The sequence below is a fragment of the Paenactinomyces guangxiensis genome, from assembly GCF_016055185.1.
Taxonomy (GTDB): Bacteria; Bacillota; Bacilli; order Thermoactinomycetales; family Thermoactinomycetaceae; genus Paenactinomyces; species Paenactinomyces guangxiensis.
In genome coordinates this window covers 574301-631971 of record NZ_JAECVR010000001.1, presented here as the reverse complement: position 1 = coordinate 631971, position 57671 = coordinate 574301, and the positions used below count along the sequence as shown (strand labels likewise).

57 protein-coding genes, 3 tRNA genes, 1 pseudogene and 2 riboswitches (2 of these 63 running past the window's edge) are annotated in these 57671 nt (G+C 45.3%); of the genes and pseudogenes, 38 read left to right on the top strand and 23 right to left on the bottom strand.

All coding sequences use genetic code 11. The annotated features are described in order from the left end of the window. The 3 genes in view from I8U27_RS03200 to I8U27_RS03190 are tightly spaced (at most 57 nt apart) and all read left to right on the top strand, a layout consistent with a single transcriptional unit that may run on beyond the window. Window positions 1-2128: the 3' portion of a peptidase domain-containing ABC transporter gene (locus tag I8U27_RS03200; RefSeq protein ID WP_181749958.1), read on the top strand. The gene continues 41 nt to the left of window position 1, outside the view; the window shows 2128 of its 2169 coding nt (coding positions 42-2169); its start codon lies off the left edge, out of view; it ends in the stop codon at window positions 2126-2128. 31 nt (window positions 2129-2159) lie between these two features. Beyond that, the gene (locus I8U27_RS03195) at window positions 2160-2879 is read left to right on the top strand and encodes an NAD(P)H-dependent oxidoreductase (RefSeq protein WP_181749959.1); all 720 of its coding nucleotides are present in this window, start codon (window positions 2160-2162) and stop codon (window positions 2877-2879) included. A 57-nt stretch (window positions 2880-2936) separates the two neighbouring features. After that, entirely contained in the window at window positions 2937-3092 is a 156-nt protein-coding gene (locus I8U27_RS03190; protein ID WP_181749960.1) for a hypothetical protein, read from the top strand. Window positions 3093-3150: 58 nt separating this feature from the next. Here the strand turns inward: I8U27_RS03190 and I8U27_RS03185 are convergent, their stop codons facing one another. Continuing rightward, window positions 3151-3327, bottom strand: coding sequence for a hypothetical protein (locus I8U27_RS03185; protein WP_181749961.1), 177 nt, complete (start codon window positions 3325-3327; stop codon window positions 3151-3153). Between the two features lie 96 nt (window positions 3328-3423). On the opposite strand from I8U27_RS03185, the pseudogene I8U27_RS03180 reads away from it, so the two are divergent. From I8U27_RS03180 to I8U27_RS03160, 5 genes and pseudogenes are all read left to right on the top strand, one after another. Beyond that, window positions 3424-3531: pseudogene (locus tag I8U27_RS03180) on the top strand (RNA-guided endonuclease TnpB family protein); the annotation flags it as partial. A 323-nt stretch (window positions 3532-3854) separates the two neighbouring features. Then, window positions 3855-4283 carry an RNA 2'-phosphotransferase gene (locus I8U27_RS03175; protein ID WP_232345188.1) on the top strand — a complete coding sequence of 143 codons (429 nt, stop codon included), beginning with the start codon at window positions 3855-3857 and terminating at the stop codon, window positions 4281-4283. A 183-nt stretch (window positions 4284-4466) separates the two neighbouring features. Next, a tRNA-Leu gene (locus I8U27_RS03170) sits at window positions 4467-4554 on the top strand. 4 nt (window positions 4555-4558) lie between these two features. After that, window positions 4559-4635 (top strand) — tRNA-Arg (locus I8U27_RS03165). Window positions 4636-4786: 151 nt separating this feature from the next. Beyond that, window positions 4787-4863, top strand: a tRNA-Arg gene (locus I8U27_RS03160). A 91-nt stretch (window positions 4864-4954) separates the two neighbouring features. Here I8U27_RS03160 and I8U27_RS03155 read toward each other — a convergent pair. After that, the gene (locus I8U27_RS03155; RefSeq protein ID WP_181749962.1) at window positions 4955-6055 is read right to left on the bottom strand and encodes a glycoside hydrolase family 18 protein; all 1101 of its coding nucleotides are present in this window, start codon (window positions 6053-6055) and stop codon (window positions 4955-4957) included. A 219-nt stretch (window positions 6056-6274) separates the two neighbouring features. Here I8U27_RS03155 and I8U27_RS03150 point away from each other — a divergent pair, with 219 nt between their 5' ends. After that, a complete protein-coding gene (locus I8U27_RS03150; RefSeq protein ID WP_181749963.1) occupies window positions 6275-8419 on the top strand; it encodes a S8 family serine peptidase in 2145 nt (714 codons plus the stop codon). A gap of 69 nt (window positions 8420-8488) precedes the next feature. On the opposite strand, the gene mnmA is transcribed toward I8U27_RS03150, so the two are convergent. Continuing rightward, a complete protein-coding gene (mnmA, locus tag I8U27_RS03145; protein WP_181749964.1) occupies window positions 8489-9583 on the bottom strand; it encodes a tRNA 2-thiouridine(34) synthase MnmA in 1095 nt (364 codons plus the stop codon). 134 nt (window positions 9584-9717) lie between these two features. On the opposite strand from mnmA, the gene I8U27_RS03140 reads away from it, so the two are divergent. The 6 genes from I8U27_RS03140 (at window position 9718) to I8U27_RS03115 (ending at window position 16630) form a co-directional block, all read left to right on the top strand. Further along, window positions 9718-11076, top strand: a complete 1359-nt coding sequence (locus tag I8U27_RS03140) for a TrkH family potassium uptake protein (protein ID WP_181749965.1) — start codon at window positions 9718-9720, stop codon at window positions 11074-11076. Between the two features lie 162 nt (window positions 11077-11238). Next, window positions 11239-12825 (top strand): vWA domain-containing protein, encoded by a 1587-nt coding sequence (locus I8U27_RS03135; protein ID WP_181749966.1) that lies wholly within the window; start codon window positions 11239-11241, stop codon window positions 12823-12825. A gap of 5 nt (window positions 12826-12830) precedes the next feature. Then, entirely contained in the window at window positions 12831-13160 is a 330-nt protein-coding gene (locus I8U27_RS03130) for a hypothetical protein (protein WP_181749967.1), read from the top strand. Between the two features lie 236 nt (window positions 13161-13396). Then, window positions 13397-14824 carry an arginine-ornithine antiporter gene (gene arcD / locus I8U27_RS03125; protein ID WP_181750520.1) on the top strand — a complete coding sequence of 476 codons (1428 nt, stop codon included), beginning with the start codon at window positions 13397-13399 and terminating at the stop codon, window positions 14822-14824. A 197-nt stretch (window positions 14825-15021) separates the two neighbouring features. After that, window positions 15022-15642: a DUF47 domain-containing protein gene (locus I8U27_RS03120; protein WP_181749968.1), complete on the top strand. Its 621-nt coding sequence runs from the start codon at window positions 15022-15024 to the stop codon at window positions 15640-15642. Further along, window positions 15635-16630, top strand: a complete 996-nt coding sequence (locus I8U27_RS03115; protein ID WP_181749969.1) for an inorganic phosphate transporter — start codon at window positions 15635-15637, stop codon at window positions 16628-16630. Before I8U27_RS03120 ends, I8U27_RS03115 begins: the two co-directional genes overlap by 8 nt. A gap of 43 nt (window positions 16631-16673) precedes the next feature. Here the strand turns inward: I8U27_RS03115 and I8U27_RS03110 are convergent, their stop codons facing one another. From I8U27_RS03110 to I8U27_RS03090, 5 genes are all read right to left on the bottom strand, one after another. After that, window positions 16674-16985, bottom strand: coding sequence for an AzlD domain-containing protein (locus tag I8U27_RS03110; protein WP_181749970.1), 312 nt, complete (start codon window positions 16983-16985; stop codon window positions 16674-16676). After that, entirely contained in the window at window positions 16982-17686 is a 705-nt protein-coding gene (locus I8U27_RS03105; RefSeq protein WP_181749971.1) for an AzlC family ABC transporter permease, read from the bottom strand. The genes I8U27_RS03110 and I8U27_RS03105 overlap by 4 nt, the downstream gene beginning before the upstream one ends. 96 nt (window positions 17687-17782) lie before the next feature. After that, window positions 17783-18397, bottom strand: a complete 615-nt coding sequence (locus I8U27_RS03100) for a LysE/ArgO family amino acid transporter (RefSeq protein ID WP_181749972.1) — start codon at window positions 18395-18397, stop codon at window positions 17783-17785. Window positions 18398-18476: 79 nt separating this feature from the next. Next, window positions 18477-19481, bottom strand: coding sequence for an aldo/keto reductase (locus tag I8U27_RS03095; RefSeq protein ID WP_181749973.1), 1005 nt, complete (start codon window positions 19479-19481; stop codon window positions 18477-18479). A 23-nt stretch (window positions 19482-19504) separates the two neighbouring features. Beyond that, on the bottom strand, window positions 19505-20416 hold the full coding sequence (locus I8U27_RS03090) for a zinc dependent phospholipase C family protein (protein WP_181749974.1): 912 nt from the start codon (window positions 20414-20416) through the stop codon (window positions 19505-19507). 234 nt (window positions 20417-20650) lie between these two features. Between I8U27_RS03090 and I8U27_RS03085 the strand changes: the two genes are divergently transcribed. After that, window positions 20651-21046 (top strand): VOC family protein, encoded by a 396-nt coding sequence (locus tag I8U27_RS03085; protein WP_181749975.1) that lies wholly within the window; start codon window positions 20651-20653, stop codon window positions 21044-21046. Further along, window positions 21043-22458: a dipeptidase PepV gene (gene pepV / locus I8U27_RS03080; protein WP_181749976.1), complete on the top strand. Its 1416-nt coding sequence runs from the start codon at window positions 21043-21045 to the stop codon at window positions 22456-22458. The genes I8U27_RS03085 and pepV overlap by 4 nt, the downstream gene beginning before the upstream one ends. A gap of 71 nt (window positions 22459-22529) precedes the next feature. On the opposite strand, the gene I8U27_RS03075 is transcribed toward pepV, so the two are convergent. From I8U27_RS03075 to I8U27_RS03055, 5 genes are all read right to left on the bottom strand, one after another. Then, entirely contained in the window at window positions 22530-23681 is a 1152-nt protein-coding gene (locus tag I8U27_RS03075; RefSeq protein WP_181749977.1) for a hypothetical protein, read from the bottom strand. 128 nt (window positions 23682-23809) lie between these two features. Then, window positions 23810-25276, bottom strand: a complete 1467-nt coding sequence (locus tag I8U27_RS03070; RefSeq protein WP_181749978.1) for a sensor histidine kinase — start codon at window positions 25274-25276, stop codon at window positions 23810-23812. Next, window positions 25273-25959, bottom strand: coding sequence for a response regulator transcription factor (locus I8U27_RS03065; protein WP_181749979.1), 687 nt, complete (start codon window positions 25957-25959; stop codon window positions 25273-25275). The genes I8U27_RS03070 and I8U27_RS03065 overlap by 4 nt, the downstream gene beginning before the upstream one ends. Window positions 25960-26153: 194 nt before the next feature. Beyond that, window positions 26154-26798 carry a hypothetical protein gene (locus I8U27_RS03060; protein ID WP_181749980.1) on the bottom strand — a complete coding sequence of 215 codons (645 nt, stop codon included), beginning with the start codon at window positions 26796-26798 and terminating at the stop codon, window positions 26154-26156. Between the two features lie 38 nt (window positions 26799-26836). After that, a complete protein-coding gene (locus I8U27_RS03055; RefSeq protein WP_181749981.1) occupies window positions 26837-27991 on the bottom strand; it encodes a cysteine desulfurase family protein in 1155 nt (384 codons plus the stop codon). Between the two features lie 177 nt (window positions 27992-28168). On the opposite strand from I8U27_RS03055, the gene I8U27_RS03050 reads away from it, so the two are divergent. Genes I8U27_RS03050 through nadA form a run of 3 tightly spaced genes read left to right on the top strand, consistent with a single transcriptional unit; the run spans window position 28169 to window position 31639 of the window. Beyond that, entirely contained in the window at window positions 28169-29677 is a 1509-nt protein-coding gene (locus I8U27_RS03050; protein ID WP_181749982.1) for an L-aspartate oxidase, read from the top strand. Between the two features lie 10 nt (window positions 29678-29687). After that, window positions 29688-30536 (top strand): carboxylating nicotinate-nucleotide diphosphorylase, encoded by an 849-nt coding sequence (nadC, locus tag I8U27_RS03045; protein WP_181749983.1) that lies wholly within the window; start codon window positions 29688-29690, stop codon window positions 30534-30536. After that, the gene (nadA, locus tag I8U27_RS03040; RefSeq protein ID WP_220185827.1) at window positions 30536-31639 is read left to right on the top strand and encodes a quinolinate synthase NadA; all 1104 of its coding nucleotides are present in this window, start codon (window positions 30536-30538) and stop codon (window positions 31637-31639) included. The genes nadC and nadA overlap by 1 nt, the downstream gene beginning before the upstream one ends. A gap of 335 nt (window positions 31640-31974) precedes the next feature. Here nadA and I8U27_RS03035 read toward each other — a convergent pair whose 3' ends face one another. Together I8U27_RS03035 and I8U27_RS03030 are read right to left on the bottom strand one after the other, a co-directional pair. Next, complete coding sequence (locus tag I8U27_RS03035) at window positions 31975-33150, bottom strand: hypothetical protein (protein ID WP_181749984.1); 1176 nt, start codon at window positions 33148-33150, stop codon at window positions 31975-31977. A gap of 439 nt (window positions 33151-33589) precedes the next feature. Further along, the gene (locus I8U27_RS03030) at window positions 33590-34318 is read right to left on the bottom strand and encodes a MerR family transcriptional regulator (RefSeq protein WP_181749985.1); all 729 of its coding nucleotides are present in this window, start codon (window positions 34316-34318) and stop codon (window positions 33590-33592) included. An 89-nt stretch (window positions 34319-34407) separates the two neighbouring features. Between I8U27_RS03030 and I8U27_RS03025 the strand changes: the two genes are divergently transcribed. Beyond that, window positions 34408-34674, top strand: coding sequence for a CPBP family intramembrane glutamic endopeptidase (locus I8U27_RS03025; RefSeq protein WP_181749986.1), 267 nt, complete (start codon window positions 34408-34410; stop codon window positions 34672-34674). 216 nt (window positions 34675-34890) lie between these two features. Here the strand turns inward: I8U27_RS03025 and ku are convergent, their stop codons facing one another. Next, window positions 34891-35775, bottom strand: coding sequence for a non-homologous end joining protein Ku (ku, locus tag I8U27_RS03020; protein WP_181749987.1), 885 nt, complete (start codon window positions 35773-35775; stop codon window positions 34891-34893). Between the two features lie 400 nt (window positions 35776-36175). Between ku and I8U27_RS03015 the strand changes: the two genes are divergently transcribed. The 5 genes from I8U27_RS03015 (at window position 36176) to I8U27_RS20460 (ending at window position 39310) form a co-directional block, all read left to right on the top strand. Then, a complete protein-coding gene (locus tag I8U27_RS03015; protein WP_181749988.1) occupies window positions 36176-36427 on the top strand; it encodes a hypothetical protein in 252 nt (83 codons plus the stop codon). Between the two features lie 130 nt (window positions 36428-36557). Then, entirely contained in the window at window positions 36558-37136 is a 579-nt protein-coding gene (locus I8U27_RS03010) for a hypothetical protein (RefSeq protein ID WP_181749989.1), read from the top strand. Window positions 37137-37375: 239 nt separating this feature from the next. After that, window positions 37376-38074, top strand: a complete 699-nt coding sequence (locus I8U27_RS03005; protein WP_181749990.1) for a GH25 family lysozyme — start codon at window positions 37376-37378, stop codon at window positions 38072-38074. Between the two features lie 293 nt (window positions 38075-38367). Beyond that, on the top strand, window positions 38368-38793 hold the full coding sequence (locus I8U27_RS20465; protein WP_232345186.1) for a phosphotransferase: 426 nt from the start codon (window positions 38368-38370) through the stop codon (window positions 38791-38793). Beyond that, the gene (locus I8U27_RS20460; RefSeq protein WP_332310899.1) at window positions 38693-39310 is read left to right on the top strand and encodes a phosphotransferase family protein; all 618 of its coding nucleotides are present in this window, start codon (window positions 38693-38695) and stop codon (window positions 39308-39310) included. Before I8U27_RS20465 ends, I8U27_RS20460 begins: the two co-directional genes overlap by 101 nt. 234 nt (window positions 39311-39544) lie before the next feature. Here the strand turns inward: I8U27_RS20460 and I8U27_RS02995 are convergent, their stop codons facing one another. From I8U27_RS02995 to I8U27_RS02980, 4 genes are all read right to left on the bottom strand, one after another. Next, window positions 39545-39724, bottom strand: a complete 180-nt coding sequence (locus I8U27_RS02995) for a hypothetical protein (protein ID WP_181749991.1) — start codon at window positions 39722-39724, stop codon at window positions 39545-39547. A 169-nt stretch (window positions 39725-39893) separates the two neighbouring features. Beyond that, window positions 39894-40583, bottom strand: coding sequence for a hypothetical protein (locus tag I8U27_RS02990; protein ID WP_181749992.1), 690 nt, complete (start codon window positions 40581-40583; stop codon window positions 39894-39896). A 230-nt stretch (window positions 40584-40813) separates the two neighbouring features. After that, window positions 40814-41173, bottom strand: a complete 360-nt coding sequence (locus tag I8U27_RS02985; RefSeq protein ID WP_181749993.1) for a hypothetical protein — start codon at window positions 41171-41173, stop codon at window positions 40814-40816. Window positions 41174-41388: 215 nt separating this feature from the next. After that, complete coding sequence (locus I8U27_RS02980; protein ID WP_181749994.1) at window positions 41389-42522, bottom strand: SH3 domain-containing protein; 1134 nt, start codon at window positions 42520-42522, stop codon at window positions 41389-41391. Between the two features lie 335 nt (window positions 42523-42857). On the opposite strand from I8U27_RS02980, the gene I8U27_RS02975 reads away from it, so the two are divergent. The 7 genes from I8U27_RS02975 to I8U27_RS02945 all read left to right on the top strand — a co-directional run bounded on the left by I8U27_RS02975 (window position 42858) and on the right by I8U27_RS02945 (window position 50105). Next, on the top strand, window positions 42858-43991 hold the full coding sequence (locus I8U27_RS02975; protein WP_181749995.1) for an HAD family hydrolase: 1134 nt from the start codon (window positions 42858-42860) through the stop codon (window positions 43989-43991). A gap of 138 nt (window positions 43992-44129) precedes the next feature. Beyond that, window positions 44130-44741 carry a superoxide dismutase gene (locus tag I8U27_RS02970; protein WP_181749996.1) on the top strand — a complete coding sequence of 204 codons (612 nt, stop codon included), beginning with the start codon at window positions 44130-44132 and terminating at the stop codon, window positions 44739-44741. A gap of 153 nt (window positions 44742-44894) precedes the next feature. Continuing rightward, window positions 44895-45034: riboswitch (cyclic di-AMP (ydaO/yuaA leader) on the top strand. Window positions 45035-45036: 2 nt separating this feature from the next. After that, window positions 45037-45717 (top strand): cell wall hydrolase, encoded by a 681-nt coding sequence (locus I8U27_RS02965; RefSeq protein ID WP_181749997.1) that lies wholly within the window; start codon window positions 45037-45039, stop codon window positions 45715-45717. 143 nt (window positions 45718-45860) lie between these two features. Further along, the gene (locus I8U27_RS02960; protein WP_181749998.1) at window positions 45861-46136 is read left to right on the top strand and encodes an alpha/beta-type small acid-soluble spore protein; all 276 of its coding nucleotides are present in this window, start codon (window positions 45861-45863) and stop codon (window positions 46134-46136) included. A 90-nt stretch (window positions 46137-46226) separates the two neighbouring features. Then, the gene (locus tag I8U27_RS02955) at window positions 46227-47384 is read left to right on the top strand and encodes an MGDG synthase family glycosyltransferase (protein WP_181749999.1); all 1158 of its coding nucleotides are present in this window, start codon (window positions 46227-46229) and stop codon (window positions 47382-47384) included. Between the two features lie 81 nt (window positions 47385-47465). Then, window positions 47466-48479 (top strand): fumarylacetoacetate hydrolase family protein, encoded by a 1014-nt coding sequence (locus I8U27_RS02950; RefSeq protein WP_374057893.1) that lies wholly within the window; start codon window positions 47466-47468, stop codon window positions 48477-48479. Between the two features lie 113 nt (window positions 48480-48592). Further along, window positions 48593-48714, top strand: a riboswitch (SAM riboswitch). 68 nt (window positions 48715-48782) lie between these two features. Then, window positions 48783-50105, top strand: a complete 1323-nt coding sequence (locus tag I8U27_RS02945) for a homoserine dehydrogenase (RefSeq protein ID WP_181750000.1) — start codon at window positions 48783-48785, stop codon at window positions 50103-50105. A 50-nt stretch (window positions 50106-50155) separates the two neighbouring features. Here I8U27_RS02945 and I8U27_RS02940 read toward each other — a convergent pair whose 3' ends face one another. Further along, complete coding sequence (locus I8U27_RS02940; RefSeq protein ID WP_181750001.1) at window positions 50156-50674, bottom strand: GNAT family N-acetyltransferase; 519 nt, start codon at window positions 50672-50674, stop codon at window positions 50156-50158. Between the two features lie 288 nt (window positions 50675-50962). On the opposite strand from I8U27_RS02940, the gene I8U27_RS02935 reads away from it, so the two are divergent. The 3 genes from I8U27_RS02935 (at window position 50963) to abc-f (ending at window position 54473) form a co-directional block, all read left to right on the top strand. After that, complete coding sequence (locus I8U27_RS02935; protein ID WP_181750002.1) at window positions 50963-51904, top strand: nucleoside recognition domain-containing protein; 942 nt, start codon at window positions 50963-50965, stop codon at window positions 51902-51904. Between the two features lie 188 nt (window positions 51905-52092). After that, on the top strand, window positions 52093-52581 hold the full coding sequence (locus I8U27_RS02930; RefSeq protein WP_181750003.1) for a GNAT family N-acetyltransferase: 489 nt from the start codon (window positions 52093-52095) through the stop codon (window positions 52579-52581). Window positions 52582-52853: 272 nt separating this feature from the next. Next, a complete protein-coding gene (abc-f, locus tag I8U27_RS02925; RefSeq protein ID WP_181750004.1) occupies window positions 52854-54473 on the top strand; it encodes a ribosomal protection-like ABC-F family protein in 1620 nt (539 codons plus the stop codon). Between the two features lie 214 nt (window positions 54474-54687). Here abc-f and I8U27_RS02920 read toward each other — a convergent pair whose 3' ends face one another. Then, window positions 54688-55443, bottom strand: a complete 756-nt coding sequence (locus I8U27_RS02920) for a hypothetical protein (RefSeq protein WP_181750005.1) — start codon at window positions 55441-55443, stop codon at window positions 54688-54690. A 496-nt stretch (window positions 55444-55939) separates the two neighbouring features. Between I8U27_RS02920 and I8U27_RS02915 the strand changes: the two genes are divergently transcribed. Together I8U27_RS02915 and I8U27_RS02910 are read left to right on the top strand one after the other, a co-directional pair. After that, window positions 55940-56848: a DMT family transporter gene (locus I8U27_RS02915; protein ID WP_181750006.1), complete on the top strand. Its 909-nt coding sequence runs from the start codon at window positions 55940-55942 to the stop codon at window positions 56846-56848. 42 nt (window positions 56849-56890) lie between these two features. Beyond that, window positions 56891-57343 (top strand): hypothetical protein, encoded by a 453-nt coding sequence (locus I8U27_RS02910; protein ID WP_181750007.1) that lies wholly within the window; start codon window positions 56891-56893, stop codon window positions 57341-57343. 144 nt (window positions 57344-57487) lie between these two features. On the opposite strand, the gene I8U27_RS02905 is transcribed toward I8U27_RS02910, so the two are convergent. Continuing rightward, a protein-coding gene (locus tag I8U27_RS02905; protein ID WP_181750008.1) for an MTH1187 family thiamine-binding protein crosses the window boundary here: on the bottom strand, window positions 57488-57671 show its 3' portion. 107 nt of this gene lie beyond the right edge of the window; the window shows 184 of its 291 coding nt (coding positions 108-291); the start codon falls outside the window, past its right edge — the gene reads right to left on this strand; its stop codon occupies window positions 57488-57490.

Below are 57671 nucleotides of genomic sequence, written 5' to 3'. Positions count from 1 at the left end.
TGAACAAATGCAACAAACAGAATGTGGTCTGTGCTGTATGTCAATGATGGCTGCATACTATAATAGCTCGGTTTCATTGTATGAGTTGAGGGAGATCTCTGGAAGTGGTCGAGATGGAACGAGTCTTTACCAACTTGAGCAGTTGGCTAAGCAGCTTGGATTTGAAGCTAATTGTTATAAACTAACATCTAATGACCTGAAACAAGTGACATTACCAGCCATTATTTTTTGGGAAGATAAGCACTATGTTGTATTGGAGAAAATAAAGGGAAATTATTATTTGATTGTAGATCCCGCTTTGGGAAGACGTAGAATTTCAGGGAAGGATTTCCAAAAGTCCTTCTCTGATTATGTTTTGCTGTGTACACCGGGACCAGAGTTTAAGAAGAGAAAGGGTGAAGCTGTTTGGAAACCGTTTTTCCAGTTCTTGTGGAAACAACCCAAAATGTTTGTGAGCGTCATTTTGTTTTCACTAATCCTACAATTATTTATATTAGGAATGCCAACACTTATACAGTTTATGATTGACGATGTCATCATGAAACAAAAACAAGACATGATGAACACTTTTTTTATAGGAATTTTGTTACTAGTGGTTTTTCATATGGTTTTTACATTTGTTAGAGGTAGATGTATAATTACTTTAAATAATGTGTTAGATCGTCAGATGATGGAGAGATTTTTTAGTCATATTTTGCAACTTCCTTACCAATTTTTCCAGTTAAGATCATTTGGTGATTTATTGTTTCGTGCTAATAGCTTGCGTATTATAAGAGATTTGTTCTCAAATCAACTTATCAAAAGTGTACTTGATTTGGGACTGGTGATAGTTATATTAACATATATGTTGATTAAATCTCCTGTATTATCTTTCTGGGTCATTGTTTTTGCCTCATTGAATATTGTTATGCTAATTATGACTCGACCCAAGCTGATGGAGGTCAATCAGGAAGAAATTTTGAAAAATACAGTAGTCCAAGGGACACAAACAGAAATTCTCTATGGAATTTTTGGTGTGAAAACAGCGGGTGTAGAGGCTCAAATGTATGAAAAATGGTCTAATTCATTCGAAAAGTTGATACAAGCGTACAAGAAAAAAGAAGGAGTTTTGAACTATATTAATACTGCTACGAGTACATTTATGCTTCTTTCACCATTAATGGTACTCTGGATCGGAGCTAAACAGGTATTCGGTAATGAACTTTTATTAGGGGAATTAATGGCATTTCATGCTGTTTCCTCTCAGTTCTTTACACTTAGTAATTCGTTAGTTCAGGCAGGGAATTCATTTATACTAACTACGTCTTATTTAAAAAGAGTACAAGATGTTTTAAATGCACCTGTAGAACCTACTCCAAAACATCCGATTAAGCTATCCAAAATAAAAGGAAATATTGAGTTGCAAAAAGTTAGCTTTGCCTATTCTAAGTACAGCTCTCCAGTTGTAAAAAATATTAATTTAAAAATTCTTCAAGGGCAAAAAATTGCTCTGGTTGGAAAGTCAGGAGCTGGAAAGAGTACATTGGGCAGGATAATCTTGGGTTTATATCATAATATTTCTGGAAGGATTCTTTATGATGGAATCGACTTAAGAGAGATCGATAAATCTTCTTTACACAGTCAGATTGGAGTTGTTCCACAAGATGTAACCCTTTTTAATCGTTCGGTTTTTGAGAATATTGCTATTCACAATTCAGAAGTAACAATAGATGAAGTAATAGAAGCTGCTAAAATCGCTCGAATCCATGATGAAATTATGGAAATGCCGATGCAGTATCATACATTGATCTCAGAAATGGGAATGAATCTCTCTGGAGGACAAAGGCAGAGAATTGCATTAGCAAGGGCACTCGTCCATAAACCTTCGATTTTATTTTTGGATGAAGCTACTAGTTCATTGGATCAGATCAATGAATCCGCAATTGATCGATATCTTTCTGATATGAAATGTACGAGAGTAGTTGTCGCACATCGACTGAGTACAGTTCAGAATGCTGATCAAATTATTGTCTTGCACAATGGAGAAATTGTGGAAAGAGGAACCTATGATCAGCTCATTAATTCTAAAGGGTACTTCGCAAAGTTTTATGGGAGCTTCCCTGAGGAGGAAAATTTTATAAAATCCTAGTATTTAACTGAGATTGGAGGAGAAGATGTAGATGAAAAAAATCGTGGCATATATAGGCTCGAGACAAGACTCATCCAGAATTGTTAGATATTCAAAAGAGATTCTGGAAAAAGTGAAAATGGAATACGATTCTCCTTTGTCAATTGACTTAGTTACTCCTCAGGACTTTGAAATTCTACCAGCTACCGGGTGCAAGACCTGCTTTATAAAAGGGGAATGTCCTACCGAAGATATAACTCAAGATCGAGCCCGCATAGTAAAGCGTAAATTACTTGAAGCAGATCTTCTCTTAATGGCAAGTCCAGTATACTCTCATAACGTTTCTGGGGATATGAAGAATCTAATTGATCGCATTTCCTATTGGGATCATATATTTGCACTAGCAGGAAAGCCAGTAGTTATTGTGTCAACAGCTGATAGCAACGGTGCGGAATATGTATTAAATTACTTACAAAAAGTGATGGTGGTTATGGGAGCAGTTATAGTTTCAAGTGAATATTTCCTTAATACTGAACCAGAAACAACTGAAAAAAAGATACAGCAAATTGTTTTGTGTATAATCGATTCACTTAATAAACTAGGTACATTTTTACCATCAGATGGACAAGAACGTCTTTTTCAAATTTATAAAAATATTATTCAGAACTACTCAGAAGAACATTTTGAATACAAGTATTGGAAATCTCATGGGCTATTTGATGCCACAACACTAAAAGAGTATTTCACGAAAATTAGTTCAATTTCAAACTAGTTAACAATCACGTGATTTAGATCTGACTCTTCATATGAATCGAAAGGAGTTAAATAAATGTCTAAAAAAGATATAGGATTTAAAGTCAGTCTTATTGCTTTAGGATTGGCCATAGGTGTACCGATAGGACTTTTACTACTGGATAGTATTATTTCTGGAATTGTTCTTGGTATTGGAATAGGAATTGGTTTAGGATTTGTTAATAAAAAGTGATTCGACTACTTGGATCGAGGAAAAGCGCTTACCGAAATTTGAGAAAGCCCATCCCCTTCTAGGGGTGGGATGAATCGGTTCTTTCTTTTTCTGCGTATTTGAGTCCCAGTCGAATCAATTCATAAATCGCTCCTGCTCGAGTCGAAATCATTTCTCTTTCTTGGTACTCCTCGATCTTTTGAAGTAAGTCATCTGGACACTTTAGAAGAATCGGGGTTCTATTTTTTTTCGGCATGATTCGTCCTCCTCTATTGTAAAAAAGTATATACTTTTATATATTATAGATATTGATTAGATATACTTAGTATATAGGAAGGAGGAGAGAATAACAATGCCAACGATCACATTAAAACTCGAACTTCATAAACCAACCCAACCGAAACAGGACATGTATGAACGAATGACTCAGATCAATACTAAATTTGCCAACTGGTTATTGCTAAGAGTTTAAACGACTCACGGTCTGAGCTTGGTCAATTTCTCTCAGTTGCGGGAGATTACCCAAGAATCCCCTGCGCTTACGCATGGGGAGTGGTCAAGTCATTGCTAAATCGGTTATTTCTGCAAAACTCGTTCGGGAGATGACAATCTCCTAGTTCTTAAGTCTGAAGAGCTCATCTACAGGGTGAACATAACGGAGGGCGATTTTTTGAAAAAGGATATTGTGAATCAAAGCAAGTTCCTCAGTAAAGTTTTGCGCCTAAACCGGAAAGTATCGGGATTCGTCTGGATCAGAACGGGTGGACGGGTGTAGAGGAACTTTTGGAAGCTTGTAGGAAACACGGGGTTTTACTGGATCGCGAAACGTTGCAACATATTGTTGAAACGAATGATAAGCGGCGATTCTCCTTTAGCGAAGATGGCCGGAAAATTCGGGCGAATCAAGGGCATTCTGTATCCATCGATTTAAATCTGGAACCGGTAAAGCCTCCGGAAAGGCTGTATCACGGTACAGCAGACCGCTTTCTTCTGTCTATTCGCGAACAGGGACTGGTAAAAGGCAATCGGCATCATGTACATCTGTCTGAAGATCCTGTTACTGCCCGGCGGGTCGGTATGAGACACGGGAAGCCGGCGATATTACAGATACTGGCCGGGGAGATGCATCAGGATGGGTATACCTTTTTCCGATCGGCCAACGGGGTTTGGTTAACAGAGTTTGTTCCGGTTCACTATTTGAGAGAAAAGTGACTGCTCTCCGCTGAAACGGCAGAGTTTCACTTCACCATTCCTCAAAAATAAAAATATTTCGTCTTAAAAATTCCCTGTTGACTTTCATATAGCCGCGTGATATATTAATTCTTGTCGATGCGAGGAACGCTTTTCCGAGATGTTAAGATCAAGCGGAAAACGCTCATCAATCGAATATCATATGCGGACGTGGCGGAATTGGCAGACGCGCAAGATTCAGGTTCTTGTGGTCATTACGACTGTGGGGGTTCAAGTCCCTTCGTCCGCACCACCATGTGCCCTTAGCTCAGCTGGACAGAGCGTCTGACTACGGATCAGAAGGTCGGGAGTTCGAATCTTCCAGGGCACGCCAACCAAGGATGCTGTCCAATGCACAGCATCCTCTCTTTTTTTCAGCCCGATGCCTGATTGGATACAAGCACAGAGCAACGCCGGGTTGTTGATAAAAAAACTTGATCTCAAGATAGGAATCATGTTAAAATAAGATGTCACTAAAATATAATGTGCCCTTAGCTCAGCTGGACAGAGCGTCTGACTACGGATCAGAAGGTCGGGAGTTCGAATCTTCCAGGGCACGCCAACCAAAACAGCTTGTCCTGATCAGGACAAGCTGTTTTTTGTGCGAATCTCTGTATGGACCTGGGGCATCATCCCCCGGCACGCTGGAATCGTTACTTTGCCTGTTTGAATCCTGGTATTGAAACCGGGGGAACGGGGAGTTGAAACGACTCCGGATTGCCGTACTTTTGAGGGATAGCAGGTTTCCTGCTAGATTTTTTTGTGTCCTCCGTCGAAGGAATCAACGGTTTTCCGGTAAATGGTTCCGGCTTGTTTTTTACCAATGGAAGGTCTGTTTTAACATGTCCGTTTGTGATCGTGTCTTTTATTGAAGGGCGGTTGTCCTGAGAGAGGTTCGGGTTTGGAGCCGGACGGGATACTGTCCTGGTGGAGGCAGGGAGGCTGACCGTTTTTTTCTGCTGCTCCAATTGTTTGGTTAACCCCTCAACAAATAAGGTGAAAAATTTACGGTCAGAGGTATAAATCGGCTCCAGGTTCAGGATCAATCCGGCAAATTGATTGGCCAGTACAAATTGTTGCATTTGATTCACAGTCTGCTTCCGGCTTTGTGGAGTAGAAATGAGATGGTGAATTCGGTCCGGGTCATTTCCGCTTTCAACAGCCGGATACACATTTACTCCTTTTTCCCGGGCGAGAGGAAGGATCTGCACAAGTATCTTTGCCGTTGCCGGTGTACTTTTTACTTCTCCGGTGGGTTGAAGTTCAAATCCTGATAAATAGATGCTGTCAACGGTATCCATTTGCTGGACAAAGGTACTCAGGTCATCATCATCTTGCAGGTCACTCGCTGAAACTAACCAGGCATGATCTTTTGTGTGTTTGGGTGCTGTTTCGGTCCCGGATTGATTTATATGTAGGGCTGCCGGTTGATTTTTTTGGTGATTGGACCGGTTTGCGCGCGATCGGGGTGGATGATTATTCAAGTCCGGGTTCTCGGGCGGCAATTTGACCATGGGTTCTGCGGCAGAAACATAAGAGTCGGTAGGATATCGCTCATGCGAGATCAGGTTTATTTCTTTACCGGGCTGATCCGCATGCAGAATGAAAAATGTACTGCCAAAAGATAAGATTGAACAACTGAGCCCTGCAGCGATAAAGGAGATTGACTTGCATTTGATTTGTGGCCCGTTGTCCGGCGACAAGTGATTCTTTTCTTTCTGCTTCGGACCGCTTAACCAATACTTACGCCTCACTGATGAAATCCCCCTTCGTCCACAACTTTCTCATGCTACTCTATTACAATTTTTTCATTGCAGGCCAAAGTCCTGTAAAAAAACAGAAAAAATTTGCTATTAGATAAACATAGGAAACATTTTGCATCATAATTGTGATAAAAATAGAAGGGTTCAAAAACATCGTTGCCGTATAAAAATAATATACCTTTAAAAACAAAAATTACTAGGGGGCACGAAATGAAGGGCAAATGGCGATTTTGGTTATCTTTGGTCTTAAGTTCGGTTCTTGTTTTTGCCAGTTTTTCAGTCGCTTCTGCCTATTCGGGAGAAAGCCGGTCTGCACCAGCTGCTTCCAATGAGAGTGATTACTACTTTGTCCAACTGGAAGATCAGCCTGTTGCAACCTATAAGGGCGGAGTTCAAGGCTTGCAAGCGACTAAAGTTACAGCAAATGAAAAGCTCAATCCCCAATCTGCAGATGTGAAAAATTATCGCAGCTATCTGGCAAAAAAACGGGCCGATTATAAGCAATGGCTGAAGCAAAATGTAAAATCAACCAGGGTCATTCAGGAATACTCCCTCACACTGAATGGCCTGGCTGTTAAAGCGAACGAGGCCGAAGCCAAACGATTAGCTCAGGGACCCGGTGTAAAAAAGGTTGTTCAAAGTAAACAGTATCGCCCCTTAATGAATCGGAGTCATTTAATTATTAATACCATGCCGGCATGGAAAGAAGGATATGACGGTGCAGGTATAAAAGTTGCCGTGATCGACAGCGGAATTGATGTCAACCATCCATACTTAAAAGATCCCTCACTCGAGATGCCGGAAGGCTTTCCGAAAGCGGGAACGGACGACTGGCTTAAATTTACCAGCAATAAGGTGATTGTAGCAAAAGTATTCAGCCCTGATCCCGTCGCCACACCGGAAGCTCTAGGGTCTCATGGTACACATGTAGCCGGAACCATTGCCGGTAAAGCGGGATACAAGGATCCCACCGGGCTTGCCGGCGGTACTTTGAGCGGGGTTGCTCCTAAAGCATATCTGGGTAACTATAATGTTTTTCCCTGTCCGGATGATGAGCCCTGTTCCGCAGAGAGTATTCATATCGCTGCGGCGATCGAACAGGCTGTCAATGACGGGATGGATATTGCCAATCTCAGCCTGGGCGGGACGGCAACACCCGGATTTGATTTGCTGGTTGAGGTGGTAAATGCCGCCAGCGATGCGGGGATGACAATGGTGATTGCTGCTGGTAATTCCGGTCCGGGGGCGATGACTGTAGAGTCTCCGGGGATTGCCGAGAAAGCGATCACCGTAGCGGCTGTCTCCAATAATCACTTTTTCGGGAAATCCATCACGGTCACCGTAGACGGAGAGGAGCGGGTAGTTCCGGTTGGCTCTTCAGACCCCGGTGGAAAAGTAACGCAAAAAGTGGCTGCTCCCCTGGCGGTGGTCAGTGAAGGAAACGGACTTGGCTGTGAGCCTATCGCTGCTGATTTGACCGGTAAAATTGCAGTCCTCAAGCGGGGGAGCTGTACTTTTACCGATAAAGCCACCCACGCCAAGGAAAAAGGTGCCGTGGGTGTGATCCTGGTCAATAACAGCTCTGGTGATCCAACCCTGATGTCTGTTGACGCATCTGTTACCATTCCGATGGTCATGGTTACAGACCGGGACGGAGCCTGGATCTTAGCCGGCAAATCCGGTTCAGCTGTCATGGAACCCGGCCCGGACCAAGAGTTCACAAGCACCAATGACAGTTTGATCGCCGGCTTCTCCTCGCGGGGTCCCACCATTCACTACACCTTAAAGCCGGATGTCGCCGCCGTGGGTGTGAATGTTTATTCAAGTGTGGTCGGCGGAGGACTTTCTTCGTATAATGGAACATCTATGGCCACTCCCCACGTTGCCGGTGCGGTTGCTCTCCTCAAACAGGCCCATCCGGACTGGACCCCGCAAGATTTTAAATCGGCCTTGATGGGGACAGCCCGTGACCCCAAAAGCGCACCTTTGCCTCTGGAAGTAGGGGCAGGTATTATCAACGTGGGCAAAGCGTTGAAACCGGTGGCGTTGGCCAATCCGGCGAGCCTTAGTTTTGGCAAGCTGAATAAAAAAGGCGCCAAAAGTGAAGGGACCATTCGGATTACGCTGAAAAATACCACCAAAAAGAGACAGTCGTACTTCGTTAAGCCGGACCGCAATATAACGGTCAAACATAACAGCCTGGTCCTTACACTCAGGCCCGGTCAAACCGGAACGATTGACGTGGCGGCGAATACCCTCAGCAAATCTGAAGGGGATTATCAAGGGTATCTGCAAATCATGTCCAAAGACGGTGATATGATCCGGCTACCATACTATTACCACATAGGTAAATAGCCTGAATCTTTTCAGGAGAAAGTCAAAACAACCCACCAGCCAAACAGTTGGCTGGTGGGTTGTTTTCGCTTAAAATGTTTGATCGATGATTCCGCCGCCGAGACAAATTTCCCCACTGTAAAGGACGACGGATTGCCCGGGTGTTACCGCTCGTTGCGGCTCTTTAAACTCAATCTTGCAGGTTCCGTCAGACTGCGGAACTACCCGTACTTCTTGATCTTTTTGGCGGTAGCGGAACTTGGCTGTACATTCAAACGGCTCGGCGGGGAAGGGATCCCCTTCACCCAGCCAGTTTAAATCGCTGGCAATTAAGCCTTTGGAGTATAAAGCTTCATGATCATGTCCCTGTGCAACATACAAAATATTGTTTTTGACATCTTTTTTGACCACGAACCAGGGATCACCTGTGCCGGAGCCTCCTCCGATCCCCAATCCCTGGCGCTGTCCCAGTGTATAATACATCAACCCGTCATGGGTTCCTTTCTTTTCTCCATCCAGTGTACGGATCTCACCGGGCTGGGCAGGGAGGTAATGCTGAAGAAATTCTTTAAAGTTTCTCTCTCCGATAAAGCAGATACCCGTACTGTCTTTCTTTTTCGCGGTGGCGAGCCCGGCTTTACCGGCCAGTTCTCTCACCTCCGATTTATTCATGTGCCCGATCGGGAACATCGCTTGAAAAAGCTGTGCCTTCTTTACCGCATAGAGAAAATATGTTTGATCCTTATTGGGGTCTGCCCCGCGCGCTAAAAATTTTTGTCCGTCGATCTCTATCACTTGGGCATAATGGCCTGTTGCCATATAGTCCGCCCCGAGTTGTTTGGCTTTGGCCAAAAATTCCCCGAACTTAATCTCGCGGTTACACATCACATCGGGATTGGGGGTTCTCCCCTTGCGGTACTCATCTAAAAAGTACTGGAATACTTTTTGTTCATACTCCTTTTCAAAGTTGACCGAGTAGTAGGGGATCCCAATCTGGGCACATACCCGGCGTACATCCTCAAAGTCTTCGGTCGCGGTACAATGGCCAAATTCATCTGTATCATCCCAGTTTTTCATAAACAGGCCGATCACATCATAGCCCTGTTCTTTCAAGAGCCAGGCGGTGACGGATGAATCCACTCCGCCCGACATTCCTACTATCACACGTGTATGTTGATTTTCCATCGTATCAGTCCCAAGTCTAAATTCATCTGGTTTGGACCCCCTTGCTTTTTTACAGGGGATTGTCTACATTATAATCTAAATCAAACACTCTGAACAAATGAACGGAAAACAATGTTCAGCGGAAGGAATGTCTTATGAATCAGGTGCAGAACGGTTTTGTTAAAAAGTTATCTCCGCCCCAGGTGCTGGTAATCGGCTTTGCCGCCACGATTTTGGCAGGGGCATTTTTGTTGTCATTGCCGATTTCTACAGAGAACGGACAGCCTCTTCCTTTTATTGACGCCCTGTTTACAGCGACATCGGCAGTATGTCTAACGGGGCTGGTAGTGGTGGACACCGCCACTACTTTTAGCACGTTTGGGGAAATGGTGATAATGATTCTCTTCCAGGTGGGCGGGATTGGAATAATGACATTTGCCACTTTTTTTGCACTCCTCGTCGGAAAAAAGATTGGTATTCGTGAACGCCTTATTTTAAGAGAAGCGTTTAACAAGATTGATATGCAGGGCGTGGTAAGGCTTGTATTAGCGGTTGTCATCATGACCCTGGTGATTGAGGGGGTAGGATTTATTATTCTTTCTCTTCGCTTTATTCCTGAATGGGGGTGGGGAAAAGGCCTCTATTATGCCATGTTCCACTCTGTGTCCGCTTTTAATAACGCGGGCTTTGACTTGTTCGGCGACTATGAGAAATTTAGCAGCCTCGTTCGTTATGTGGGAGATCCGGTGGTTAATTTGACGATCGGTGGTCTCTTTACTCTGGGCGGCCTTGGTTTTATTGTGATACTGGAACTGGTCGAGTATCGGGTTACCAAACGACTCAGTTTACATACCAAATTAGTATTGACCATGACCGGAATTCTCATTTTCGTTGGTATGGTGGTGATTTTAGCCATTGAATGGAGGAATCCCGCTACTTTGGGTAACTTGCCATGGTATGACAAGCTACTCGCTTCCTTTTTTCACTCTCTCACACCGCGTTCGGCGGGATTTAATACGCTCAGCCTGGCGGATATGTATCCGGCCACTTTATTCTTTACCCTCTTCCTTATGTTTGTTGGGGCATCTCCGAGTTCTACGGGTGGGGGAATTAAAACAACTACCCTGGCCACGATTTTACTGGCAGTGTGGGGAATGATCCGCGGGCGGGAGAATGTGGTTACTTTTCGACGCAGGATTCCTTATAACCAGGTTTATAAAGCGTTGACAGTTACCGTTGCTTCCATCACTGTGGTGTTGATCGTCACCATGCTCTTGACCATCACAGAAAATCCAAACAATATTTTAACAGCCATGTTTGAAACAGTCTCCGCTTTTGGAACCTGTGGATTATCAATGGGACTCACCAGTGAGCTCAGTTTAGAAGGAAAGATTCTCATCACAATTACAATGTTCGCCGGCCGGCTCGGCCCTCTCACTATTGCCATGGCCTTAGCCAGAAGCCTAAAACAGCCGCCGTATCGATATCCCGAAGAGAGGCCGCTGATCGGGTAACTGATCCTGTACCAGGTGTTTTGCCGGGTGTTGTCAAATGTTACGGAATCGAGTAATCTAAATACAAACTGGGCAAGTAAACGATTGAGAGTCTTGGGATTAAAAAAGATGATCTTTTTCACCCGCAATGCGAAAGACAGAGTAAGTCCAAAGGAGGTCCCTATGCGACCGGCTAAGCGTCTTTTGATCGCATGTTTGATTTGCTTCAGTTGGACACTGAGCGGTTGTGCATCCGTCATTCAACAAATCCAACAAACCACTGGCAGTAAAATTGAAAAAGTGGATGAACTGGCTTCACAGGCAGCGGAGGAAGAAGAAGCGGAAGAGAAAGTCATTGTAAAAGAAGATGAGATCCCGAAAAGCCCTTCTCCTCATATTGAGTTAAAACAAATTTTGAATGATATTGGCAAAGGCAAGTATGCAGGGGATAACTATGATCAGTCCAAAGTTACCAAAGCATTGAATCAAATGCCAAAGGGTTTATCTGAAGATAAGGCATATGCTTACTTACTGGGGCTGGTCGGTGAAAGTTATAAAAAAGATGTGGAAATCTTTGATGGGATGGAAAACCCTGATTACGGGGAAAAGCTGCGCGCGTTGGAAGCTTTAATACCTCCGAAAGCGAAAGAGAAACCTCCGGCGGCGAAACCAAACCCTGCACAAGCTCAAAAACCACCTGAACCGCCACCTAAAAAGGCAAATATTGTTGTCCTTCTCGATGCCAGCGGAAGCATGGGCGGAAAAATGGACGGGCAAGAGAAAATGGCCGAGGTCGAGGAAGCGATTCGTGATTTCGCTGCGAAACTCCCTAAAGAGAGATACACATTAACCCTCCGTGTCTACGGACATAAGGGCAGCAATAAGAAAAAGGATAAAGCCCTCTCATGCTCGGATGTAGAGAAGGTGTATATGGCTAATCAATATGATGCCAAAAAACTTGCATCGGTCTTTAACAAGGTAAATCCTACGGGTTGGACCCCCTTTGCTTATGCGATCAGTTCGAGCTACCAGGATATGCAAAAAGGTACTCCCGACACAGTAGAAAATATGGTGTTGGTGATCAGTGACGGTTCAGATACTTGCGGCGGGAATCCGCTGGAAGCTGCTCGATTGATAAACCGGTCTCAGTTTCGCGCAAAAGTCCATATTATCGGTTTGGATGTAGAACATGAAATAGAAAACGAGCTGAGAAAAGTGTCTGATATCACCGGCGGAGATTATCGGACAGTGGAGAACGCAGAAGAGTTGAAAGAAACCTTGCAAACCCGTGTAAAAGATGTTCAGCAGCTGAATGCCCCATGGGCACAGAGGGCCGCGGAAGCCATCTACCAGTCATATCGCTACGATGATCAGCGGCTGGAAAAGCATTATGAAAAGATAGTAACAAAATCGGATCAAGAGTATAAGCGCCTGGACGAAGCGAATGATTACATCAAGGAGAAGGGGAAAATCGACGGAGAAGCCTGGGTTGAAATTGGCAGTTGGATCGACCACCGTTGGAAACAGGTGGGGGGTTATGCCGACGAGCGTCAGGAAAATATTGGTGAAGCCTTAGACGAAGAATGGAAGGAAAGCTTTGGAGAGCTTGAAAAGGTCTGGCAGGAAAACGGCGGAAAACCGCAGGATCTGGCAAAGATCAAACGGGAAAAGATCGAAGAAGAACTGGAAAGCAAAATCCGTGAGGGTAAAGATCGGATAGGGAAAATGCGCGTGCCGGTAGGCGAAACAGCAACAGATCGTTCGGAGTGAATCAGATGACAACCGCAGCTTATGAAATCCGCTTCGATGAGCGGCTCGGAATTGATCGTCCGGTTTTGCATGTTGACTATGAGACATTGTCAGATGAAGTGCAACAGGAATTTGAAATGAAATGCCAGCAGATCTGTGCCCGGATTCCGGAGCGGATCAAACGGTTTGAACGTGAATATATGGAGCGGTTTGAGGCGTTAAAAGAAGCGGAAGATGATGAAATCTTTTTCAATCTGACTGATGAGATGAATGAAATATCGAAAATCATCTGTGACTTGAACATTTTGTTTTTGTATATTGAAGGGACATTTATTCCCTCAAGTTCCCATGCATGAAGGAAAAAGCGCTGTACGGGAGGAAATTCTCCTGACAGCGCTTTTTTCTGTTTACCATACTTTTACACTTTGCTATGGCAGAGAGGTAAATTACGATACATAAGTATTTGTTCTTATACAGAGAACAAATGACACTGCAAATTTTGCGGGCGGAAGTTCTTTGCAACAAGAAATTCTCCGGAACGTGATCATAAGAGGTAAAGGAATATGTGAATGAAAAATATTGGAGTGGTTGTTTGGTGGGAAATAAACAGTTGAATTTATGGGCACTTATGGCTGCTGTGGTCGGCACCATGATTGGCGGAGGAGCTTTTAACCTGCCAAAGGATATGGCTGCGGGTGCCAATAGCGGCGGCGTAATGATTGCCTGGGTGATTACGGGTGTGGGAATGATATCTCTTGCCCTTGTTTTTCAAAATTTGTCCAACCGAAAGAGCGAATTGGCCGGGGGGATTTACAGTTATGCCCGCGCTGGTTTTGGCCCTTTTATCGGTTTTAACAGCGCCTGGGGATACTGGATCGCTACTATACTCGGAAATGTCGCTTTTGTGACTCTTCTCTTTGGTTCATTCAGTTACTTTTTCCCTGTTTTCGGGCAAGGGAATAATTTGCCCTCCGTGATTGGCGGTACTCTGTTCGTCTGGGGGATTCACTGGCTGATTTTGCGCGGTATCAAAGAGGCTTCATTTATTAATATCATCACCACCATTGCCAAGTTGATACCCATCTGTCTTTTTATTGTTGTAATGATCTTTATGTTTCACAGAGGGATCTTCCTGACCGATTTCTGGGGGAAAGGCACCGGCTTTCATTGGAGCTCGGTATTGACACAGGTCAAAGACACCATGCTGGTAACCTTATGGGCTTTTGTCGGAGTGGAAGGAGCGGTTGTTCTCTCGGGAAGAGCCAGGCGACACCGGGATGTCGGTAGGGCAACGGTTATTGGACTTGTGGGGACATTGATGGTTTATATGTTGATCTCTATTCTTTCACTCGGTATTATGCCTCGCGAAGAGTTGGCCAAATTACCGGAACCTTCCATGGCGTTTGTATTGGAATATATCGTTGGGGACTGGGGAGCGATTGTCATTAATCTGGGTCTGACTGCGTCACTGCTCGGAGCAATGCTCAGCTGGACCCTGCTGGCTGTTGAGATTCCTTATGTTGCAGCAAAAGATGGTATGTTTCCGAAGAGCTTTGCCCGCGAAAACAAAAACAACAGTCCGGTGATTTCACTATGGTGGACAAGTTTCTTGACTCAAACCTTTATTATTATTGTTCTCTTTGCTGAATCCACTTATCAAATTGTTTATTCGATGGCGAGTGTAGCCGTTTTAATTCCCTATCTTTTCTCGGCTCTGTATCAATTAAAGTTACTGAGGACGGAAGATACCTACAGTCCGGGAAGCAAGGAGATGGTTACAGACCGCCTGATCGGCGGAGTCGCAACTCTGTACGCGGTTTGGCTCTTATATGCTGCCGGCCCGGAATATTTACTCATAGTTGCTGTGTTGTATGCAGTGGGAATCCCTCTGTTTATCCAGGTTCAACGGGAATATAAGAGAAGGTGGTTCTCTGCTTTTGAATGGTTCCTAGCGCTGGGGATTATACTATTAGGAGGATATGAGGTCTGGATGATGGCAACCGGACAAATTGCCCCTTAATCTTCGGCAAGCGGGATGAATCCCGCTTACGGAAGTGATTCATGGCGGACTGAGTTTTTGGATTGTAAAGATTATATTAAGATTATATTAATCAAACATAAATAATTCGTGACGAGTGCGTTGAGATGATTTTCAGCGCGCTTTATTAAGAGTAAGATAAGCTTTGGTTAAGATTATATTAACGGGAGGAAACAAAGGTGCTTTTTAACCGTTCAAAAGATCAGCTTTTTTATCAACTGATGGTAGACGCAACAGCTAACATCTGTGAAGCGGTCCAACTGTTCAGGGAGAATGTTGAGACTCTGGAAGAAAAAGAAAAATATGCCGAACGAATCAAAGAACTGGAATCGAAAGGGGACGAATATACGCACCTTTTAATCAAAGAGCTTAACCAAACTTTTGTCACACCTCTTGACCATGAAGATATCTTAAAACTGGCGACCAATTTGGATGATGTGCTGGACGGAGTTGAAGCTTGTGCGGCGCGTTTTGTCTATATGCATGTGGACAAATCAACTCCCTATCTCGTCAAATTTGCAGAAATTCTGGAAGAATGCGCCCGTCAATTGCAAGATTCATTTATCGCCCTGGAGAAGAGGGATTATGCCACGATTCGGAAGATATCAATCGAAATTAATAACCTGGAAAATGAGGGCGACAAGTTGATGAGGGAAAGTGTCAGCACCTTATTTGAAGAACCGGTCAATCCGGTAGAGTTGATAAAAATGAAAGAGATTTACGAAAGACTGGAAGACGTAACTGATACATTTGAAGATTTGATGGACCTCATGGAAAGTGTGGTAATGAAGTATGCTTGATCCATTTTGGGTGCTTGTCGCCGTGATCGTTCTCGCTCTTGCGTTTGACTTTACCAACGGGTGGCACGATACGGCGAACGCGATTGCAACGGTTGTGGGGACTCGCACGCTCTCGCCGGGAATGGCCATCGCGATGGCTGCCGTGCTTAACCTGGTGGGTGCTTTTTTTTCGACTGAGGTTGCCAAAACAATTGGAAAAGATATTGTTGATCCTAACGGAATTACACAAATTGTACTTATCTCTGCCTTACTGGCGGTGATTACCTGGAATGTTGTCACGGTATTGATGGGATTGCCTACCAGTTCTTCTCATGCACTGATTGGCAGTTTGGTGGGAGCAGCGCTGGCATTTAAGGGGCCTGAGGTGCTTCAGGTCAAGGGGATCATCACCATTTTGATCGCTTTGCTGGTTTCCCCGGTTCTGGGGGGATTATTGGGCTTTGCTCTTATGAAAGTTATCCGTAAATTTTTCCAAAATACCCCCGGCTCCAAGGTGAAACGCATTTTTCGCCCTTTTCAGATCCTCTCTTCCGCATTTATGGCCTTTAGCCATGGGGCGAGCGATGCGCAGAAGGCAATGGGGATTATCACTCTGGCTCTGGTGACAGCCGGATACCAGCAAGAAATGAAAGTTCCTTTCTGGGTTGTCGTGGCTGCAGGGACAGCAATGGCGCTTGGCACAGCCATGGGCGGAAGAAAGATTATTCATACGATTGGGTCACGACTCAGCCGTTTGGAAGCGCCCCAGGGATTTGCCGCTGAGACCGGGGCTGCGCTCCTGTTGACCACAGTTGCTAAAATCGGTATTCCTGTCAGTACCACCCATACCATTACAGGTTCCATTATCGGAGTGGGTTCCGCGGAACGGGTGAGAAGTGTCCGTTGGACAGTAGCGACCAAAATCGTGTATGCCTGGATTTTAACTCTCCCCGGTACGGCCTTGATGGGATTTCTGTTCTATCTTGTTTTGCGCTTTTTGGAGAACTAAAAAACTGAGCATCCGCTTTCACCGGGCGGATGCTTTTTTCCTTTTATAACCAAAAGCGAGACAGCCAAACTGCAAAAATCGAACCTATGATGATTACCAGGATGGGCAGGCGCAGTATAGCAAACAGACAGGCCACTGCGCCGCCGATTAGTCCAATCCAGGGATTGGCCGCATCTATGCTTAAAATACCGGGAAAAATCAGGGCACCCAGAGCCGCGTAAGGGATGCTGTTCAGCCATCTGCCGAATGCCGGAGAGAGTGACAATTTTTCCAGTATAAAAACGGGCAAAAGGCGGGGTAAATAAGTAACAACAGCCATCCCAACCACGATGAGCATCATTTGTCCCACATTCATTGCTCCTCCTCCTTTTCATACACAAATATGCCCGCCACACTGCCAAAAATGGTTGCCAGAACTACGGACCAGCCTGTACTGAATACCTGGTTGAAGAGAGTACATAAAATCATACTGGCGGCCGCAATGAGTCCAACGCGCCATGCTTTTTGCGCAGCGGGGACAAGAAGCCCGATAAACATCGCGTAAAGAGCAATTGACATACTGTCACTGATGGAAGCCGGGATCAGCTGATAGAGAACTGCCCCGGCCCATGTACCGGCAATCCATGAGGCATAGGCTGTTGTAAAAAGGCCGAGGACAAAAAAATGATGTAAGCGGGAGCCGTTTTCTGAAGCTTCTAAAGAGGCGACGGCAAAGCTCTCATCAGTGACACCAAACGACAGTAAGCTTTTCCAACTCTTGGGGACGTGACGCAGTATATTCATCATGGAAAGGCTCATGATCAGATGGCGAAGGTTCAAGATAAATGTAGCGATCACAATCTCCAGCCCGGCTGTACCGCTGACCAGCATATTCACAGCCATAAATTGGCTGGCACCTGCATAAACCAGTATGGACATCAAGATCGTCGGCAGAATCGGCAAGTCTGCCTGACGAGCCAGTACTCCAAACGCGATCGCAATCGGAATATAACCAACCACAATGGGGAGCCCCTTCTTCGATCCTTGCAGAAAATGGGCAAGAGCCGCAGAGTTCATATTCACTCCTCCGTTCGCCAGAATGAAATGTTTTTATAAGATTGTGGCAAAATTTCCATTATAGAGGGGGGCTTGCCGGGGGACAAAAAACTGCCATCACAGAGAAGTAGTCAACTCGATTCCCAAATACACAGCCACTCCCCATATAATCAATGCAGATAATTTGTTAATCCGCCTGAGCCAACGTCCCTCGGGGTCCATATGGCCCACAACCCGGCCAGCGATTGCCAAACCGAGAAACCAGAGCCAGGAGACGATGATACAGGCGAAGGTGAATATCCATTTCGCTTCGTCTGTATAATGAAGTGAGCTTGTCCCAATCACGCCGATCGTATCAAGAATGGCATGGGGATTGAGCAAAGAAACAGATGCGGCAAAAGCGATCTGTTGTTTGGCGGACAGTTGCCCGGAACCATTTTGCGATGAGGGTTCTGATTTCCAAATCACCCAGCCCATATAAAGCAGGAAAAAAAAGCCGATTGTAAACAGAATCATTTTGATCCAGGCAAAGGTAAACACAATCACGGAGACACCGAGCACGGCCAGCAGAATGAGCAGCGTGTCACAGACCGAAGCCATGATGACTGCAGGCAGGGCCCACCACAAAGACGGCTGTGTAGCTCCCTGGTTAAATACAAACACATTTTGCACTCCAAGCGGAATAATGAGTCCAAATGCGAGTACAATACCATGGATGAGCGCTTCCAGCATAATTTCCCCCCTCTTGTAAACAAAACCGAGCCGATAAAGTTTACTTTTTCGGCTCGGTCTATCTTTTTTTAGAATAAATTTATTTTACAGCAGAACGAAGCGGGGGTCCAGAGTTGGGATTGGGCGGTACAGGGTTGGTCACGGTTTCTGAGACGATTTTTTCAATCTGTTCCAATTCGTCTTTGGATAAGTTCCAATTCATGACACCTTCTATTTCGGCCAATTGATCCGGACGGCGTGCTCCCCATAAAACCAGTGAAACTCCGGGTTGGTCCAATGCCCAGCGCACCGCTAATTGAGCGACCGTTTTCCCTCTCCCGGCAGCCATTTGCTTAAGCTTTTCCACTGCCGCAAGATACTGTTTAAACCGTTCGCCTTGAAACATCGGATGGCGGTGGCGGAGATCATCTTCCGGGAAGGTGGAATTTTCATCAAATTTGCCGGTCAATAGAGCGTGAGCCAGTGTTCCCCAGGTGAGGGTGCCGATGTTATGTTGTTTACAGTAACGGAATACCGTCTCCTTCAGATGGTCTGTAAACAGGCTCAATGGCGGCTGGTTACTATGAAGAGGTGCCACCCGGCGCCATTCATCCATTTGTTCCGGATTGTAGTTGCTCACTCCGATCGCACGGATTTTTCCTGCTTTGTATAATTGATAAAGTGTTTCGGCTGTTTCTTCGATCGGTGTCTCCGGATCGGGCCAATGAATCTGGTATAAATCTATGTAATCGGTACGCAGGCGGCGCAAACTGTCATCCACTTCTTTTAAAATGCGTTCCCGTGTAGAGTTGCGCCAGACCCGTTTCGGATCACCACCCCACTCCAATCCGCATTTGGTGGCAATCATCACCTGATCACGCTTTCCAAATTCTGCAACGGCCTTGCCGCAAAACTCCTCAGATACTCCAAAACCGTAGACGGGAGCGGTGTCGATCAGATTCATGCCCATCTCCAGAGCCCGAAGGATGGTCTGGATTGACTCTTTTTCATCCGTTCCTCCCCAGGCCGTTCCACCGATTGCCCATGTACCCAGGCCGATACGTGGAACTTTTAAATCAGATGTTCCCAATTGAATGGTTTCCATAAATCTACCTCCTCACAAAACTATTATACCAGAGGGTCTGACAGCCGGTTTACCAGATTGAGAGAACAGTCTTTGCCTGTATCATAAGAACGGTCACCGATTTGTTCAGCTAAAGTTTCTCTTGTTTCTTTTCCGCCGTTTTCCCAGTAGTGATAAACATTTGTTAAGATTGATTTCCCTTCGGCAACTGCCATCTCCCATAAATCCCAGAAGCTCTCGTTATGCGTTTCCTCAGGAACTGCGGGATGAGTCCACATATTCTGGTTGATATTAAGAAAATCGCGGGATGGAATGCGTTTGGAATGACGGAATGGCTGGATTTTTCCCAGTGTAAGCAGCCATTTGATCCCCCAGGGATCAAAAAAGAGGCGCAATGCTTTTTTCATATCCCGGTAGGCAGCACTATATTCATGGGGTTGCAATTCTCCGGCTGCTTCCGGGTAATACTTACAAGAAACTTGATGCAGGGTTTCTGCCAGCTCGGGAGGAAGCTCATGTCCGATGTCGATTTCAGGAACGACAGATGTACGCCATACCTCTATATTTTTTAGATTTTTGGCAACCAGTGTATCAATGGCCACTTCTAATCTTTGATGTTTAAACTTTTGATATCCTGCCCGGTAATGGATATAGGGATGGGCAGTCCGGTCCAGGATATGGTGAGTGACAAAACCTGCCACATAATCCTGAAGTGTGGGTACTGATTTGGCAGCATCAATCAGATCCATTAAGACGGGTCCGCAATGACAAGTGTGAAAAAGGTCACCCAGCCTGCTGACACGATCATCTTTGATCCATGGCCAAAAGCGGTGGAAGAACAAAAAATCAGGCCCCTGGCACCCCAGTTGAAAGAAAGGGCGGTTTTGCGGTTCAGGGAGATTTGCTTGTTTGATAACATGATTTCCAAACAAGATATGGGTCCAGGCATACGGCACAAAAAACGCCTCCTTAAAGATTGTTCTTCTTCTCATACATGTTTTCGTTGTGAAGACGAAATTTTCCTGTTATTATTCGGGATTTGGTTTGTGGAGAAGCAGCATGATATATTGGATATGTTACATAGGCAATTTGTTGGCTTTTTTCTCAGAAAGCCTGCCTCCCCGGCATGAGTAAACTTTCATCCCCGGGTTGTGCCGATCAGTCATGGGAGAAAAAACACGGAGGATATCATGGGAATTCATCATATAGAGTTTTGGGTGCGGAACTGGACGCTGTCCCGTCCGTTTTATGATGGTTTATTCCGGCTGGTGGGCTGGAAGAAAACTAGTCCTGTTGCATACTTTAATAATGAGACGGAGATCTATTTTGTAGAAAAGCCGGGACTGGAGAAACAGAGTACAGTCGGGCCAAGGCATATTTGCTTGACAGCCGGGAACCGGGAAACGGTAGAATCTGTTTCTCTCTGGCTCAAACGACAAAAGGCTGAAATTATACGCGGACCGGTGGAAATACCCCAGTATTCACCCGGATATTATACCGTCGATTTTCGCGACCCTGATGGCTATATATGGGAAGTGGCTTATGCACCCAATATGAAATTGACAGAGATGGAGGGTCAACAATGAATGAGATTAACTGGTATCAAGAGGTATTAAACCGCAAAAAAGAGCTGCTCAAGCGATGTCATGAATTTTTGGCCATTGAAAGCGTCCTGGATGAGTCAACCGCGGGGGTGGGTAGGCCGTTTGGGAGAAAGGTGGCCGAAGCTCTGGAGTTTATGTTGAATTTAGCAGAGCAGGATGGGTTTCAAACCAAAAACGTAGATGGTTATGCCGGACATGTGGAATATGGCGGGGGAGATGAATTGATCGGTATCCTGTCCCATGTTGACGTTGTCCCGGCGGGAGATGGCTGGACTTCTCCCCCCTTCTCACCGGAAATTCGGGAAGGAAAACTGTATGCCCGCGGGGCGATTGATGATAAAGGGCCGACCATGGCTGCCTATTTTGCACTCAAAATTGTCAAAGAACTGGGTTTACCCCTTTCTAAGCGTGTCCGCCTTATTTTGGGAACGGATGAAGAGTCCCAGTGGCGCTGTGTGAGCCATTACTTTGAACACGAAGATATGCCGGCGATGGGCTTCACTCCCGATGCTGATTTTCCGATTATCAATGCGGAAAAAGGCTTTTTGGATATCAAAGTGGTAGGTCTGCCCGATGACAGGGAAGAATCCCGGGGGGAATGGACGCTTATGAGTTTTGAGGCCGGGCAACGTGTCAATATGGTTCCTGATTACGCCATGGCGAAACTGAGCGGGGACGGGGATGTTTTTGAACTGAAAGAGAAAGTGCAGGATTTTTTGCTGACTTACCGCATTCAAGGATATGCCGAGGAAGCGGATGATCACTTAAAAATCGTTGTGAAGGGCCGCTCTCATCACGGATCCGAACCGGAAAAGGGACAGAACGCCGCTCTGGAATTGGCACGGTTTATGGACCGACTGCCACTTGATCCAAATGGAGCCAACTATATTAAAATGATCAACGATCTCCTGGTGGACAGTTTCTTTGGTGAAAAGTTCTCCATTGCCCAGGAGGACAAACTTGTGGGCAAGTTAACCGTGAATGCCGGAGTTTTCGGTTACACAAAAGGAGACCAGCACTTTGTCCGTCTCAACGTCCGCTATCCCACTTCCGGTGACAGCGATGCACTGTTAAAGAGAATTGAAGAAAAAGTGGCCGACTACAATTGTAAAATCACCGATTTGGATCATAAGCCCGCTCATTACTGCGACCCGGACCACCCTCTTGTCACCGCGCTGGCGAGAGTATATGAGGCACAAACCGGGGAAAAAGCTGAACTGCTGGCCATTGGCGGCGGGACGTATGCCCGTGTGTTGGATACGGGAGTCGCTTTTGGGCCGCTTTTCCCCGGCAAGGAAGAGAAGGCCCATCAAAGGGATGAGTATATTGAAGTGGAAGATTTGCTAAAAGCGACAGCAATCTATGCCCAGGCCATTTATGAACTGGCAAAATAAAAGTGGGATAAAGTAAAACCCGGGTCTTGCGGACTCGGGTTTTTTAAAGCTCTCTGTTCCTGTTTTTGCGCTTATTTCAACGTAATGACATAGGTAATAAACTCATTGTCAAGATCTTTTGTCTCAACCGTTGAGATGAGTAGTTTTTTTCCGGATGAGTCCCATTTGACCGGATCGATGATACTTTCCATTTCTGAAGAGAGTGGAGTTGATTTCAAAGATTTTACATCGGCGACAAATAAACCTTGTTTAGCCCTGTTTTCTGACATTACCGCATAGGCGATTTTGGATTGGTCCGGTGACCAGCTGATGCCGTAGATTTGCGTGCCTTCCGCCAGCTTTGCTTTCTGGTTTCCCTGTAAATCGGTCAATAGGAGAGCCACTTTGGTTTCATCTGTTCCAATCACCATGGCTAACCTCTTTTGGTCAGGAGAAGGAATAAGTGACATTACTTTCATTTTCAATATTTTTGTCTTTTTCGTTTTCATGTTGTATACTTTCAGGTCACCGTCAGCTGTCGTATAGTACACATTGCTGCCGATTTGATATACGTTTGAAATACCGCTTTTGCCCGTTTTTACAAGCAATGTCCGCTTTCCATCCAGATCGGCCCGGTAGATTTCCCCGGCAAATGTTGCGTACAACACTTCCCGGTTATTCTGCCAATGCCCTGCAAAAGCATGGATGGCTCCCCGTTCAGATACCTGTTTCCTCTGTTTCCCGTCCTTATTCATCATATACCCGGTTCCCGTTTCCTCGCTGTTTTCCACATAATAAATATGTTTCTTGTCGGGGGAGTACTGGGCATTTCCCTGATGAATTGATTCTCCGTGCAATAATTTTGCCTGTTTTGACTGGATGTGATAAAGATACAAGTTTTGTGGATAGATTTTCTCTCCTTCAACAGAAGCAGGTGGGGTATCTTTATTTTCCCTGGTGACCAAGAGCTGCCCGCCATGATAGAAGTCCATGCCACGGATGCCGGTGTAACGATCCATTTTTGCCAGTGCCACTTCGTTATAAATAAATCGATTCGGATTGTTGATGACAGTGATTTTTTTTCCGGAGGGTGTGGTCACTTGCTCCCGGTGATCCGGAATAGAATCGGAACGTTCTGTCTCAGCGGCGGGTTTTTTATTCTCCCAGGTCGCATGGGCACATCCGGGCAGGGCGGAAAGACAGATAAACGCCATCGCTCCGACAACAGTGCTGATTACGTTCATCAATAAATCCTCCTTATCTGGGATTGGTCACATTATATATGAGGTTTGTGTCTACAAAATAAAGAATCGTGTCAGACCCGTAAACAGCTGTTTCCAAAATGTAAACATTTCAGGCAGAAACAAGCTTTCTAGCTGAGAAGAGGGAATGTAACCCGAAAACAGGATCCTTTGTTGTCTGTCTTCAACAAGGCAATCTCTCCCTGTTGCTTTTCAACCAATTTTTTTACCAGCGATAAACCCAACCCGGTTCCCCCTGATTGCCTGGAGCGGTCTTTATTAACCGTAAAAAACGGCTCAAATATTTTGTCGCGCGCCTCCGCCGGGATTCCGGTTCCTGTATCAATCACATCAATACAAACCCTGTTCTGTTCCACAACGTTTTTCACAACAATTTTTCCGTGCGGCTCATTGTACTTAATCGCGTTATCCAACAGATTGATAAACACATGAGTAAAACTCTCTTTATCTGCCCAAATCAATGCCTCACTCAGACAAGCCTCGATCTGCAAGCCGAACTTTTGCGCTTTTCCTTTCATCCTTTCGCATAAATCCAGCAGAGTTTCTTTTACATCAACGGATTCGGCCTGACTGGTTAAATCGTATTTTTCCAGGGAGGCCAGATGTAAAACTTTGTCCACCATCTCAATCAGGCTTTCGGTCACTTTGCCGATATTCTGTCTGGCGTCAATAACCAGCCGGGGGTCATCCGGATACATGTCCATCAAATCCACATATGCTTTCATCACAGTTAAAGGAGTTTTAAATTCATGGGTGATATTCCCGATAAACTCTTTCTGTTTTTGTTCCAGTTTTTTCAGGGTCTCAATGGCCTGTTTCAACTTTTTTTCTTCTTGTTGCATCAGTGCTATATTTTCTGCAATCTGATTGCTCATATAATAAATGCCGTGGCTTAAGGTGCCCAGCTCATCCCTTCTTTTAAGTGGCGGATGTGACAGGAAGCGTCCGCGCTGGATTTTTTCCACGGCTTGTTTCAGCTTTTGGATTCCTCCTGTCAGCCGGCTGAAATACAAATACCCAATGATAAAGCTGATGATAAAAATAAGAGTGCCAATACGATAAAAAAGAGTCAGAATCCCTTCGTAGAAAAGCAAACTGTCCTTCAGTGGATACTGAAACTGGATAACGCCCATTTGTTGGTCATAGTTGAGGAGGGGGGCTGCGTAATACATGGAATCATTTTTCTGCCAATAGGCTACTTTACCGTTCAACGCATACTTCAACAGATCGCTTGTGTCCGTTTCGCCGATGCTGGGCGCGGAATTTCCCTTTTCTTTTCCTGAGCGGTCAAAAAGTTTTACATGCATTCCGCTCATAAAGCCCAGGTTGGCTGCCATCTCTTCTCCTTTTTCGTTTAAAAAGCGATCAATCGCTGCTGTCCTTCCTTCATATCCAATGAGGAAGTTCTGGGTGATATACAGATTGGCAATCTTGCTCTGCTGCGCCAGAAAATCTTCATGGTTTTTCCGTTGGTTTTCCTGAATTCCTCTTAACACGGTCACACTCAGAATAACTACTGTCAGCAATAATAATCCTGCCAGGAAGATCCCGGACTTAACCTTGATACTCCATTTCATTCGATTTCACCTGTGGCTTTATACCCCACACCGTAAACGGTTTGCAGTATTTGGTGATAGGGGTGGCCTAATTTTTTCCTTAAACGTTGAATATGGATATCCACGGTTCGTGTGCCGCCCGCATAATCGATCCCCCATACAACATCCAGCAGTTCTTCTCTGGAGTAAACCCGTTCCGGATTAGATGCCAGCACAGCAAATAAATCAAATTCTTTCGGGGTTAAATCCAATGTTTTGCCGTACAGTGCCACTTTTCTTTGTTTGATTAATACTTTTAAATCTCCAATCTCAATGGTGGCCATTTCCTGTTCGGCGCTTTTGGAGAGCCTCCGCAGCAAGGATTTGACTCTGGCTCCCAATTCGCGGATATCAAATGGCTTTGTGATATAATCATCTGCTCCAAATTCGAGGCCCAGTACTTTATCTACGATATCGTTTTTGGCGGTCAACAGAATAATTCCCGTCCCTGCTTTGTTTTCCAATTGTTTGCATACGTCAAATCCGGATTTTTTGGGCATCATCACATCCAGGATCGCAATTTTCGGATGAAATGATTCAATTTTCCGCAATGCCTCCTCCCCGTCGTACGCCACCTCAACCTGGTATCCTTCACGAAGCAGTGCATAAGAAATGGCGTCCACAATTCTTTTTTCATCATCCGCCACCAAAATTTTTGCGCTCATTTTTTCAGACCATTCCTCCTTAGAGCATCGTTTTGTCCCATTGACAAGTATGGGAATATTCCTGTTTACCTGATTTTACCGTATACATTGCCTTCTGTCCTGGATCTGTTTTATTGGCTCTGCATAAAAATATAGCATCTGTTGCGTGTCAACAGATGCTATATGAAAGAGGTTGTGCTTTTCCATCGTTTCAATTATGAATCTAAATGATACATTTCATAGATAAAGGAATTCTTTTCCGCAAACTCTTTGGGCAAGGGACGCTTTTTAACGGGAACCTTCTCCTTAATGATGACACGATGAATCGATTTAAACTGCTGGGCAGCATAAAGGGGGGAGTTATAATTGTTCAAGTCAATCACAGGTCCGTCCTTAAAATAGACAAGATAACGAAGCCGAATATCTTCCTCCCGGCGGACCGGACGTTGAATCACCTGGTAATCAAGAGCCACCTGTTGAATGTCTCTCCATCTTTGCACCTTGGCATCTTCCAGTTGCAGAAACTGGTTATATGCCATCCCCTTTGGAGTGACCAGCAGATAATTGTCAAAAGAGAGAATCACTAGGGGACTGCAGATCAGATAGAAAGCTGCAAACACGAAAAAGCGCCTCTTTAATTGATCGGGATTGTAGCGGTGTTTGAAAAACGAAAAGATAAAAAAGATGACCATGCAAAAAAAGGCGAATACAAAAGCGTACGAGATGGTTGTTCCCATCAGATAAACCTGATCAGGTTCAGAGTAGCTGACTTGCTGGAGAATGATAAAAAGAATCCAGGCAATCGTGGCAATCGCAAAACCTAGCATCAATCTGAGTAGAAAAAAGAGAAACCTGCGCAATTTGTGTCTGCCTCCAAAAAATCTGGTTAAGCCCAGCCTTATTTTTTTATGAGGGAGCGTAAGTAACCAAGCACTTCTTTCAATTTCCCCACGAAAAGATCAATATCTTCTTCACTCGTTTCTTTGCCAAAAGTGACGCGAAGACTTTGAAGCGCTTTCTCCTTGCTTTTTCCCATCGCCATTAATACATGTGAGGCACTGTGTTTTCCGGCGCTGCAGGCGGAACCGCTGGAAACATAGATCTGTGCACGGTTTAATTCTAGCAGAATCGCCTGCCCTTCGACACGATGAAAGCTAAGATTAAGGTTGTTTGGCAATCGAAGAGTCGGGTGCCCGTTGAGATCCACATCCCCGATTTCGCTTTGGATCCGTTCCCAGCAAAGATTGCGCAAACCGGTAAGCCTCTCACTCTCTTTTTCCGCTTCCCGTGCAGCGAGGAAAGCGGCGGCCCCAAATCCGACAATGGCAGGGGTGTTCAGCGTGCCTGGGCGCAGTGCCCGCTCCTGGCCGCCGCCGAACATCAACGGCTCTATGCGTACCCCTTTGCGGAGATACAGGGCACCGGCTCCTTTCGGCCCGTAAATTTTATGGCTTCCCACAGAAAGAAGATCTACCCCCAATTCCGTAACGGTAAACGGTATTTTTCCAAATAGCTGTACTGCATCAGTATGAAATAAAATCGGGGTCTCTTTCAACAATTGGCCGATTTCTTTAATCGGTTGCAATGTGCCGACTTCATTGTTGGCAGCCATGATGCTGACCAAAATGGTTTTGTCTGTGACCGCCTGTTTGATATCCTCGACGCTGACCCTTCCATCCCCGTCAACGGGCAGCCGGGTGACATGAAATCCTTCTCTTTCCAGAGTCCGGCAAGCTTCAAGAACGGAAGGGTGTTCAATGGTTGTTGTAATTATGTGGTTTCCATGAGCTTTTCGTTTGCGCGCCGCGCCGATGATGGCTAAATTGTTTGATTCCGTACCGCTGCCGGTAAAAATAATCTCTCTGGGAGAAGCCGCTCCCAGCGCGCCGGCGATTTGACTGCGCGCGTGTTGAACCGCATCATGGCTCCGTTGCCCCAGATCGTGAATACTGCCGGGATTTCCAAATTCAGTATGCAAAAATGGAAGCATAGCCTCGAAGACCTCGGAGCGAACCGGACTGGTTGCTCCGTAGTCAAGATAAATGGGTTTCATCTCCGTTTCCTCCGCGAACAAATTCTCTTCATTCATTATAGCGAAAAAATGAACAGAAAGACCCCCCCAGCGAAAGAGTTGGATATAGTGCCATAAAATTCGTGGTTGACATTGTTGATTTTCCTGAGAAAATAAAACTGAAGTAAATTGTTAAGAATTCGTGAAAGGACTCCTGCGATGACACGAAAGGTAACCGACTTTATCGTGGTGGGAAGCGGAATTGCCGGTTTAATGACAGCTCTCTCCCTGGGCGGGTCGGGGCAGGTAATCCTGCTGACGAAGGCCAGAGAGGAAGAGAGCAATTCCTATCGGGCCCAGGGAGGAATCGCGGCAGCCATTGGAGAGGACGACTCCCCGGAGTTGCATCGCCAGGATACGTTGCGGACGGGTGCGGAGTTATGTGACCCAGGCTCCGTCGATGTGCTGGTGGAGATGGCTCCTCAAACCATCCAACTTCTTACCAAATGGGGAACCCGTTTTGACCGTGACGGTGACAGATGGGCACTGGGACGGGAAGGTTCTCACTCCGTTTCGCGCATCCTGCACATCGCCGGAGACGCGACAGGTGCGGGAATTACCTCTTCTTTGCTGGAGCAAGTGAGGAATCATTCAAATATCCGGTTCATCACGCATACAATGGTAGCAGATCTTATTGTATCTGAGGGGGCTTGCCGTGGGGTTGTCACGGTGGATGAAGACAGAGGCCCGGTTTATTATATGGCACGAAAAGGAGTCGTATTAGCTACCGGAGGGTGCGGACAAGTGTATCGTTATACCACCAATGATCTGGTATCCACCGGAGATGGTTTTGCGATGGCCCGCCGGGCCGGAGCCGCTTTAATGGACATGGAATTTATCCAATTTCATCCCACTGCTCTCGCAGTGGAACAAAATCCGATGTTCCTGGTTTCGGAAGCGGTGCGCGGAGAAGGAGCTTTTCTTGTCAATGATCAAGGCGAAGCGTTTATGGAGCGTTATCATGAGTGGAAGGATCTGGCCCCCCGTGATGTGGTTTCACGTGCCATCTTCAGCGAGATGCAAGCAGGCCGCAAAGTGTTTCTCGATGCCGGACAGATCGGCTCCCGGTTTGCCGAACGTTTTCCGAAGATTTACAGGGAGTGCCGGAAGTATGGAATTGACCCTGCCCGCAGCCTGATTCCCGTGACCCCGGCCGCTCATTTTGTCATGGGCGGGATTCGTACTGATGTATACGGCCGCACAACGCTGCCCCGCTTATTTGCGTGTGGGGAGGTGGCTTGCACCGGGGTACACGGAGCTAATCGTTTAGCCAGTAATTCTTTGTTGGAAGGGGCTGTATTTGCACAGCGGGTGGCGGCGGAACTATCTTCCTACACCGATCAATCGATTGGTGTTCCGGGTGTTTTAGTCCCTGCTTTGTGCAAAGATAAGCAAACTGAAGATTCCTGGAAACAACAGATCAAAGAGATCATGTGGAATCATGCCGGGATTGTGAGGTCTGCTCAAGGCTTGAAGGAAGGGATTTTAAAATTAAGGAAACTTCGGGAGCAGATTCCGGCAGGCTTTTTTGAGTGTAACAATATGTTAACTTCTGCACAAATGATTATGGAGGCCGCTTTATGGCGCCAGGAGAGCCGGGGCGGCCATTACCGGTACGATTACCCGGAACCGATACCTGAATGGTCACAAAAACACAATGTTATTTAGGGGTAGAGCCATGAATCCGATTCAATTAAAACAGTTTATTCGTGAAGTGTTGAACGAGGATATTGGTGCAGGTGATCTGACGACAGAAGCGCTCGTACCCGTTGGTCATCTCAGCTCTTGTTTACTTATTGCTAAACAAACAGGGGTTGTGGCAGGTTTGCTTGTTGCCGAACAAGTGTTTAAAGAGCTGGACCCGGATTGCCGGTTGGTCCCGCTGGTGAACGAAGGGGCAGAGGTATCCAAAGGCACGACCATTGCGCGGATCACGGGGCCGACCCGGGCGATTCTGACAGGTGAGCGTGTGGCTTTAAATCTGTTGCAACGTATGTCCGGAATTGCCACTGTAACCCGCCAGGTGGTGAAAAAGCTAGAGGGGCTTAATTGCCGGGTACTGGACACCCGCAAAACGATCCCCGGGTTGCGCCAGTTGGAAAAATATGCTGTCCGCATCGGAGGGGGAACCAATCACCGGTTTGGTTTGAGCCATGGCGTGATGCTGAAAGACAACCATATCGCGATGGCAGGCAGCTTGGAGAAAGCGGTTGAACTGGTGCGGCAGCGTGTCGGCCATATGGTACAAGTGGAAGTGGAAGCTGACACGCTGGAGCAGGTAAAAGAGATTCTTGCCCTGGATGTTGATGCCATTCTTTTAGATAATATGGACGTTGAAACGTTGAAAGAAGCAGTGCGTCTGATTGACGGAAAAGTATGGACCGAGGCTTCGGGAGGGATTACGCCGGAGAGGGTCCGCGCCATCGCTGAAACAGGTGTAAACGCTGTCTCGATCGGTTGGCTGACTCATTCAGCGACCGCCCTGGATATCAGCCTTGATTTTGAAAAGGAAACGGGGGATCAATAATGTCGCTTGACATGTTAACCTATGTTCAGAACCAATTGCCCGAAGTTTACCGGAACCTGCCAGGTCGGGAGTTGGATGAGAGAATCTGGAATGCTAAACAGCGATTGGGGAAAGATCTGGTCATCCTTGGACATCATTATCAAAGAGATGACGTGATTCAGTTTGCCGATTTTCGCGGTGACTCCCTTAAGCTTGCACGAATCGGGGCACAGCAGAGGGAGGCTAAATATATTGTTTTCTGCGGTGTTCATTTCATGGCAGAAACAGCAGATACTCTGGCGGCCGAAGGGCAAACCGTCATTCTCCCCGATTTGAAGGCAGGTTGCTCAATGGCTGATATGGCTGATATTGAAGATGTTGAAGAGGCATGGGAAGAGATTCAGGAACAATTTGGAGATACCGTTATTCCTGTCACCTATGTCAACTCCACTGCCGCGATCAAAGCATTTGTCGGCCGGCACGGGGGGACCACCTGCACATCTTCCAATGCAAAAGAGGTGCTTGAATGGGCTTTCTCCCAAAAAAAGCGCATCCTTTTCCTGCCCGATCAGCATTTGGGCAGAAATACCGCCTATAAGATGGGAATTCCTTTGGAACAAATGGTGATCTGGAGCCCCGGCTCAGGACAGTTTGAAGATGTAAAGGGCGATATGCAGGAGGTACGGATGATTTTGTGGAAAGGCCATTGCTCCGTACACCAAAAGTTCACTCCTGAACAAATTCAAAGCGTCCGCAAACGTGATCCTGAGATGAAAGTGATTGTTCACCCCGAATGCTGCTTTGAGGTGGTACAGATGGCTGACTGTGCAGGATCGACCGATTTTATCATCAAAACGATTTCCGCAGCACCCGCAGGCAGCAGATGGGCAGTAGGAACAGAAGTCAATCTGGTTCAGCGTTTGGCCCGGGAGAATCCGAAGCAACATATTGTGCTTCTTTCCACGACAATGTGCCCCTGTCTCACCATGAACCGAATCGACCGCCCGCATCTGTTATGGGCCCTGGAGAGCATTTTGGAAGGGAACCCGATCAACCGGATTACCGTTGATGAAGAGACGGCGCACTGGTCCAAAGTGGCGTTGGATCGTATGCTGGCTGTTTAACACCAGGACAAACAGAAAACCTCATGACTTGGTGACACAACCCCTGGATGAAAGTTTGAATCATGCCAGGGAGGCAGAATTCTCGGAAGTGACCTTCTGGACCCCCGACTGAACGTGAAAAAAGGGACAAGGAAAAAAGAGAGGCATACTTCTTTGAACCCGCTTCCTTAGTCTTTTGCCTATACCTCTTACAGACGATTGGACTAGAATAATAAAATATAATTGCAAAAAAAACGAAGGCTCTTACTTTGTGTATACAACGGCAGGGTAAGAGCCTTCGTTTTTTCGTTTTAGACTTGATTTCCACTAGGATAAGCCCGGCTAAGCAAAGCGCTTCAAAAGGGCAAATCACCATCAGCCAACTCTCTTGTAGACTCTCTACGTTCAAACCAATGATTGTCTTCCTCTGTCGAATAGGTCAACAATAAAGTTTTCCACTTCTCTTCGGCTTCTTTCCACTCAGCAGTATCCATCTGTTGGTCAATTGCTTGCAATACTTCATCTAATGCTTTGAACGGGAATCGATCATTGCATATATGGCGCATTGAATAGATGTCAGAAGGTGATTCGCAAGCATGATACCACCCTTGATCCGATTCATATGACCATTCGAAATGCGGCTTGAAATGTACCATCGCATCAAACTGTTCGATTTCCTCCTCAGTAAACAATCCCAACGAACGCCAGGCCGCCTTCACCTTACGGGCGATCTCTTTTTCATCGTCTTGCCTGGTTACAGGCGCAAAGCGGTGCATGAGCAAAAACGGCACAACGAAATGATCAGGATATTGAATGGTCAGATACAGGCAAATCTTATCCAACTCTTCCCAACGCAAAACATGTGGATGCCACATTGCACCGTCATCCCATCCCAACTCAAAAGGTTTAGACAGAGATGGGTGTGACAGGCATAAAGTGGAATCAGTAATGCGATCTCCGATCCAAACCATGAACCCTGAATCGTCCGTTATATTGAACCTAATCGGATCAACCAATTCCGGGTAAATCATGTCATCCGATGGATACATCTCTTCGTCTAGGCCAAGAAAGATATATTCCTTCCAAAATCTCCGTTGTTTGAAAAGGGTGCTCCATAAGTCAAATTCATCGACGATATCTATCTCTAAATCATGTCTTCTTACAATATCATTCATCTTGCTTTGCTTAATCAAACAGTTTTGGAGATCATTTTCCTTTGCTGCTTGCTTTAATAGTTCTCTAACTTGATTGGCCAAGGATTCATTGCACCGGATGATAATATAATGAGAGGAGAAAGTCCAAAATTCTACTAAGACCAAGCATCGTGAGTCAGTCATACCCTGCTTATAATAGACGGATGGCTTTTGGTTTTCTTTGGCATATAATCGGGCTTGTTCATAAGATTGCTGATCAAAAGGAATGTTTAGTAATGGGATCAGCTTTTCCAGCAACCAGTCTGTTTTATTTTCATGCAACGTTGTTTGAAACTGTATGATCCCTTGAAATTTTTCTAGCATCTGTTGTTCTGTCATGGTTTTTCTCCTTGATTTGAATGAGAAAAATGAAAAACCCCGGATATTGAAATTTTAAAATGGGATCTGCCGATCAGATTTCAGAACTGGGTAGAACGTGCAAATACCCCCCGGAGGTGCAAGAGAAACTGGTTGAGTATTTAAAGGCAGCCTGTTCATTGTGCAAAGAAACATTTCGGGTGGATTTTAACGAACAGGGATATCCCCGTTCGTTTTGCTTAAAAGTTGTTTTGTTGCACGGCGTGAAATAACCGAGCGTGCAGCTAGACCTCCAGTGAAGGAAAGACCGCCTTCCGGACAGATCCCTTTGTCTGAGGGGCGGTCTTGGTCTGTATAGAGACTTAAAAGAATGGATCGGCATAACCGTTAAGTCTGCGTGTCTTTCCGGTTGGTCTGAAAAACGGAAACACAGCGGTATGTCCGATCATGAAGGGAGTGGTCAACGTTTTCTGCTTGCATCGTAAATATCAAATGCTTTTTCCAATAAATCGATGATTTCAGCGTCTATTGGGTAGAATCGGTACGCTTCTTTTGGATTTTTCCTCATTTGCCACGCTTTTTCCATTAATTCTTCGTCCCCTTGAAACAATTCTCTCGACTTTTCAGTCATTCTCTTCACGATCTCCTGGATTTCATCTGCCCATGGCGGCAAATGCCTAAGTAAGTTCAACTGTTTGAACAGATTTCTCCATTCCTCCGCGTCGGGATTCTCTGCTTCAAGTTTAGGGAATCTGCCGATTACTTCTTGTTCAATAGAGGAAAGGGATGCAAAATTTTCTTTCTTTGTTTTTCTCGCATTTTGAAACAGTTTAAATAAGATATCCCAATTTAATTTTCCCTCTATCTCACAGGAACGGATCACGGTTTGCATGCCTTTTTCCATTTGTTCAATTCGTGTTCGTTCTTTTTTTAGATATTCCGCCTGTTGCCGAAGTGCTTCAATTCTGTCATCGGATTGCTGTTCCAGCAGCTCGCGGATTTGTTTTAACGGGAAGCCCAGATCCTTTAGAAAGACAATTTGCTGTAACTTGAATAAATCTTGTTCGGAATATAGCCTGTGACTTCCTTCGCTTAATGAGGCAGGTTTCAGCAAGCCAATCTCGTCATAGTAACGAAGCGAACGAATGCTTACTTTTGACCTTTTGGATACTTCTCCTATGGACAACACATGAAAACCCCCTTTTTTAAATCGGGCTTGAATCTCATATAATGTGAGGTTTTATACTGAAAACATTACCAGCAAAGAAAGGAAGTAGGGTGATTATTTCTCCACTTTATGAAGAAATTTTCTTTCGAGGAATGATCTACGGATTTCTGCGCAAACGGTTCAATATGTTCCACAGTTTATGGATCAGTGCCATTCTGTTTTCACTGGCACATTGGCCCAATTGGAACATATTGCTGCTTAACTTTATCAATGGCATTTTATTTGCCTACGTGTATGAAAAGACGAAATCGGCTTTCGCCAGTGCCTTTGTGCATGCTTTAGTTAATCTGGTCATTGTTGCTGAGCTTCTGCTCTGATTAGGAGTTTAACAGTTATATAAAAAATCCCCCACTTCTTTCGAAAGCGTAAGTGGGGGAGATTCACCGGGAATGAACCCGGTTATAATCGCGGGGTGAAATACAGCGTTGTTGCAGAACTGCATGATTTGGAGAGACAACCCTGTACTTGGTCGCCCTCCGAAACAGAATGTGGTGTCTTTAAAAAGGGCCCAGGACGCGTACCTATGAATACAATTATGCCTGTACTTTCCGTCTGCGGCGTTTTGGTTCCGATTTTTGACGGGGTTCGCCCGTTTGCTCTCCTCCAGCAGCCACCTTTGCAGGTTGAGTCCCTTTCCCCGGCTTTTCTTTGTTGGCATTCAGGCTTCGTTTCAGTGCTTCCATCAGATCAACCACATTTTCTGCACGTGGTTGGTCTGCCGGTTCTTCTACCTCTTGTTTGTGGATCTTGGCTTCAATCAGTTCTTTGAGTGCCTCCTCATAATTGCTTTTGTAATCGTCACGGAATTCACCACTGATTTCTTCAATCAGCTTTATCGCCATATCCAATTCACCTCTGCCAACCTCCATCCCCGCTATCCCTTCAATTCCGGGCACTTCTTCGACAGCCCGTATCTCTGCCGGATAATGGATAATGTTCATAAGAAGGCAATTCTGATATACGCGAATAACAGATAAATGTTCACTTGTACGAAAGGCAACTTTGGCTACTGCTACTTTGTTTGTTTGATCCATCGCTTGATACAGAAGCTTGTAGGGTTTTCCACCGTATTCTCCGGGGCCCAGATAATAGGTCTTTTCATAATAAATGGGGTCAATGTTCTCTTTGTCCGTGAAGTGAAGGATCTCAATCGTGCGCAAGGTAGGCAGTGGAAGGTTGCTGATATCATCGTCGGTGATGAGGGCATAGCTTCCGGGAGCGTACTCATATCCGCGAATGATTTCTGTACGCTCAACCTCACGGTTGCAGACGGGGCACCATTTTTTGTATTGAATTGGATGCTTGCATTCTTCATGTAAACTGCGAAAACTGGTTCTGTGATCTTCCGTTGCTTTGTACAAACTGACCGGGATATTCACCAATCCGAAACTAATACTCCCTTTCCACATGGATCGCATCATTATCTACCTGCTACTAAAAACATAGACAAATATGTCCATATCTAGAGTTTCCTGTTTCAACCAGTCCTGCCTCGCCGCTTACTGGCTACTACAGTTTGCTATGGCTGTCCACAGGCGTAAATTCCCGACTAGCGGTCGGTACATATACATGATTTCGTTAAGTGATCATCATGTATGGATTTTAGACTTGGTTTTCGTCTTAGGACATTTTTTCTACATTTTGTAGCAGTTTTCCTCCTTTTCGTTTTAATAGTATATTAATCATATTTTTCTAACACTGGTCTATATTTGGCTATATTTTTGGGTGCTGTTAACTACCTCCTTTTGTGCTTTTTCCTTATCGTTTCCCAGGCGGCTGTTTGTCACTCACGAGAGTAGTTCTCAAGGATGAAGATGTATGAATCCATCTTTGTACGTAAACAATAAATTTGCCGTAAAGCCCAAAAAGTCTTTTGAAGTAATGCGATTTTCCCCCGGAACGGCTCGGAAGAAAATTCCCCTTTCCATCCGGCTTGCAGAGAAAGGAGGGACGGGGGTATCCCCTGTAATGATGAGTATCGTGAATTGGATCGGTTTGATCGCCCTGCTCTCTATTCCATTTGTCGTGATCGCATGGGTACAACTTCGCACGAAACGAAAAGCGAAGTAAGAAAGGTCCGGGAAACTGGGCTTTTCTTTTTTGTCCATCCCTATGATAATCACAACGGTTCAACAGCTTGGAATAAATATAATTGAATCAGGAAACCATATCTCCAATTTGATTTCATAGACGGATGGTGTTGCGAAAGGTGATGGAACGGCTGGAGAAATTAAAGGAAAAAGCGGAAGGGACGATTTTTGAGGAGATTGTGCATTCTGAGGTAGAAAGCTATAAAAAACAGAAACAAAAAGAGCTTAAAAAAGCAAACATCAATAACAAATGGATTGATCAGGCTGATGAGCTTTTTAATTTATATCTAAAAATATGCGAGGAATACAAACCACAGATCGAACCTTTTGTTTCAAAGGTGGAATTGGAGGACAGGAGAGAGGAAGAGGGCGTGGTCAGATTCACCGTGACCAACTTTAAAGACTCCAGCTTATCATTGCAATGTGCAGATCTGCACACTCTTGATGATTACCAAAAATTGGAGAATGATCAGTTTGTAGAAACATTGGACGAAGAGAAAGAAGAAGGTGGAGTTGAGTTTTATTTCAATCCGGGTGAAACGGTTGAGGAAGTAAAATACTCTGACATTTTCAATACCGGTGAACCTTTAACGGCTCTCACAAAAATAGTGGAGCCTCTGATTCTAGAACTCTTTCGGAAAACGTTTGATATTGAATCTTTGATACAAATAGAATCAGATGCAGAATAAAGGATATTTCTTGAGATCCAGTGCATGACCGGCTATTTTGGGCGGTCATTTTTCTTAAATCACCTGTCTTTACGGCAACACGCCTTTAAATGCAAAAAGAAGCTGAGTAGACGTAATTTTGTATATGATTGCAATAACATTCGATATAATTAGATTTATAATGTTTCCACGACATGATACGATTAACAAGTGGGATCTTTATGTTTACATAACCAATGAAATCAAGATAGGGGATCGGTATGAAAAAATATATTTGGCTGTTAACCATCGTTTTACTGGTAATTCTGGCCATTTTGGATTATATGGGTTTCATATGGCACAATGATCTGTTTGCGATGAAATATGAAATAAAGGGACTGGATGTCTCACATCATCAAGGCGATATTGATTGGAAAGTTGTGCAGGAAAAAAACAACTTTAAATTTGTATACATTAAAGCAACAGAGGGCCGGGATTTTGTTGATGATCAATTTGCGTACAATTGGCAAGAAGCAAGAAAGCAAGGGATGTTAACCGGAGCCTATCATTTCTTTTCAATGAGGAGTTCCGGGGAAGAGCAAGCAAAAAACTTTATAAATATTGTACCTGAACAGGCGGACAGTTTGCCTCCAGTGATTGATGTGGAAATCCATTTGAATCATGATAAGGATAAAGTCAGACAGGAACTGCGAAAGATGGCGGCAAAATTGGAACAACACTATAAAAAGAGGCCTATTTTATACGTTACATATGATACATATCACACCTATGTGGAAGGCGGTTTTTCAGAATTTCAAATCTGGATCAGAGACATTTACAAATTTCCTACACTCGGCAACCGCAAGTGGCTGCTCTGGCAATATTGTAATCGGGGACGAATTGACGGAATTGATACTTATGTCGACATCAACGCATTTAATGGGGATATGAAAGAGTTTGAGAAAGTATTTGGCAAATAAGTATGTAGCCGGGCAGGGGGAACCGCGATTTTATGGAGAGAACAGTCCGCTGTACTCAAAGTGTTCGCACCGTTAGTCCGGTCTGTTTTGCTAATTCGCCTGCTTTCCATGTTTTCTTGTCTATGAACATCCCTTCATTTCGCGCGAGTTGTTTTTGCTGGTAATCTCAATATACAACCTCACGTTGCATTAGGATCAAGCAATTTTTTTCGTAACTACTCAAAAAGATGATAGACAAAGTGAAAAATTTATATGGTAGAAGATGAAGAATGGGAATATGGTAGAATTAACATATGAGTAGATCAAAAAGGAAAAAAGAGTTTGAAAAATTGGTTCAACGGATTGATCCTCCAAGCAAGCTGCTCTGCACATGGGAGTTGAAAGGAGGAGTCTCAGCGCAGGTGACGGCCCTGGAGATTGAGCGGCCAAATGGTCAAACGAGAAAAATGATTGTGCGCCGGCACGGGGAGACTGACCTCAAACAAAACCCGCATGTAGCCGCTTACGAATTCAAACTGCTGCAAATACTTCAATCCGTGGGATTGCCTGCGCCAACGCCACTCTATCTTGATCAATCTGGCGAGGTTTTCCCGACTTCGTACATAGTGATTGAATTGATTGAGGGCCAAACGGAGTTCGTACCTTCTGATTTGGCTGATTACATCATTCAAATGGCAACGAACCTGGCCAGGATTCATAGCAGATGTCTCGAACTTTGATATATCCTTTCTGCCAAAACAAGCAGAAATATATGCCGAAAAGCTTCGTAAACGTCCTGCAATCCTTGATGAATCATTAGATGAAGGGCGCATCTGGGATATTTTGGAATCAGCCTGGCCGTTGCCCGAGCGGAATAAATCTGTACTACTGCATGGGGATTTTTGGCCGGGCAATTTATTGTGGAAGGATGGCCAGCTTGTTGCTGTCATCGATTGGGAGGACGCGGCGTTCGGAGATCCGCTCGCCGATGTTGCCAATTGCAGGCTTGAAATCCTGTGGGCGTTCGGCATCGACGCCATGAATGACTTTACGCATCAGTATCAATCTATGGTGACAACTATTGATTTCACACATCTCCCTTATTGGGACCTCTGTGCTGCTCTGCGGCCGGCTTTAAAAATTTCAGAATGGGGACTAGATGAAAGCACGGAAAAAATGATGCGGGCAAAACATAAATTATTCGTCAATCAAGCATTTGAAAAGCTATTTCCAAGTTCGTGCCGTCATGATGTGTAACTCCCTGATTACTCCCTGAGTCATCTCAGGGAGTTGATCTATTTTTCGCAACAAAGTAGATTTCGGCTCTTAGCAAATGATGGACTTTGGGGAGAAGAAACTCTCTCAGTCTGTCATCTTCTTTCCAGCCTTGGATTACGCAGGCAGTTGATCTCTTTAAATATGTTTCTCATCTTTATGGTTGGCTTGATTAAGAGTAACTGCCTGTGTTATTTTTTTGGACTTGATGTGACTTTACTCCATGGGTGTGGCTTGTCCGCCTTCCTCCCGGATCGGTTCACCGCCTATCGTTGAATTACGCATCCGGGGTACACGGTCTTCCTTTTTTCCTTTGCGAAGATCAGGATTAGGTGCAGAAGGATTTGGATGGAGCTCAAATCCTTCGCCAAATGGTGGTTGTTTCTCAAAGGGCAAGATTTGACACCTCCGATTGGTTGATTGGAAATAGTATGCACTTGTGTCTTTTGTTCATTCACCGGGGGAAGTGACGGAGTTAAGTAATCATCAAATCCCCCAATATAAGAAGAAATGCCCAAACCCAAGAATTTACATAGGTTTGAGCAAAATTCCCGAAGGCAACAATTCATTCTAAACCTTTTAATACAATGCGCCGGAACATTAACATACCCAGACCGGCTAACAGGAGACCACCCCCCCAAACCATAGCAGCCGGGTAATCAGTAGCAGTTTTCGGCATTTTTCCACCGTTGCCGCCGTTACCACCATCGCCGCTGTTGCCACCATTGGCGTTATCGCCGCCATTACCGTCATCGCCGTCATCGCCGCCGTTGCCGCCATCGCCGCCATTACCACCGTCGCCGCCGTTACCGCCATCTCCACCGTTATCACCGTTACCAGGAGGAGGTGTTTTAGCACAAATCATCCCTTTTTCACCGGTGAGTTTCAAAGCGGTTTTGACATTGTCGTTGTTTAGTTTTCCAGTGAAATGAATTTTAAAGCAATATTCAACGTTAGGTTTCAGATTTTCAAATTTCACATGGACTTTGGCTTTTGTAGATTGTTTAACATAAATCGGTTTAACTGCACTGTCGGAACCAACGGGTTCGATTTTCCATTCTCCGCTGTCAACTTTACTTGCACCAATCACATTAGACCAAACCTCAATCGTGTCGCCGGTTATTTTGGTATCAGCACCCAATTTGTACTTTCCGCTGACTTCAGATTGGATTCCAGAATTTGCAAAAGCTGTCATCGGCAAGGCTAACAGTGCCACAAGGGCTACAATGGGAAATAATTTGATCCACTTCATCATGATTGGTATCCTCCTGACATATATGTAATAATTAGGTTACATAAACTATTTATACTAGAGAAAGTTCCGTTTGTCCACTAAATATTTTTTGTGTTCACAATTTTGACTAATTTTTTAATTAGTTGAATATAGATTCAATTCTGTTTCTGTGAAAAAAGCTCTATGTATAGTAGAATATTTTTCAGTTTATGAATAGTTTTTTTCTGAAGACAGAATAAAGTTTTTTTGATCTAGCTTCGTTTTGATTTCCAATCCCTCAGTTCAATGATGTTTCCCTGTTTTGCCCTTTCTTTTTTGTGTTGATACCACAGGATCAATTTTTTCTTATCCGGTTTTTTTCCAGATAACATCATGTCAATGAATTCATCACGTGTATACAGTTCATTGCCCAGTGTTGCGAGAAGAGCAAGAATCCATGCGTCCCTGGTTACTTTGTCCGTTTCACCGGTGAACCATTTAATATACATATCCATGGATTGGGGTAAAATATCATGGATCTCATCTTCAAAGGTATCCTGGTTGCCAACAAAATGCTTTTGAATCACATTAAAAAAGTCTCTGGCTAATTGACGAAGCGGCTCTTTGCTCATTGGATTCTCTCCCGTTCTTCTTTATTAGATATAAGCTCTGCAGTCATTCGGTATTTTTTCCTCTTATTCCATGTTTTTTATTTTTAGCCAATACCTACAAAATTCCTGTTTGAGGGAAGATAAAAAAGGAATAAAAAAAGATGCAGCAAAATAAAAAAATCAGGCGCATCCAAAACGCCTGATCAAATATAAAAGAAACGTCGCGAGAAAATGCTTTACTTGACAACACTTTTATGAATATAAGCGGTTGCTCCGCTTTTTAATTTGATTTGATAAAAGTCGCCGGAAACCCCGGTTCTGGTCAAAACCGTACCCCTTGACACTCTTTGTAAAACCTTTGCGGAGAGAGAAGGAGCCGACCGGATATTAGCGATATTGACATTAACTGTTAAATACGAAACAGACGAAGCCACTTTTTTGGCAACTGTATGATGTAAATAGGCGGTTTTGCCGTTGGAGAGTTTCACCCGGAACCATTCAGAGTTTATTCCCGTCAGGGTGAACTTGCTTCCTTTTTTTGCTTTGGTGAGGATCGGTGCGTTTAAACTCGGGTTGGCCCGGACATTTGCAGTATTCACCGTCACTGCTACCTGACCGGATGCCGGGCTGATCTTGGGAGGTGATGGTGAAACAGAGCCGCCTGAAGAACTGGCATAGGCTTTATAGACAAATACCAGCCTGCCGTTGGATAATCTCACTTGATACCAGTCACCGGAAACGCCTTTTTTTGCCAAAACGGTTCCTTTTTTCAATTGGGTGACAACAAAGGAGCCGGTAGACGGACCGGTACGGGCATTCACTTTATCCCCGGTGATTTTTACCGTTCCGGAAGCGGGTTTCAGCCCCACCCGGGAGTCCCCGCGCCACTTGTTGTTACTGGAACCGCTGTGGATCCAAACAGGGGTTCCTTCATAAATAGTATTATACAGTGCAATAACATCCTTGTTATACATCCGAACACAGCCACTGGAGGCGTGCGTTCCTATTGATTTGGGATTGTTGGTTCCATGAATTCCATAAGTACGGCCATTGTCACCACGCACGCTGATCCCGTTCCAACGCTCTCCAAGCGGATTTTTAGAGCTTCCGCCAGGAATTCCTTTCCAACCGGGTTTAACGATCTTCACAACGATCGGAAAAGTACCCTCCGGTGTCAGTGATTTGCTTCTCCCCGTAGCCACAGGGTATACTTTGGCAACTTTACCGTTTTTGTAAAGGTATAACTTATTGGTTTTTTTGTTAATTTCAATTTTGTAATCCGGTGAAGCTGCATAAGTTGTCTCCGGCAGTGCAAAACTAATCACAAGGGCCATCATGGCCGCAAGCATAACAAAACGACACCATTTCATCCGATTAATGGTGTTCCCCTCCCCCTTGGTCACACTCAAACACATTCTCGCGACGGCCAAGGAACCATCCATTTATCTCTTTCTTCCATAATACCCGAAATTATGTTAGCTGTGAAGATATTTTCTAATATATATTGAAAATTGATTATTTATATGAATATTTAAATATTTAACTTTATAATGCTTCTTTGCACGATTGATGTTACATTTTTACAATAACAAATGAGAGTTTGTCCTAAAAAGAAGCTTTTGAAAAAAAGCAAGGCAGCATGATTTTCTTTTATACAATACTGTGATAAAGTACAAGGAACAAAAATATGTGGGAGGAAATAGGTTTGTACGACATCATCCTATTTGATGTAGACGGAGTTTTTTTAAGCGAAGAGCGGTGCTTTGACGCATCGGCTTTATCTGTTTGGGAACTGTTAAATGCCCCTCAATTTTTATCGCTCGCTGCGGAATATACCACTAAACCTGATGAAAATATGATCCGCCGCATTCGGCAGGAGGTTTTTCAGAATGACCAGGTGCTGGACTGGATGAAATCAAGAGGAATCAATTCCAACTGGGATATGGTTTTTCTTACTTTTTCCGCACAGTTGCTGCTGCTGCTGAAGGAGCTGTATCCTGACCACAAAGAAAAGGTACAAGATTTTTTGCAGCAACCGGTTACAGAAGCGTCCCTGCAGGATTTGAAACAGTGGGGGGGCAGCAAACTTCAATCGTTCACACCTTCATTTTCTTCATTGATCTCTCTGTATGCGGATAGGGAGCAGATTGCGAAACATGAATTGTTAGTTTATTTTAACGATCTGGCTGAAAGGTGGTTTGGCATCCCGGTCTCTCAGTTTTCACGCAACAGTTCTTTGTGGGAACTCGGATATTCAGTTTACCAGGAGTGGTATCTCGGTGACAAACTGTATCAGGAAATAGAGGGAAAAGAGGTGCGTTGTTCCGGTAAAGAGGGATTTCTTCATCAGGAGATCCCGATTACTGAACCGGAAAAGATTCGTTCCGCCCTGAATCAGCTGGCTGAAAGAGGGATCACTCTTGGTATCGGCACAGGACGCAGCCTGCTGGAGACGGAAGTTCCTCTGAAAGCACTGGGGTTGTATTCCCACTTTGCTGAAAGCCGGATTGCAACAGCTTCGGATGTGATTGCCGCTGAAGAGGCCTATCCTGACCATGCCCCGCTGGGAAAGCCTGAACCATTTACTTATATCCTGGGATATTTAGGGCGCTCGGCAACTGCGGAAGAATGTTTGTCCCTGACCCTCCCCATTCCGGACGGAAAAAAAGTGCTCATCGTTGGAGACTCGGTGGCCGATTACCTGGCGGCCCGGAAAATGGGATGTGACTTTGCTGCTACTTTGACCGGACTGACCGGGCAAGCGGCAAGGAGTAAATTTGAGGAACTCAAAGCAGATTATATTTTGAATGATGTAACGGAGTTAACGGAGATTTTTTAATCAATACTTTTGAAACGTTCATGTTGACTAAATGAAAATGTTTTTAGCATAATAATAAGGGGTAAGCATTTTATATCACCATCCTTCGGGCATTCCCTGCAGGATTACAATTCTAAGTTTACATAGGAGGGTTTAGCGATGGCTAAATATGAATTACCAGCATTGCCGTACGAATTTAACGCGTTGGAGCCACACATTGATGCTCTCACCATGGAGATTCACCATGACCGTCACCATGCAACGTATGTGAACAACTTAAACGCAGCACTTGAGGGTCAGAATGTGGGGGAAAAATCGGTTGAGGAACTGATTTCCAACCTTGAAGCACTGCCAGAGAACATCCGTACCGCAGTTCGTAATAACGGCGGCGGCCATGCAAACCACACCCTTTTCTGGCAAATTCTCAGCCCGAATGGCGGCGGAGCACCAACGGGTGAACTGGCCAGCGCAATTAACGAAGCGTTCGGCAGTTTCGACAAATTTAAGGAACAATTCAGCGATGCTGCAGTAAAACGTTTTGGCAGCGGTTGGGCTTGGCTGGTTGTCAAAGATGGCAAACTTGCCGTCACCAGCACTCCCAACCAGGACAGCCCGCTGATGGAAGGATCTACTCCGATTCTCGGCCTCGATGTTTGGGAGCATGCTTACTATCTCAAATATCAAAACAAACGCCCGGCTTACATTGAAGCATTCTGGAATGTTGTCAACTGGGACGAAGTAAACAAACGTTACCTCGCCGCCCGCGGGTAAAAACATACAGGAGATCTACCCGGCACAACCTTCTCAGGTTGTGCCTTTCTTATCCATACATAAATTTTTCCTGCAATACCAATCGATTACTATTGAGATAACATAAGTTCCCCTTTTATAATGACAACAGTTTTTCTCGAACCGGTTCGAGTTTTGTCATTGAAGCCGAATTCTGTGCCAACAGATACGGGGGATGCAACTTTATGTGGGGTGAAGCAACTGCGTCCGGTTGCCGGGAAAACTCCGAATCCCGAACCCGTCAGCTAACCTCGGAGGCAAAAAAGAGGAGGAACAGATGAATTATTTATTAAAAAAATGTTTAGCAATGGGAACAACTGCAGCATTGGCGGTCGGTCTGGCATTTGGCCCTGTTCATCAGGCAGAGGCCGCGGCGTTTCCACTGTTAAAAGTGGGACAGAAAAATAACAGTGCCCAGGTTAAGGATGTGCAATCACGGCTCAAACAACTGGGTCTTTATCATAAACAGGTCACAGGTACTTATGATGCCTATACAAGAGATGCTGTCATTCAGTTTCAGAAAAAGAGACATCTGAAATGGATTGACGGAATTGTAGGCCCGGAAACTACGGGTACATTGAAAAAAGATACCTATTCGCAACAGGAAATCAACTTGCTCGCCCGGGCTGTGTACAGTGAATCGCGCGGGGAACCATTTGAAGGACAGGTAGCAGTTGCTGCAGTGGTCTTGAACCGTGTTGACCACAAAGATTTTCCAAACACAGTAAAAGGTGTGATCTATGAGCCGGGAGCATTTACCGCTGTCAAGGACGGACAGATCAACCTGAAGCCCAATGCAACTGCCTATCAAGCTGTTGCCAAGGCGATCCGGGGATCTGACCCCACCGGGGGAGCTGTATATTATTACAATCCGCAAACAGCCAGTTCCCGGTGGATGAAAAACCAGGCCAAGCAAAAGCGGACTCTGAAAATTGGACAACACGTTTTTTTGAAGTAACCTACAACCCTTGCAACGTCAGTTGCAGGGGTTTTGTTTAATTGCGCCTAATATGGTTAAAGTATAGAATATAGGGATAATTGGATTGTGGGTAATAATGAGGTACTCCTGTTGCAAACTATCTCCAAGGAGGTGGTTTGCTCATGACACGCCGTCGAAATCGCCTTTTAGTCCCACAAGCGCGCCAAGGTGTTGAACGGCTGAAGACCGAAGTGATGAATCAGGCTCTGGGAACGAATATTCAGGAGCCGGGTGAGGTAAAAATGGAAGTAGCCAGGCAATTGGATATTCCTTTGCAGAAAGAGGGAAATGGTGAACTGAAAGCGGAGGATGCCGGGAAAATCGGGGGACAGATCGGTGGCCGGATGGTAAAAGAGATGATCCGCATGGCCGAAGAATCACTCAAACGGAACCAATGAAACTTTAGTGGATCAGGAGATATTAATAATCGGTTAAATTTGTTCAACTTCTTGGTAGATGTATCAGTTCCTGAAAGGAAAATGGGTATAATGGGGATAGATGGGTACAAGGAGGGAGTCGCCATCGAACGTGTCTTACTGCTTTCCATGGGCTTTGGTACGGGTCATAATTCCGCCGCTAAAACTTTAAAAAAACAATTTGTTCAGCAGCCCGGGGTAAAAGCGGAGGTGGTGGACCTGTTAGAGCTGATTCCTAACACCTTTCATCCCCTTTTACAAACCGGGTATCTTGGGATGTTAAACAAATTTCCGTCTTTTTACCATTATTTATATGACTGGACTCATCAATCCCGTGTCATTCGTTATGTATCCAGTGAGCTGATTGAAAAGATGGGCTGGTCCATCCGCAAGAAGTTAAATGTGGTTTTTAGCGAAGCAAAACCCACACGTATCGTTACAACTCACCCGTTCGGCCTTCTGCTGTGCCCGGCAAACGGGGTAGAAGTTCCGACGGTTGGTGTGGTGACGGACTATGAACTGCATCCGATCTGGCTGGCGCGTGTTCCGCGGGTGTTATGTGTTCCCAAGAAATTGCTCGCCCAAAATCAGTTGGAACGGATTCAGTGGAAAACAGGTTTGAAGTTATGTGAAACGGGATTACCGATCGATCCTGATTTTTATCAACAAGTTTCGACTGATCATGCACGCATCCGGTTAGGATTGGATGTAAAACGTCCGGTTGTCTTAATTATGGGTGGCGGAACCGGATTGGGTCCTTTGGAACACCTGGTGGAAGAGTTAATGCCTCTCAGTTATATCCAATTTGTGGTGTTAACCGGAAGTAATTGGAGTTTATATCGGCGTTTGCAAGACCGGTATGCGTGCCCTCACATTCGGATCGAGGGTTTTCGCAATGATATTTCTCTCTGGATGTCAGCGGCAGATCTGTTGGTAACCAAGCCAGGGGGCGTAACGATCAGCGAGGCCATTGCCAAACGGCTCCCTATGTTCCTGTTTGAGGCATTTCCCGGACAGGAACAAGCCAATCAGCAATATCTCATCCACCACCGGGTGGCGGTGGCTACACGTCCTTCTACGATACGGATTCAGATTCAAAAGTTTTTTTCACCCGATTATAAGAGGGATAAGATGAGAGAGCGATTCAAACCACTGATGGCTCCCGATGCAGCCCACCGAGTTGTAAATGAAACATTTCAGGCGGAAGTGCCGATTTTGCAGACTTTGTGACAAAGTCTGCATTTCTTGTTTTTTCTGGCTTGCTAAATGTGGCACGAAATGAATATCCTTGTAAAAAGGAGGGAGTTCCGGTTGAAACTTGTTACTTATCTGATAAAAGCGGATGAATTAAACATTCAGATGAATGAAGGCGTGGGGGCGCGTTTAGGTTGGGTGGCAGACTCTTATGTCGTTGATACGGTTTTTGCCCAACGCTGGCTTTCTGCAAAGCGGGGTATTTCTTTCCCGCATCTGTTGCCGTCCGATTTGTTAACCTTATTGGACCGAGGAAAAAGTGAGTTTCATATGTTGGAGGAAGTCAAAAAAATGCTTGACGAAGAACCTTTGGCGAAGCTCCGGGTGGAGGGAGAGCCTGTCGTGATCCGGCTGGAAGAAGCCCAGCTGCTTGCACCTGTTCCACTTCCGCGAAGTGTTCGTGATTTTTATGCGTTTGAACAGCATGTAAAAACGTCCCGTAAGCGCCGCGGATTAGATATGATTCCCGAATGGTACCAGATCCCTGTTTTTTATTTTTCCAACCACAGGTCTGTTGTAGGGCAGGATGCTTCAGTGGCAAAGCCCTCCTATTCAGAGAAGCTGGATTTTGAACTGGAAATCGCCTGTGTTATAGGGAGAAAAGGAAAAAATATTTCCGCAGACCATGCTATTGACTACATTGCCGGTTTTACCATCATGAACGATTGGAGTGCCCGCGATGTACAACGGAAGGAGATGGCAGTTGGGTTAGGGCCGGCCAAAGGGAAGGATTTTGCCACTTCGCTGGGACCATATCTGGTAACGCTGGATGAATTGGAAGACCGCAGAGACAGAGATCGCTGGGATCTGAAAATGACGGCACGTGTCAATGGAAAAACTATTTCCGAAGGGAATGCAAAAGATCTTTACTGGAGTTTTGCCCAGATGATCGAAAGGGCCTCGCAGGATGCTGAGCTGGTCCCCGGAGACGTGATTGGATCAGGAACGGTGGGCACTGGCTGTATTCTGGAGCTTGGACCCGAAGTGCAGCGCTGGCTGCAACCCGGAGATCTTGTAGAACTGGAGATTGAAAGGCTGGGAGTATTGCGCAACCGCATTGTGAAAGGATAAAAAGGTAGAAAAGAATTCAAAGATTTATCTAAACAGTGATTTTTTCTATTGACAAAAGACATTTGTTTGCCCATAATAGACTCTAAATATTCTACAGCTACATATTGTTTAGATTTTTATCCAGAGAGGCGGAGGGACTGGCCCAATGAAGCCCGGCAACCGGTTTGTCCTGTAAGAGGTCAAACAAGGTGCCAATTCCTGCAGTGCTTCTAGCTGAAGCGCTGAGAGATAAGAAGATCAACGGGCAACCTGTACCCTCTTTTTATCTGAAGAGGGTTTTACTGTATCTAGGGAGGGAGAACGATGGAACAGGTAAATGTTGCTTTGTTAGGTTTGGGTACGGTCGGGACGGGTGTATGGAAGATGCTGGAGAGCAACCAGGATGTGATTGCGCGCCGGACGGGCAGGTTTTTTAATATTCAAACCATCCTGGTCAAAGATCTGGGGAAGAAAAGGGAGATCAACCGGGTCGGGCACTTGCTGACAGATCAATTTGCCGATGTGTTACAAAAAGATGTTCAGATTGTCATTGAAGTCATGGGAGGCATTGAACCTGCCCGTACCTATATGAGACAGGCGATTGAGAAAGGCTGCCATATCATCACAGCCAATAAGGAATTGATGGCCAAACACGGGGTAGAGTTGGAACAATTGGCCAATGAAAAAGGAGTTCAACTCTTATACGAAGCAAGTGTGGGCGGAGGAATTCCGGTGATCGGAACGTTGCAGCACTTTTTAAAAGCGAATCGCATCTATAAGATTTCCGGTATTCTGAACGGAACGACCAACTATATCCTGACACAGATGAACCTTTATCATCGCGATTTTGATGACGTCCTGCAAGAGGCACAGGCAAAGGGCTATGCGGAAGCTGACCCGACCTCAGACGTGGAAGGTTATGATGCCGCCTACAAACTTGCTATTCTCAGCCGGCTGGTATTTGGTGCCCATATTCCGGTCTCCGAGATTTCCCGCAAAGGGATCACGGATGTAACCGCAGCTGAGTTGAAAATGGCCGGATCACTGGGGTATACGGTAAAATTATTAGCCCAGGCGGAACAATACGGGGAAAACGGCCCCATCTCCTGTTCTGTCAACCCGGCTCTCCTGCCCCTCAGCCATCCGCTTGCCAGTGTGAATGATGTATATAATGCCATTTATGTTGAAGGTGACCAGATCCAGGATCTCACGCTGGTGGGCCAGGGAGCGGGAGAAAAACCGACAGCCAGTGCCGTAGTGGAAGATTTGTGCAACCTGCACCGTTTGCCGTCCACACGGTCTTTGTCACCAATCCAGCCCCTTCTGTTTGCCGGCGGGGAAGAGGGCTGTACCCGGTTTGTCTTTATCAGGACCCGGAAACCCCTTAATGATCAGGAAGTGGAGGCTTACAAGCTCCGTTTGCAACGGGTAGGAATTGAAGTTCTAAAATGGACCCTCACCGTTGAGGAGACGGGAGAAGCGCTGCTTGCCCTGCTGGCAAAAGGGTGGGAAAGTGCTTTGGAACCGGTTGGATTGTCCGAATTAGGAGTGGAGATTCAGGAGTCTGCCACACGCCCCGTGGTTTTAGGAAATGCTTTAACCCAGGTAGAAAACGTACATCCGGCAGTGGGTGCCACGTCAAAATAAAAGCAGGCAGTCAGAAGTCACCCTTTTTCTGAAAAGGAGTGACTTCTTTCTTATTTCAGTTTGGCCGGAGCGAAAAAATCTTCCCAACCATAGGCTGCTTCTGTAAGGGTTTGCTTCCCAATCGTAATCGGCTGGCTCGCAACCAGCGTTCCGCCTAGTGCTTCATAAAAATGGCGTGACGGATTGTCTTCCAGCACCCAGACAAGTACTGATGATAATCCTTGCCGCTGTAATTCCTTCATGACCGCTGTGAGCAGCTTTTTTCCTGCTCCTTGTCTCTGGTATCCCTCCAGGAGATAAATCGCGTACAACTCCCCGTGACCGGGAAAATCTCCTGTTCTCTCCTGTCCGCCGCTTGCGAATCCGACAATGGTTCCTTCTTTATTTTCGGCTACATAGCAAAGCGCATCTTCAGCCAGAATCCGGTTCCAAAGTTCAACACGCTCCCTCAAGTCCAAATTGTCCAGTACCTCATCGCACAGAATTCCACGGTAGGATGTACGCCAGCTGTTGACATGAACGCTGGCGATTCCCGCAGCATCACAGAGTCGGGCTTTTCGGATGACCATCGTTTTTTCTCCATTTCTTTCATAGATTAATAGATATGGATACAAAACTTTTAAGAGTTTTTCTTCTATATAATAATAAAAAATACGAAACAAATTGATGGTTTTTCGGGTAAAATAGGTATAAATATTTTTGTACCCGAATGAAAGAGATATGAAAGATGTAAGAACGGGAGCGGAAAAACAGATTGATCTGTATTGAGGATCAGTGATTCGTAGAGATTGGATCGGGAAGCTGTATATCAAAAAACAATGAATAATAGAAATAGAAAAAAAAGGATGTGGAGAAACATGCATGTGATTGATTGGAGGAAAGGCTGGCAATCCGGTCTGAAAAGTGCCTGGGAGCTGGCAAAAGTTATTTTTCCCATTACGCTTCTCGTACAGATTATCCAATATACCCCAATCATGGATTGGTTGACACAGGGTCTGGCCCCGTTCATGTCGTGGATCGGATTAAGCGGGGAGGCGGCAATTCCCCTGGTTCTGGGACATGTATTAAATCTCTATGCCGCGATTGGAGCGATTTTGACACTGGATCTCACCGTAAAACAAGTTTTCATTATCGCAATGATGCTCAGTTTTTCACATAATATTTTTGTCGAATCGGCCATCTGTAAAAGAGTGGGCGTTTCCACCTGGATTGTGGTATCCGTTCGCCTCGGCCTGGCTCTCTTATCTGCCTTTCTGATTCATTTGTGCTGGCACGGGGGAAGCCAGCTGGCAGCCTTTGGCGTAATTAAACCACAGAGTGCAAAGCCTGAAGGCTGGACGGAAATCCTTCTCTCAGCTCTCGCGATCGCGGCCAAAGGGGTATTTACACTTGTTCTGATCGTATTGCCTCTGATGATGATGATACAAATCTTAAAGGACCTGCGTGTGTTGGACTGGTTCGCCGGTAAATTAACTCCCTTGCTTCGACCGTTCGGGATTGCTCCCGAGGGAGCTATTACCCTGACCAGTGGTTTATTTGCCGGATTGATGTTTGGAGCGGGATTGATTATCCAGCAGGCGGAAGAAAAAAATTTTTCCAAGCGTGACATTACTCTTATATTTATCTTTTTGGCCGCTTGCCACGCGGTAATTGAAGATACCCTCGTTTTTGTGCCGCTGGGGATTCCGGTCCTCTATTTGTTGATCATCCGGATTTTGGTTGCGATTTTGCTTACTTTTTTTATTGCCCAATTTTGGTCGGAGCGCTCTGTTCACCGTGTAACCACCACACAAAAGTGACCGGAAACAGTATTCGGATTCCTGTGTACACTTTGTTCAATTTTAATAAATTTTTATATATATCAAATAGGCAGGCAGGGTTTATATAGGTTTCTATCGAAATATACCGGTGGTTAAAGAGTTTTTTTCTGCTCCCCATCCTTGCTCCGATTATCGCTTTGGTTAGTTTTACAGAAAGGGTTGAATCTATGGAATACATTTTTCGAATCATTAAGCCATCCGATGCACCTTTGCTAAAGGAGTTTTTGTACCTGGCGATCTATGTTCCAGAAGGAGAACAACCCCCGGCCAAGGAGATCACAGAACGTCCCGAATTAAGCAGATATCTGGAAAACTGGGGACAACCCGGAGATCTCGGTTTTATCGTTGAGTTAAAGAAAGAGTCAAAACCAATCGGTGCCGCATGGTTTCGGCAATTTAACAAGGAAAATCCGGGATACGGGTTTGTGGCAGAAAATATTCCGGAATTGTCGATTGCTGTCTTACCCGGTTATCGCGGTCAGGGATTGGGCAGGGATCTGCTCACCCGTATCATCAACCAGGCACGGCTGGAAGGATACCCCGGACTTTCCCTCAGTGTCAGCAAGCAAAATCCGGCAGTCAGTTTGTACGAACGCTTAGATTTTAAGCATGTCCGCGATACAGGGGACACGCAAGTGATGCTCCGCGATTTATAAAGTGGTTATCATTTGACAAAGGATGCCCTCAATGATTAAAATATTTTTATAATCTAGCATGGAAAGGATCGGTACTTCGAGCGATGGACAACTAATCCTACTTGACTGGAGCTAAATTTCATTCCTGGAAATTTATTTCTGGAGTAGGATTCGTATGCCCAAATTCGTGGTGCCGATTATTGCGTATATTTCGCCATACGTAAAATAAGCCCCTTTTTTATCTTTGGATGATTTGGGTAGATGAACGCCTCTCCGGACCGGGAGGTTTTTTTATGTTTGTGTTAGAGGCTTCTCACCTGAAAAAATGGTTTGCTGATCGTCTTGTTTTTGCACTGGATCAGTTTCAGATTAAAACTGGAGAAAAGATTGGCGTTGTTGGGGTCAATGGGGCAGGTAAGACCACTTTGCTCCGCGTGCTGGCCGGGGAGGAACCGGCGGATGAAGGGCAAGTGGTCCGCCGCGGTACCATGGAGTGGATTCGCCAGTTTGACGATTCCGGTTACGGCGGAGAGCCAACGCTTCCCCCGGCTTCTACGATGAGCGGCGGCGAATGGACGAGATCGAAAATCATCTCTGCTCTGGCTGAAAAGCCGGCTCTTTTGCTGGCTGATGAGCCGACCAGCCATCTGGATATCGAGTCGGTACAGTGGCTGGAAAAAGAATTGTATCAATATGCGGGGGCTGTTCTGTTGATTTCCCATGACCGCGCTTTGCTGGATGCGGTGTGCACCAAAATCCTTGAGGTAGAAAACGGTCAGGTTCGCCTTTATCAGGGAAATTACAGTGATTACCGCCGGCAAAAAGAACATCAACGGGAACGAGCCCGTTTTGAGTATGAACAGTATATCGCGGAGAAAAAAAGGTTAACTGAGGCAGCGATCGAAAAGAGCCGGCAATCCAAGTCGGTCCTCAAAGCGCCTAAGAGGATGAGTAATTCCGAGGCGAGGATCCCTTTAAATAAATTAAAAGGAAGCTCCAAAGAAGCAAAGCTGGAAAAACAAGCAAAAGCCATACGGTCGCGGATTGAACAATTGGAGAAAAAGGAAAAGCCGGCAGAGCTGCCGCAAGTCCAATTTGATCTGGATGTGTTCCAGCCCATCCACGGAAAAAATGCTCTCCAGATTGAGCACCTTCACAAACGGTTTGGCAAAAAGAATCTGTTTGACTCCTTCTCCTGCACCATCCCCGCAGGCAAAAAAGTGGCCTTGCTCGGCAGAAACGGGGCCGGAAAAACAACATTGTTAAAGATGATCGCGGCACAGGTACCGGGAGTCAAGATAGCCCCGTCAGCAAAAATAGGTTATTTTGACCAGAAACTGGACCATTTGGACGAAGAAAAATCGATTCTGGACAATGTGAAAAAAGACAGCCCCTACTCCGAGATGTTTATCAGAACAATTTTGGCCCGGCTCCTCTTTCCCCAGGAAACCGTTTATCAGCCGGTCCGCCTGTTAAGCGGCGGAGAAAAGACAAAAGTCGCATTAGCCAAAGTTTTTTTAAGCGATGCCAACCTGCTCTTGCTCGATGAACCAACCAACTTTTTGGATCTGTTTACACGCGAGCAGCTGGAACATGTTCTCAAGGCTTATCCCGGCACGATTCTGTTTGCCACGCATGACCGCCAATTAATGATGCAGTTGGTTGATCATGTGCTTGTGCTGGACAAAGGAAAAGCGGTTTATTTCGCCGGAAGCTATGAGGAGTATACCGAAAATCAAAGGCGCACCAGAGACCTTTCTGAGCAAGAGTGCAAACAACAACTTCTGCAAGCGGAAAATCAGCTGACTGAATTGATCGGCCGCCTGTCCATGCCGCAAAAGGGCGAGGATCAGGAACAGCTGGAGGCAAGATACCAGGAGCTGTTAAAGGAAATAAAGAAGCTGAGAAGATAGAAGAATCAAGATCATTTCCCTGCTGTTGATATCGACAGCAGGGAATCCTTTTTTGACCACATGCTTGAATGTGCCGTTCGAGGAGGCTTTGCACCGGGTTTTTCTGCTTCGTCCAACTCTCCGGCTAAGGCTGTATCATCAGCTCATCCCGGCTCTAAAACTTATGCACATGGAATACCGAAGGTCTGTAAACGCAAAGAGTCTGCCTCTACAGTCAAAGGGACAGTGTTTGTTTAAAGCCCCCTTCTGTCCACACTTGGAATAACTGTTTACTATCCAATAGATCCAGGCGTGGCAGGGCATGGCGGATCACACAGATATCTGTCTCATCGAGATCCTCCGTCTGTTTCTCCAGGTTTGCAAACGGAACAATCTTGATGGACAACTCCCTTTGATTCCAATAACCTTCCCACAGATGATTTTGACTGGTCACTTGACTGATATGAGAGAGGGTGAACTGCTGATGTGTCCCTTGCTGCATGCGTCTTTGCCAGGAATGATAGTCATCCGTTTTTCCGCCGGCTATGTCGGGCAATATGGATTTCCTCAACAAGTTGACAGTCACCATTTCACCGATGTTTACCCGGCCTACCCGTTTGACTTTCTCTCCAACCGCTACAACTAAACCTAAACCCAGATGACCCGTCACGAAGAATGTTCCGCTGTTCTCCCTGTTGAGCCCGGCTTGCTCCCTGGTATTTACTTCACTTGCCAACATATACAGCAACAATTCATATGACTCTGGTTTTTGGACGGGGACTATGCTTTGTACTGCTTCCATTTGGCGGCTCTGGTTCCCGTTTTGAATCAGTGTCACCTGATAAGCAAACTGCCACTCCGGAAGTGGCATAAAGCGGGGATCGAAGGGAACCCCTGGCGGAAGCAAACCACCTGTTTGCAACCATTCTGCCACCTTCTCTTCAGTCATTTTTCCGGGATGTTTTTTAAAACTGAAAAGAGGATTTTCCATTTGTACATTCCCCCTGTTAATGGAATCTTCCATTTCTCTGGCCAACCATTCCATCTTCCGTCAGCTTCGGGACTGCTCTTTTGTCCTCTTGTTAAATAAACAGCAGATACCATTTGCTCCTCAAAACTCTTTTTCAACTGCCAATCGAACATAAGTGTGATAAAGGAGTCCTTCCTCATCTGTGTTGTAATAGTACATGAATATTTTTTACCATCTGTTATATAATAATCCTATAGCTATTTTATACAAGTCACTGGCAAATTGACAAGTAATTTTTTGAAAAATAACATAAAAAACCTGCAGCCTGTCCTATAACAAAAAAATGTAAAGATCCCCATGTCATCAAAAGCTTATGATACTCAAGAAAGGGCGGCTTCTTCCGCCGGAATGAATATAGAATATCCTGACCAATCTTGGTAGAGTAAATATTACCGAAATGGATTTACTTATGGACGAACCAGTTGACAGAGAAATTTGTTTGTGAAAGGAAATGCTTATGCGAAGAGAATCCCTTTTCTTGATTGCGCTCGGTGTGGGTGTGACAGCCGTTTCCTTTTCGGCAATTTTTATTAAATGGTCTCAAGCCCCGGCGGGAGTCCTGGGGATGTACCGGCTGTTGTTTACCGTGGTGCTGCTGACCCCCTGGATCTGGAGGATGAGGCATGAGATGTATCGGTTATCGGGGAAAGAGTGGTGGTTGCTGGTCAGCTCGGGCTTCTTTTTAGGGCTTCATTTTTTAGGGTGGATGGGCTCGTTAAGGTATACCTCGGTGGCCAGTTCGATGATTTTGCTCAATCTGGGACCTCTGTTTGTGATGATTGGGGCTTATCTGTTTTTTAAGGAAAAATTGCGCTGGCAGGCTTTAATCGGAATGATGATTGCGTTTACCGGGACAGCGATGATTGCCGGGATGGATATTGAATTGGGGCCGACAGCGTTATGGGGGGACTTTTTGTCCATTTTTGGGGCGCTGACGGTAGCCATTCACATGCTGATCGGGCAAAAATTACGCATGAACATCTCTTTCCTAGTGTACAGTTATATTGTTTTTATCGTTGCGGGTCTGGTATTGGCGGCCTTTAATGTAGTTTCCGGAGTACCGCTGCTCGATTATCCGGCGAGAGAATGGGGGCTGTTTTTATTGCTGGCGATTGTTCCTACCATATTTGGCCATTTGCTGTTTAACTGGTTACTTCAATATGTGAAGGCCATCACCATTCAAGTAGCCATATTGGGGGAGCCGGTAGGTGCGATTGTGCTGGCTTATTTTCTGTTGGGGGAGAAGGTTACCCTGATTCAGGGGGTCGGGGGATTTCTATCGATTTGCGGCATTGCATGGTTCATCCGGGTGAAAGATGCAGCCGGTGTACGGCAAGTGGAAAATGAGTGGCAAGAGGCGGGCTAGAAACCTGGCAGGAAAATGGATGTCGGTTGGGGGGTGGTGGGGATGGATGAGAGGGAAGAGCAGGAGCTTTATTGGTTTAGCCAAAGTTCTTATTACATGATGAAATGGAGTGAATCAGCCCGGCCGCAGCTATTTAGCGGTTGGAACTGGGCCGCTTTTTTTCTCCCTATGTTCTGGCTTCCGTTACGAAAAATGTATGGCTGGACTTTTATATTTTTACTTCTCTCTGAGATTGATCTGCTTTTCTTTACAGGAAGCTGGTTTGGATGGCTTATTTGCTTATTCTTCGGACTTTTCGGGAATGCCCTTTATTACAGGCATGCCAGAAATAAAATTAAAACGATGAAGGCAACTGAAGCTGACCCGGTTGATCAACGCTATCAAATCTCGAAAGCGGGGGGAACCAGCCATTGGATTGTCTTGATCTTTATGATGATCGCCCTCTCTTTTTTGTTCATTTTCAATAAAGTTTATCAGGATCTGCTTGCCAGTTGATGGTTGGGGAAGGATTTGGATATTTACTCAGTATCCGGACCGCAGAGGAGAAACAGTTTCGCTTGCAACTGAGGTTTTTGGAATCAAAAACGCCCTTCAGCAAGATTTGCTCTTGAATCAGGGCGTTCTGTATGGCCGTATCTATTATTTTTGTGCAGTTTTGACTTGCTGAATCATGTCCGTATTTTTATCGGTGCGATGATCAATGCAAATATTGGTGATCACCCGGGTTGCCCCATTGGCGATCACATTCTCATGCATCGCTTTGGCCACATCCATCAATTGCCCGATCTCCCCTTCAATGACTGTCGCTGTGGGAGTAATCTGA

Bases quoted from the DNA above. Each gene is read 5' to 3' on its own strand.
- I8U27_RS03195 (WP_181749959.1), top strand. From the start codon at position 2,160: ATGAAAAAAATCGTGGCATATATAGGCTCGAGACAAGACTCATCCAGA.
- I8U27_RS03190 (WP_181749960.1), top strand. From the start codon at position 2,937: ATGTCTAAAAAAGATATAGGATTTAAAGTCAGTCTTATTGCTTTAGGA.
- I8U27_RS03185 (WP_181749961.1), bottom strand. From the start codon at position 3,327: ATGCCGAAAAAAAATAGAACCCCGATTCTTCTAAAGTGTCCAGATGAC.
- I8U27_RS03150 (WP_181749963.1), top strand. From the start codon at position 6,275: ATGAAGGGCAAATGGCGATTTTGGTTATCTTTGGTCTTAAGTTCGGTT.
- mnmA (WP_181749964.1), bottom strand. From the start codon at position 9,583: ATGGAAAATCAACATACACGTGTGATAGTAGGAATGTCGGGCGGAGTG.
- I8U27_RS03140 (WP_181749965.1), top strand. From the start codon at position 9,718: ATGAATCAGGTGCAGAACGGTTTTGTTAAAAAGTTATCTCCGCCCCAG.
- I8U27_RS03135 (WP_181749966.1), top strand. From the start codon at position 11,239: ATGCGACCGGCTAAGCGTCTTTTGATCGCATGTTTGATTTGCTTCAGT.
- I8U27_RS03130 (WP_181749967.1), top strand. From the start codon at position 12,831: ATGACAACCGCAGCTTATGAAATCCGCTTCGATGAGCGGCTCGGAATT.
- I8U27_RS03115 (WP_181749969.1), top strand. From the start codon at position 15,635: ATGCTTGATCCATTTTGGGTGCTTGTCGCCGTGATCGTTCTCGCTCTT.
- I8U27_RS03110 (WP_181749970.1), bottom strand. From the start codon at position 16,985: ATGAATGTGGGACAAATGATGCTCATCGTGGTTGGGATGGCTGTTGTT.
- I8U27_RS03105 (WP_181749971.1), bottom strand. From the start codon at position 17,686: ATGAACTCTGCGGCTCTTGCCCATTTTCTGCAAGGATCGAAGAAGGGG.
- I8U27_RS03100 (WP_181749972.1), bottom strand. From the start codon at position 18,397: ATGCTGGAAGCGCTCATCCATGGTATTGTACTCGCATTTGGACTCATT.
- I8U27_RS03095 (WP_181749973.1), bottom strand. From the start codon at position 19,481: ATGGAAACCATTCAATTGGGAACATCTGATTTAAAAGTTCCACGTATC.
- I8U27_RS03085 (WP_181749975.1), top strand. From the start codon at position 20,651: ATGGGAATTCATCATATAGAGTTTTGGGTGCGGAACTGGACGCTGTCC.
- pepV (WP_181749976.1), top strand. From the start codon at position 21,043: ATGAATGAGATTAACTGGTATCAAGAGGTATTAAACCGCAAAAAAGAG.
- I8U27_RS03075 (WP_181749977.1), bottom strand. From the start codon at position 23,681: ATGAACGTAATCAGCACTGTTGTCGGAGCGATGGCGTTTATCTGTCTT.
- I8U27_RS03070 (WP_181749978.1), bottom strand. From the start codon at position 25,276: ATGAAATGGAGTATCAAGGTTAAGTCCGGGATCTTCCTGGCAGGATTA.
- I8U27_RS03065 (WP_181749979.1), bottom strand. From the start codon at position 25,959: ATGAGCGCAAAAATTTTGGTGGCGGATGATGAAAAAAGAATTGTGGAC.
- I8U27_RS03055 (WP_181749981.1), bottom strand. From the start codon at position 27,991: ATGAAACCCATTTATCTTGACTACGGAGCAACCAGTCCGGTTCGCTCC.
- I8U27_RS03050 (WP_181749982.1), top strand. From the start codon at position 28,169: ATGACACGAAAGGTAACCGACTTTATCGTGGTGGGAAGCGGAATTGCC.
- nadC (WP_181749983.1), top strand. From the start codon at position 29,688: ATGAATCCGATTCAATTAAAACAGTTTATTCGTGAAGTGTTGAACGAG.
- nadA (WP_220185827.1), top strand. From the start codon at position 30,536: ATGTCGCTTGACATGTTAACCTATGTTCAGAACCAATTGCCCGAAGTT.
- I8U27_RS03035 (WP_181749984.1), bottom strand. From the start codon at position 33,150: ATGACAGAACAACAGATGCTAGAAAAATTTCAAGGGATCATACAGTTT.
- ku (WP_181749987.1), bottom strand. From the start codon at position 35,775: ATGCGATCCATGTGGAAAGGGAGTATTAGTTTCGGATTGGTGAATATC.
- I8U27_RS03015 (WP_181749988.1), top strand. From the start codon at position 36,176: ATGAATCCATCTTTGTACGTAAACAATAAATTTGCCGTAAAGCCCAAA.
- I8U27_RS03005 (WP_181749990.1), top strand. From the start codon at position 37,376: ATGAAAAAATATATTTGGCTGTTAACCATCGTTTTACTGGTAATTCTG.
- I8U27_RS20465 (WP_232345186.1), top strand. From the start codon at position 38,368: ATGAGTAGATCAAAAAGGAAAAAAGAGTTTGAAAAATTGGTTCAACGG.
- I8U27_RS02990 (WP_181749992.1), bottom strand. From the start codon at position 40,583: ATGATGAAGTGGATCAAATTATTTCCCATTGTAGCCCTTGTGGCACTG.
- I8U27_RS02985 (WP_181749993.1), bottom strand. From the start codon at position 41,173: ATGAGCAAAGAGCCGCTTCGTCAATTAGCCAGAGACTTTTTTAATGTG.
- I8U27_RS02980 (WP_181749994.1), bottom strand. From the start codon at position 42,522: ATGAAATGGTGTCGTTTTGTTATGCTTGCGGCCATGATGGCCCTTGTG.
- I8U27_RS02970 (WP_181749996.1), top strand. From the start codon at position 44,130: ATGGCTAAATATGAATTACCAGCATTGCCGTACGAATTTAACGCGTTG.
- I8U27_RS02965 (WP_181749997.1), top strand. From the start codon at position 45,037: ATGAATTATTTATTAAAAAAATGTTTAGCAATGGGAACAACTGCAGCA.
- I8U27_RS02960 (WP_181749998.1), top strand. From the start codon at position 45,861: ATGACACGCCGTCGAAATCGCCTTTTAGTCCCACAAGCGCGCCAAGGT.
- I8U27_RS02955 (WP_181749999.1), top strand. From the start codon at position 46,227: ATGGGGATAGATGGGTACAAGGAGGGAGTCGCCATCGAACGTGTCTTA.
- I8U27_RS02945 (WP_181750000.1), top strand. From the start codon at position 48,783: ATGGAACAGGTAAATGTTGCTTTGTTAGGTTTGGGTACGGTCGGGACG.
- I8U27_RS02940 (WP_181750001.1), bottom strand. From the start codon at position 50,674: ATGGTCATCCGAAAAGCCCGACTCTGTGATGCTGCGGGAATCGCCAGC.
- I8U27_RS02935 (WP_181750002.1), top strand. From the start codon at position 50,963: ATGCATGTGATTGATTGGAGGAAAGGCTGGCAATCCGGTCTGAAAAGT.
- I8U27_RS02930 (WP_181750003.1), top strand. From the start codon at position 52,093: ATGGAATACATTTTTCGAATCATTAAGCCATCCGATGCACCTTTGCTA.
- abc-f (WP_181750004.1), top strand. From the start codon at position 52,854: ATGTTTGTGTTAGAGGCTTCTCACCTGAAAAAATGGTTTGCTGATCGT.
- I8U27_RS02920 (WP_181750005.1), bottom strand. From the start codon at position 55,443: ATGGAAAATCCTCTTTTCAGTTTTAAAAAACATCCCGGAAAAATGACT.
- I8U27_RS02915 (WP_181750006.1), top strand. From the start codon at position 55,940: ATGCGAAGAGAATCCCTTTTCTTGATTGCGCTCGGTGTGGGTGTGACA.
- I8U27_RS02910 (WP_181750007.1), top strand. From the start codon at position 56,891: ATGGATGAGAGGGAAGAGCAGGAGCTTTATTGGTTTAGCCAAAGTTCT.